This window comes from Klebsiella sp. P1CD1 (genome assembly GCF_003790505.1).
Lineage (GTDB): Bacteria > Pseudomonadota > Gammaproteobacteria > Enterobacterales > Enterobacteriaceae > Klebsiella > Klebsiella variicola.
The window spans coordinates 1484637-1536450 of the sequence record NZ_CP033631.1 but is presented as its reverse complement, the minus strand read 5'-3'; the positions used below and the strand labels follow the sequence as shown (position 1 = coordinate 1536450).

The 51814-nt window shown below is 52.0% G+C and carries 77 protein-coding genes, 1 tRNA gene and 2 pseudogenes (2 of these 80 only partly in view); 39 read left to right on the top strand and 41 right to left on the bottom strand.

Annotated features, from left to right (window positions below; translation table 11 throughout):
• The 34 genes and pseudogenes from DTA24_RS28600 to DTA24_RS07700 form a co-directional block, all read right to left on the bottom strand.
• Window positions 1-41, bottom strand: a pseudogene (locus DTA24_RS28600) (terminase small subunit); its annotated part reaches 89 nt to the left of the window's first position; the annotation flags it as partial.
• A gap of 21 nt (window positions 42-62) precedes the next feature.
• The gene (locus DTA24_RS07850; RefSeq protein ID WP_123836683.1) at window positions 63-248 is read right to left on the bottom strand and encodes a hypothetical protein; all 186 of its coding nucleotides are present in this window, start codon (window positions 246-248) and stop codon (window positions 63-65) included.
• The gene (locus tag DTA24_RS28035; RefSeq protein ID WP_164481323.1) at window positions 227-397 is read right to left on the bottom strand and encodes a hypothetical protein; all 171 of its coding nucleotides are present in this window, start codon (window positions 395-397) and stop codon (window positions 227-229) included. The genes DTA24_RS07850 and DTA24_RS28035 overlap by 22 nt, the downstream gene beginning before the upstream one ends.
• Window positions 398-817: 420 nt before the next feature.
• The gene (locus DTA24_RS07845; RefSeq protein ID WP_123836682.1) at window positions 818-1516 is read right to left on the bottom strand and encodes a DNA/RNA non-specific endonuclease; all 699 of its coding nucleotides are present in this window, start codon (window positions 1514-1516) and stop codon (window positions 818-820) included.
• 270 nt (window positions 1517-1786) lie between these two features.
• On the bottom strand, window positions 1787-2506 hold the full coding sequence (locus DTA24_RS07840) for a KilA-N domain-containing protein (RefSeq protein WP_123836681.1): 720 nt from the start codon (window positions 2504-2506) through the stop codon (window positions 1787-1789).
• A 267-nt stretch (window positions 2507-2773) separates the two neighbouring features.
• Window positions 2774-3322 (bottom strand): lysis system i-spanin subunit Rz, encoded by a 549-nt coding sequence (locus DTA24_RS07835; protein WP_123836680.1) that lies wholly within the window; start codon window positions 3320-3322, stop codon window positions 2774-2776.
• Window positions 3319-3534, bottom strand: coding sequence for a hypothetical protein (locus tag DTA24_RS07830; protein ID WP_123836679.1), 216 nt, complete (start codon window positions 3532-3534; stop codon window positions 3319-3321). The genes DTA24_RS07835 and DTA24_RS07830 overlap by 4 nt, the downstream gene beginning before the upstream one ends.
• Entirely contained in the window at window positions 3531-4073 is a 543-nt protein-coding gene (locus DTA24_RS07825) for a glycoside hydrolase family 108 protein (RefSeq protein WP_123836678.1), read from the bottom strand. The genes DTA24_RS07830 and DTA24_RS07825 overlap by 4 nt, the downstream gene beginning before the upstream one ends.
• Window positions 4074-4080: 7 nt before the next feature.
• Window positions 4081-4377 (bottom strand): hypothetical protein, encoded by a 297-nt coding sequence (locus tag DTA24_RS07820; protein ID WP_123836677.1) that lies wholly within the window; start codon window positions 4375-4377, stop codon window positions 4081-4083.
• Complete coding sequence (locus tag DTA24_RS07815) at window positions 4364-4660, bottom strand: holin (RefSeq protein ID WP_123836676.1); 297 nt, start codon at window positions 4658-4660, stop codon at window positions 4364-4366. Before DTA24_RS07815 ends, DTA24_RS07820 begins: the two co-directional genes overlap by 14 nt.
• Window positions 4661-5095: 435 nt before the next feature.
• Window positions 5096-5311 carry a hypothetical protein gene (locus DTA24_RS07810; protein ID WP_123836675.1) on the bottom strand — a complete coding sequence of 72 codons (216 nt, stop codon included), beginning with the start codon at window positions 5309-5311 and terminating at the stop codon, window positions 5096-5098.
• A gap of 571 nt (window positions 5312-5882) precedes the next feature.
• The gene (locus DTA24_RS07805) at window positions 5883-6704 is read right to left on the bottom strand and encodes an antitermination protein (protein ID WP_123836674.1); all 822 of its coding nucleotides are present in this window, start codon (window positions 6702-6704) and stop codon (window positions 5883-5885) included.
• Window positions 6705-6867: 163 nt separating this feature from the next.
• A complete protein-coding gene (locus DTA24_RS28030) occupies window positions 6868-7029 on the bottom strand; it encodes a hypothetical protein (RefSeq protein WP_164481322.1) in 162 nt (53 codons plus the stop codon).
• Between the two features lie 206 nt (window positions 7030-7235).
• Window positions 7236-7415, bottom strand: a complete 180-nt coding sequence (locus DTA24_RS07800) for a hypothetical protein (protein WP_123836673.1) — start codon at window positions 7413-7415, stop codon at window positions 7236-7238.
• Between the two features lie 48 nt (window positions 7416-7463).
• Entirely contained in the window at window positions 7464-8087 is a 624-nt protein-coding gene (locus DTA24_RS07795) for a recombination protein NinG (RefSeq protein WP_123836672.1), read from the bottom strand.
• Window positions 8080-8331 carry a hypothetical protein gene (locus DTA24_RS07790; RefSeq protein WP_123836671.1) on the bottom strand — a complete coding sequence of 84 codons (252 nt, stop codon included), beginning with the start codon at window positions 8329-8331 and terminating at the stop codon, window positions 8080-8082. Before DTA24_RS07790 ends, DTA24_RS07795 begins: the two co-directional genes overlap by 8 nt.
• A complete protein-coding gene (locus tag DTA24_RS29040) occupies window positions 8324-8494 on the bottom strand; it encodes a protein NinF (RefSeq protein WP_123836670.1) in 171 nt (56 codons plus the stop codon). The genes DTA24_RS07790 and DTA24_RS29040 overlap by 8 nt, the downstream gene beginning before the upstream one ends.
• Window positions 8495-9092: 598 nt before the next feature.
• On the bottom strand, window positions 9093-9542 hold the full coding sequence (locus DTA24_RS07780; protein WP_123836669.1) for a DUF1367 family protein: 450 nt from the start codon (window positions 9540-9542) through the stop codon (window positions 9093-9095).
• Window positions 9523-9702 (bottom strand): hypothetical protein, encoded by a 180-nt coding sequence (locus DTA24_RS07775; RefSeq protein WP_123836668.1) that lies wholly within the window; start codon window positions 9700-9702, stop codon window positions 9523-9525. The genes DTA24_RS07780 and DTA24_RS07775 overlap by 20 nt, the downstream gene beginning before the upstream one ends.
• Window positions 9703-9862: 160 nt before the next feature.
• Window positions 9863-10636: a hypothetical protein gene (locus DTA24_RS07770; protein WP_123836667.1), complete on the bottom strand. Its 774-nt coding sequence runs from the start codon at window positions 10634-10636 to the stop codon at window positions 9863-9865.
• 130 nt (window positions 10637-10766) lie between these two features.
• Window positions 10767-11021: a hypothetical protein gene (locus DTA24_RS07765; protein ID WP_123836666.1), complete on the bottom strand. Its 255-nt coding sequence runs from the start codon at window positions 11019-11021 to the stop codon at window positions 10767-10769.
• On the bottom strand, window positions 11021-11494 hold the full coding sequence (locus DTA24_RS28730) for an ead/Ea22-like family protein (RefSeq protein WP_227540387.1): 474 nt from the start codon (window positions 11492-11494) through the stop codon (window positions 11021-11023). The genes DTA24_RS07765 and DTA24_RS28730 overlap by 1 nt, the downstream gene beginning before the upstream one ends.
• Window positions 11484-11714 (bottom strand): hypothetical protein, encoded by a 231-nt coding sequence (locus DTA24_RS07755; protein ID WP_123836665.1) that lies wholly within the window; start codon window positions 11712-11714, stop codon window positions 11484-11486. Before DTA24_RS07755 ends, DTA24_RS28730 begins: the two co-directional genes overlap by 11 nt.
• Window positions 11711-12322: a hypothetical protein gene (locus DTA24_RS07750; protein ID WP_123836664.1), complete on the bottom strand. Its 612-nt coding sequence runs from the start codon at window positions 12320-12322 to the stop codon at window positions 11711-11713. Before DTA24_RS07750 ends, DTA24_RS07755 begins: the two co-directional genes overlap by 4 nt.
• Before the next feature lie 39 nt (window positions 12323-12361).
• On the bottom strand, window positions 12362-12760 hold the full coding sequence (locus tag DTA24_RS07745) for a phage protein NinX family protein (protein WP_164481321.1): 399 nt from the start codon (window positions 12758-12760) through the stop codon (window positions 12362-12364).
• Between the two features lie 10 nt (window positions 12761-12770).
• Window positions 12771-13073: a hypothetical protein gene (locus DTA24_RS07740; RefSeq protein ID WP_123836662.1), complete on the bottom strand. Its 303-nt coding sequence runs from the start codon at window positions 13071-13073 to the stop codon at window positions 12771-12773.
• A gap of 101 nt (window positions 13074-13174) precedes the next feature.
• A complete protein-coding gene (locus DTA24_RS07735) occupies window positions 13175-13441 on the bottom strand; it encodes a hypothetical protein (protein ID WP_123836661.1) in 267 nt (88 codons plus the stop codon).
• Between the two features lie 400 nt (window positions 13442-13841).
• The gene (locus DTA24_RS07730; RefSeq protein WP_123836660.1) at window positions 13842-14036 is read right to left on the bottom strand and encodes a hypothetical protein; all 195 of its coding nucleotides are present in this window, start codon (window positions 14034-14036) and stop codon (window positions 13842-13844) included.
• A complete protein-coding gene (locus tag DTA24_RS07725; RefSeq protein WP_123836659.1) occupies window positions 14033-14638 on the bottom strand; it encodes a winged helix-turn-helix domain-containing protein in 606 nt (201 codons plus the stop codon). Before DTA24_RS07725 ends, DTA24_RS07730 begins: the two co-directional genes overlap by 4 nt.
• The gene (locus tag DTA24_RS07720; RefSeq protein ID WP_123836658.1) at window positions 14638-16047 is read right to left on the bottom strand and encodes a DnaB-like helicase C-terminal domain-containing protein; all 1410 of its coding nucleotides are present in this window, start codon (window positions 16045-16047) and stop codon (window positions 14638-14640) included. Before DTA24_RS07720 ends, DTA24_RS07725 begins: the two co-directional genes overlap by 1 nt.
• On the bottom strand, window positions 16037-16942 hold the full coding sequence (locus tag DTA24_RS07715) for a DNA replication protein (protein WP_123836657.1): 906 nt from the start codon (window positions 16940-16942) through the stop codon (window positions 16037-16039). The genes DTA24_RS07720 and DTA24_RS07715 overlap by 11 nt, the downstream gene beginning before the upstream one ends.
• Complete coding sequence (locus DTA24_RS07710) at window positions 16935-17078, bottom strand: DUF2740 family protein (protein WP_123836656.1); 144 nt, start codon at window positions 17076-17078, stop codon at window positions 16935-16937. Before DTA24_RS07710 ends, DTA24_RS07715 begins: the two co-directional genes overlap by 8 nt.
• Before the next feature lie 24 nt (window positions 17079-17102).
• A complete protein-coding gene (locus tag DTA24_RS07705; protein WP_123836655.1) occupies window positions 17103-17402 on the bottom strand; it encodes a CII family transcriptional regulator in 300 nt (99 codons plus the stop codon).
• 166 nt (window positions 17403-17568) lie between these two features.
• Window positions 17569-17835, bottom strand: a complete 267-nt coding sequence (locus DTA24_RS07700) for a transcriptional regulator (RefSeq protein ID WP_227540386.1) — start codon at window positions 17833-17835, stop codon at window positions 17569-17571.
• A gap of 75 nt (window positions 17836-17910) precedes the next feature.
• Between DTA24_RS07700 and DTA24_RS07695 the strand changes: the two genes are divergently transcribed.
• The 30 genes from DTA24_RS07695 to DTA24_RS07530 all read left to right on the top strand — a co-directional run bounded on the left by DTA24_RS07695 (window position 17911) and on the right by DTA24_RS07530 (window position 33695).
• Window positions 17911-18672, top strand: coding sequence for a helix-turn-helix transcriptional regulator (locus tag DTA24_RS07695; RefSeq protein ID WP_206060568.1), 762 nt, complete (start codon window positions 17911-17913; stop codon window positions 18670-18672).
• A gap of 363 nt (window positions 18673-19035) precedes the next feature.
• Window positions 19036-19398 carry an antitermination protein gene (locus tag DTA24_RS07690; RefSeq protein ID WP_123836654.1) on the top strand — a complete coding sequence of 121 codons (363 nt, stop codon included), beginning with the start codon at window positions 19036-19038 and terminating at the stop codon, window positions 19396-19398.
• A 6-nt stretch (window positions 19399-19404) separates the two neighbouring features.
• The gene (locus tag DTA24_RS28725) at window positions 19405-19701 is read left to right on the top strand and encodes a hypothetical protein (protein WP_227540385.1); all 297 of its coding nucleotides are present in this window, start codon (window positions 19405-19407) and stop codon (window positions 19699-19701) included.
• Window positions 19702-19794: 93 nt separating this feature from the next.
• Window positions 19795-19921: transfer RNA gene (locus tag DTA24_RS28025), tRNA-OTHER, on the top strand.
• 26 nt (window positions 19922-19947) lie between these two features.
• Entirely contained in the window at window positions 19948-20202 is a 255-nt protein-coding gene (locus DTA24_RS07680; RefSeq protein ID WP_123836653.1) for a hypothetical protein, read from the top strand.
• Between the two features lie 11 nt (window positions 20203-20213).
• Window positions 20214-20582 carry a DUF2528 family protein gene (locus tag DTA24_RS07675; protein WP_123836652.1) on the top strand — a complete coding sequence of 123 codons (369 nt, stop codon included), beginning with the start codon at window positions 20214-20216 and terminating at the stop codon, window positions 20580-20582.
• A 139-nt stretch (window positions 20583-20721) separates the two neighbouring features.
• Window positions 20722-21030 carry a hypothetical protein gene (locus DTA24_RS07670; protein WP_123836651.1) on the top strand — a complete coding sequence of 103 codons (309 nt, stop codon included), beginning with the start codon at window positions 20722-20724 and terminating at the stop codon, window positions 21028-21030.
• A gap of 247 nt (window positions 21031-21277) precedes the next feature.
• Complete coding sequence (locus DTA24_RS29035; RefSeq protein WP_123836650.1) at window positions 21278-21415, top strand: hypothetical protein; 138 nt, start codon at window positions 21278-21280, stop codon at window positions 21413-21415.
• Between the two features lie 130 nt (window positions 21416-21545).
• Entirely contained in the window at window positions 21546-21836 is a 291-nt protein-coding gene (locus DTA24_RS07655; RefSeq protein WP_123836648.1) for a hypothetical protein, read from the top strand.
• Between the two features lie 127 nt (window positions 21837-21963).
• Complete coding sequence (locus DTA24_RS07650; RefSeq protein ID WP_123836647.1) at window positions 21964-22272, top strand: hypothetical protein; 309 nt, start codon at window positions 21964-21966, stop codon at window positions 22270-22272.
• 284 nt (window positions 22273-22556) lie between these two features.
• A complete protein-coding gene (locus DTA24_RS07645) occupies window positions 22557-23450 on the top strand; it encodes a RecT family recombinase (protein WP_123836646.1) in 894 nt (297 codons plus the stop codon).
• Window positions 23443-23925: a siphovirus Gp157 family protein gene (locus tag DTA24_RS07640; RefSeq protein WP_123836645.1), complete on the top strand. Its 483-nt coding sequence runs from the start codon at window positions 23443-23445 to the stop codon at window positions 23923-23925. Before DTA24_RS07645 ends, DTA24_RS07640 begins: the two co-directional genes overlap by 8 nt.
• A 306-nt stretch (window positions 23926-24231) precedes the next feature.
• A complete protein-coding gene (locus tag DTA24_RS07630) occupies window positions 24232-24504 on the top strand; it encodes a DUF5405 family protein (protein WP_123836643.1) in 273 nt (90 codons plus the stop codon).
• Complete coding sequence (locus DTA24_RS07625) at window positions 24501-24725, top strand: hypothetical protein (protein ID WP_123836642.1); 225 nt, start codon at window positions 24501-24503, stop codon at window positions 24723-24725. The genes DTA24_RS07630 and DTA24_RS07625 overlap by 4 nt, the downstream gene beginning before the upstream one ends.
• Complete coding sequence (locus DTA24_RS07620) at window positions 24722-25489, top strand: dcm methylase (RefSeq protein WP_123836641.1); 768 nt, start codon at window positions 24722-24724, stop codon at window positions 25487-25489. The genes DTA24_RS07625 and DTA24_RS07620 overlap by 4 nt, the downstream gene beginning before the upstream one ends.
• Window positions 25490-25555: 66 nt before the next feature.
• Window positions 25556-25732: a DUF2737 family protein gene (locus tag DTA24_RS07615; protein ID WP_123836640.1), complete on the top strand. Its 177-nt coding sequence runs from the start codon at window positions 25556-25558 to the stop codon at window positions 25730-25732.
• The gene (locus DTA24_RS07610) at window positions 25732-26130 is read left to right on the top strand and encodes a phage protein NinX family protein (protein ID WP_123836639.1); all 399 of its coding nucleotides are present in this window, start codon (window positions 25732-25734) and stop codon (window positions 26128-26130) included. Before DTA24_RS07615 ends, DTA24_RS07610 begins: the two co-directional genes overlap by 1 nt.
• 180 nt (window positions 26131-26310) lie before the next feature.
• Window positions 26311-26652 (top strand): hypothetical protein, encoded by a 342-nt coding sequence (locus DTA24_RS07600; RefSeq protein ID WP_123836637.1) that lies wholly within the window; start codon window positions 26311-26313, stop codon window positions 26650-26652.
• Window positions 26653-26864: 212 nt separating this feature from the next.
• The gene (locus DTA24_RS07590; RefSeq protein ID WP_123836635.1) at window positions 26865-27071 is read left to right on the top strand and encodes a hypothetical protein; all 207 of its coding nucleotides are present in this window, start codon (window positions 26865-26867) and stop codon (window positions 27069-27071) included.
• Window positions 27068-27901, top strand: coding sequence for a hypothetical protein (locus tag DTA24_RS07585; protein WP_123836634.1), 834 nt, complete (start codon window positions 27068-27070; stop codon window positions 27899-27901). Before DTA24_RS07590 ends, DTA24_RS07585 begins: the two co-directional genes overlap by 4 nt.
• Window positions 27901-28194, top strand: a complete 294-nt coding sequence (locus DTA24_RS07580; protein ID WP_123836633.1) for a hypothetical protein — start codon at window positions 27901-27903, stop codon at window positions 28192-28194. The genes DTA24_RS07585 and DTA24_RS07580 overlap by 1 nt, the downstream gene beginning before the upstream one ends.
• Window positions 28191-28976: a hypothetical protein gene (locus DTA24_RS28715; RefSeq protein WP_227540384.1), complete on the top strand. Its 786-nt coding sequence runs from the start codon at window positions 28191-28193 to the stop codon at window positions 28974-28976. The genes DTA24_RS07580 and DTA24_RS28715 overlap by 4 nt, the downstream gene beginning before the upstream one ends.
• Entirely contained in the window at window positions 28973-29275 is a 303-nt protein-coding gene (locus DTA24_RS07570) for a hypothetical protein (protein ID WP_123836632.1), read from the top strand. The genes DTA24_RS28715 and DTA24_RS07570 overlap by 4 nt, the downstream gene beginning before the upstream one ends.
• 84 nt (window positions 29276-29359) lie before the next feature.
• Complete coding sequence (locus DTA24_RS07565; RefSeq protein WP_123836631.1) at window positions 29360-29596, top strand: hypothetical protein; 237 nt, start codon at window positions 29360-29362, stop codon at window positions 29594-29596.
• A gap of 45 nt (window positions 29597-29641) precedes the next feature.
• Window positions 29642-29875 (top strand): hypothetical protein, encoded by a 234-nt coding sequence (locus DTA24_RS07560; RefSeq protein ID WP_123836630.1) that lies wholly within the window; start codon window positions 29642-29644, stop codon window positions 29873-29875.
• 45 nt (window positions 29876-29920) lie between these two features.
• Complete coding sequence (locus DTA24_RS07555) at window positions 29921-30178, top strand: DNA polymerase III subunit theta (RefSeq protein ID WP_123836629.1); 258 nt, start codon at window positions 29921-29923, stop codon at window positions 30176-30178.
• Between the two features lie 58 nt (window positions 30179-30236).
• Window positions 30237-30446, top strand: a complete 210-nt coding sequence (locus DTA24_RS07550; protein ID WP_123836628.1) for a hypothetical protein — start codon at window positions 30237-30239, stop codon at window positions 30444-30446.
• A gap of 20 nt (window positions 30447-30466) precedes the next feature.
• Window positions 30467-31096, top strand: coding sequence for an Eac protein (locus DTA24_RS07545; RefSeq protein WP_123836627.1), 630 nt, complete (start codon window positions 30467-30469; stop codon window positions 31094-31096).
• Between the two features lie 878 nt (window positions 31097-31974).
• Window positions 31975-32457 carry a WbuC family cupin fold metalloprotein gene (locus DTA24_RS07535; protein ID WP_008803899.1) on the top strand — a complete coding sequence of 161 codons (483 nt, stop codon included), beginning with the start codon at window positions 31975-31977 and terminating at the stop codon, window positions 32455-32457.
• Window positions 32458-32834: 377 nt separating this feature from the next.
• Window positions 32835-33695, top strand: a complete 861-nt coding sequence (locus DTA24_RS07530; protein ID WP_060876325.1) for a hypothetical protein — start codon at window positions 32835-32837, stop codon at window positions 33693-33695.
• Here the strand turns inward: DTA24_RS07530 and cynR are convergent.
• Window positions 33692-34633: a transcriptional regulator CynR gene (gene cynR, locus DTA24_RS07525; RefSeq protein ID WP_008803897.1), complete on the bottom strand. Its 942-nt coding sequence runs from the start codon at window positions 34631-34633 to the stop codon at window positions 33692-33694. The two genes, DTA24_RS07530 and cynR, sit on opposite strands and share 4 nt — an antisense overlap.
• Window positions 34634-34765: 132 nt before the next feature.
• Between cynR and DTA24_RS07520 the strand changes: the two genes are divergently transcribed.
• From DTA24_RS07520 to ypdK, 3 genes are all read left to right on the top strand, one after another.
• Window positions 34766-35224: a nucleoside deaminase gene (locus DTA24_RS07520; protein ID WP_008803896.1), complete on the top strand. Its 459-nt coding sequence runs from the start codon at window positions 34766-34768 to the stop codon at window positions 35222-35224.
• Window positions 35221-36417 (top strand): cyanate transporter, encoded by a 1197-nt coding sequence (locus DTA24_RS07515; RefSeq protein WP_046621462.1) that lies wholly within the window; start codon window positions 35221-35223, stop codon window positions 36415-36417. Before DTA24_RS07520 ends, DTA24_RS07515 begins: the two co-directional genes overlap by 4 nt.
• A gap of 338 nt (window positions 36418-36755) precedes the next feature.
• Window positions 36756-36827, top strand: coding sequence for a membrane protein YpdK (gene ypdK / locus DTA24_RS07510; RefSeq protein ID WP_099119320.1), 72 nt, complete (start codon window positions 36756-36758; stop codon window positions 36825-36827).
• Between the two features lie 70 nt (window positions 36828-36897).
• Here ypdK and alaC read toward each other — a convergent pair whose 3' ends face one another.
• Both alaC and DTA24_RS29030 read right to left on the bottom strand, forming a co-directional pair.
• Window positions 36898-38112, bottom strand: a complete 1215-nt coding sequence (alaC, locus tag DTA24_RS07505; protein WP_123836626.1) for an alanine transaminase — start codon at window positions 38110-38112, stop codon at window positions 36898-36900.
• A gap of 313 nt (window positions 38113-38425) precedes the next feature.
• A pseudogene (locus tag DTA24_RS29030) lies at window positions 38426-38495 on the bottom strand (hypothetical protein); the annotation flags it as partial.
• Here DTA24_RS29030 and DTA24_RS07495 point away from each other — a divergent pair.
• Both DTA24_RS07495 and DTA24_RS07490 read left to right on the top strand, forming a co-directional pair.
• Entirely contained in the window at window positions 38494-40191 is a 1698-nt protein-coding gene (locus DTA24_RS07495) for a sensor histidine kinase (RefSeq protein ID WP_012540955.1), read from the top strand. The pseudogene DTA24_RS29030 and the gene DTA24_RS07495 overlap by 2 nt on opposite strands.
• Before the next feature lie 11 nt (window positions 40192-40202).
• Window positions 40203-40940, top strand: coding sequence for a LytR/AlgR family response regulator transcription factor (locus DTA24_RS07490; RefSeq protein ID WP_012967486.1), 738 nt, complete (start codon window positions 40203-40205; stop codon window positions 40938-40940).
• 52 nt (window positions 40941-40992) lie between these two features.
• On the opposite strand, the gene glk is transcribed toward DTA24_RS07490, so the two are convergent.
• Entirely contained in the window at window positions 40993-41958 is a 966-nt protein-coding gene (gene glk / locus DTA24_RS07485; RefSeq protein WP_012540954.1) for a glucokinase, read from the bottom strand.
• A 263-nt stretch (window positions 41959-42221) separates the two neighbouring features.
• On the opposite strand from glk, the gene DTA24_RS07480 reads away from it, so the two are divergent.
• Window positions 42222-43457, top strand: a complete 1236-nt coding sequence (locus DTA24_RS07480; RefSeq protein ID WP_048331132.1) for an ion channel protein — start codon at window positions 42222-42224, stop codon at window positions 43455-43457.
• Here the strand turns inward: DTA24_RS07480 and DTA24_RS07475 are convergent.
• Window positions 43454-45115 (bottom strand): alpha-keto acid decarboxylase family protein, encoded by a 1662-nt coding sequence (locus DTA24_RS07475; protein ID WP_123836625.1) that lies wholly within the window; start codon window positions 45113-45115, stop codon window positions 43454-43456. The genes DTA24_RS07480 and DTA24_RS07475 overlap by 4 nt on opposite strands.
• 180 nt (window positions 45116-45295) lie before the next feature.
• Between DTA24_RS07475 and mgrA the strand changes: the two genes are divergently transcribed.
• Both mgrA and DTA24_RS07465 read left to right on the top strand, forming a co-directional pair.
• Window positions 45296-46288, top strand: coding sequence for an L-glyceraldehyde 3-phosphate reductase (gene mgrA, locus DTA24_RS07470; RefSeq protein ID WP_012967483.1), 993 nt, complete (start codon window positions 45296-45298; stop codon window positions 46286-46288).
• 130 nt (window positions 46289-46418) lie between these two features.
• Window positions 46419-46772, top strand: a complete 354-nt coding sequence (locus DTA24_RS07465) for a DUF2502 domain-containing protein (protein ID WP_008803887.1) — start codon at window positions 46419-46421, stop codon at window positions 46770-46772.
• Window positions 46773-46829: 57 nt separating this feature from the next.
• Here DTA24_RS07465 and DTA24_RS07460 read toward each other — a convergent pair whose 3' ends face one another.
• Entirely contained in the window at window positions 46830-48071 is a 1242-nt protein-coding gene (locus tag DTA24_RS07460) for an Nramp family divalent metal transporter (protein ID WP_123836624.1), read from the bottom strand.
• Window positions 48072-48417: 346 nt separating this feature from the next.
• Between DTA24_RS07460 and nupC the strand changes: the two genes are divergently transcribed.
• Window positions 48418-49620 carry a nucleoside permease NupC gene (gene nupC, locus DTA24_RS07455; protein ID WP_012540950.1) on the top strand — a complete coding sequence of 401 codons (1203 nt, stop codon included), beginning with the start codon at window positions 48418-48420 and terminating at the stop codon, window positions 49618-49620.
• 48 nt (window positions 49621-49668) lie between these two features.
• Here nupC and DTA24_RS07450 read toward each other — a convergent pair whose 3' ends face one another.
• Window positions 49669-51814 carry the 3' portion of an EAL domain-containing protein gene (locus tag DTA24_RS07450; RefSeq protein ID WP_023340589.1) on the bottom strand. It continues 26 nt past the right edge of the window, so 2146 of the gene's 2172 nt are visible here — the last part of the coding sequence; its start codon lies off the right edge, out of view — the gene reads right to left on this strand; it ends in the stop codon at window positions 49669-49671.

Sequence of the window (51814 nt, the reverse complement as noted above, 5' to 3'; positions counted from 1 at the left end):
AGGAACTGTTGCTGTAAAGCTTTCCAGTCCTGTTTAGCCATGTTGTTTTCCTGTTTAACTTATCAGCCAACCTTCAGCACAAAGCCTTTCTTTGCCATCCAGTCAGCCATTGCTTTTATCTCTTCAGCGGTAATCTCTTGCTGAGTGATGCAGGCTTTAATCTGCTCTTTCTTTATCCAGAGCCAGAGGTATGCGGAGAGCCACCACTTAGCCTTGCAGCAAATATTTACTGAGAGTCTTTCTGGCATGATGTGGCCTCATAAAGTGCTATAAACGCCAGCCCAATTATTTCCGCTTCTGCTTTGCTGCCACCACTGGAGCTGATGACTTTTGCAAGACACTCTGCAGCAATACACTGAATGGTTTCCGGCAAGTCAGAAAACTTTAAGTCGCTCATTTTTATTCCTCGGTTAGTGGCTGCGGCTCCAGTTCTTCCATGCTTCCTCAGGACTTAACCCGTCAGCGGATGCATATCGCATGTCTTTGCTGATTGAGTAGCAGCGCCATTTTCTGGTTACACTGTTGAAGTAGATGCGTGGTTTGTTCATTTTCAGAGCTTTCTGCTGAGAGGTCTTTATTCTCTCGGTGGCGGTTTTTAACTGCTCACTACAATGTCGAATTCTCTCGGAAGAAAATTCTGCATTGTGGTGATTCCAGATTCGTCTGCCTCAGCTCTGGATGGCTGACGTATGAAGGCTTTGCGGACCCGGCATTGTCTGTTATTGACTCCACTCAACCACTCGCGGGGGAGGAAACCCTTGCGGGCCCACGGTCTCAGTTAAGATGAGTGGACGGCGACAGACCGACGCAATGGTGACTAATCACCAAAAGGAGAGATGTTGTACTTCGCTTTAAACTGCTCAGTGGTGAGCTTTGTTACTGTGCCGGTAGTATTGTCACCGACATAAACGGCCTCGCCTGATTTGGCTTTAACAGCCTTCCAGATAACGATCGGGACGTTTACACCGTTACCGATTGTCTTTGTGCCGGGAACCATGCCAGTGACTACCCAGGTGTCACCTTCAGCGAGAACCTGTTTTCTCACTGACTCTTCCATCAGTCGCCAGGCCTTTCTGTTGAGGTCTGGAAGTTGTGGGGTCATGTTTGCCAGGCTGAATGTTTCAAACTGCTCCTGGGCGTTTCCAGCATCACCTGCGGCGGTCATGTGGCCCATATCGTAACCAGACTTTGCGTAGTCCTTCTGCGTGGACTCGAATTGCTTTGGCACTTTGGGCTCGGAGTGGAACGCATCCTTGCGCTTAAGCTGAAGAGAGCCTTTAACGTCATCTGCTGTAAGATGTTGGGCGCTGATAACAGGGTCTTTCAGCTTGTCGCTGTACAGCACAGAGAACTGAGTGAAGCAAATCTCCTGGTCGTACTGGATAGCAGGAGGATTGTCATTCAGGAATTTACCAGGGCAATCAGATTTGGCTGCCGCAGAAAAAGAAAAAGCCGCTACGAGAGCGGCTATGAGGTAATTAAAAATCCGGGCGTTCATCGAGAAGTTCCACGTCATCGCTGGAGATGCCTTCTCCGTATCCAATCTTTCGCATGTTTACCTCAACAGATGATTGTACCAGGGGGCCATCCTGGAGGAATAGTGGTGCCTGGCTGGCCTGGCTGAGGCATCGAAGGCGGGAACACAAGGCGGTTTGGCGTCACCTTATTAAACACTGTCTGGAGGTGGTCTTTTATGACCTGCCACTCAGATTCTGTAGGCTGCTTGCCAGAGATTTCGGCGTAGCCCTGTAGCCAGTAAGCGAATTGTTCTGGAGTCATGTTTACCTCAGGCAGCCAGCCGATGTTGTTCTTCAATGAGCGGTAAGCGGTGATTGCGATCAAACAGACCTTTCAGCGCCTCTTTGCGTTGGTCGAATGTCCATCCCATAGTGATGAATACTGTATTGGCCCGCTGAAGCTCGGTGATGCAGTGGATTTGCTCAGACGTGAGATAGTCTCTGATGCTTTCTTGCTTGCCGATTTCGTGATGCACTTTAAACTTTGCGGCAGTCATATTCAGTGCGATCCGGTTGATGAGGTCCGCTTCATTACTGAAGTGATGCGGAGCAATATTTTTGCCTGCAGCTTCACGCTCATGCTTGATGGCGTCAGTCATGGGCTTGTATTCAAGCCTTGCAGAGTCGCGATAAGAAACTCGGATTTGCTCTTTTGCTACAGCCGCGTCAAAAGTGCGGATCACATGAAGATTGAACTTCGGGCTAATCCACATCGCATAAGCATAAACAAGCTCTTTACAAACAAACGTCCCGCCATTTCGACCCTGAATTGTCAGCACTGGCAAACTACGTAGGTTTCCCGTAGTTTCTTTTTCCAGCAAGTCGATGAGGGCCTTCGTTTCTGGCCTGCGCATAAACTCATGCACTTCCATTGTCCTGGATGAGCGGGATTCGCCTTCTTCATTGACCGCAGCCCTTTGCAAATCATTCAGGCAATAACGACCGCTCTTATCCTGCTTCACGGCAACATTAGAAATAACTAATTGCATCGGATTTACCTTTTAGTGATGAACCTTGTTCGCACAGGAAAACGGCCCTCAGAAGGCTCCGACAGCCAGCCGGTTCCTCAAGGGTCATCCTGAAAGGTTCTGAGTAGATTTGCGCGTGCGAATGCGCTGGTTTGGAGCAATAAAAAAGCCCAGCCATTTCTGACTGAGCCTTTGAGGTTCTTTCGCAGCTTTCGCTCTGCTTTACAGCGGTGCTTGGCTACTTACGGCTTACCCGTCAGCCAGATAGCGGATCACCTCTTTCGTGGTTTACTTACCACCTGCAATCACACCGGCCTGCTGGCCTGCGCGAATGTAATCCTGAAGCATTTCTAATTTGGCTTGGTCGGTGATTGCACCAGATCGGATATCGTAAATGTTTCGTCCAAAATCTGGACTGAATTGGATTTCGGCTCCAATGCCCATGCCGGAGGTGCCGGCAACTGCACTTTTGGACAAGTTACAGGTTGCAAGACCGGCTTTTGCGAGGAGCAGCTGGCGAGCACCAGAGGTAACAGCATCACGAAGAGCCTGATTTTTTGCGAGCGCATCGGTTAACTCCTGCGAGTGTTGCTGGTCACTTTTGGCGATTGCGTTAGCGAGTGCGTGTTCAAGAGCAGCGTTTTTATCTCGCTCAGCGCTTGCTTCGTCACTGATGGCTTTGAGGTCTTCGGCGTGCTGCTGCTTTATCGTGGCGATGTCGGCGGTGAATTTGTTGTCATTCACCCACCAGGTGGCAAGTGCGCCAAGCAAGGCGCCACACAGCAATGCAATTCCGCACCATTTCCAGCCAGGCTGAAACAGCGATGGGATGTTCATTTTTGCTCATCGGTGTTGAATTGCTTGATAGCGCGGGCAATGATGCCGCATACCGATACAAAGCCAACTGCATAGCCGAGATACTGAGGAGGGATTAGAGCTTTCACATCGTCAGGGATTTGTGACCAGACGGAAGCAACCAGCGCCAGTATAGCCATGATGCGGACTGACCACATTTTCCAGAGTTGCGGGAGGTTATCGATGAATTTCATAGTGTGACTCTTTCTTTAATCCATCCATAGAGGAATGTTTCGTTTGCAGGGGTTTTCTCTGCAATCTCAAGATAACGCACGCCCTGGCTACAATTTAACGCCGTCAGAAGAACCGCTTCGCCAGCAGCTCCCCTTGATTGTAAAAATGCTTTCAGAGCTATGACTGTTCTGTTCCCAATGGCACCATCCACAATTAAATCAGGATAAAGTTTTCCACCATTGTTCATTGCTGTAAGCCAGCGCTGTAAGAATTTACTTGGAACGGATGGCCCCATGTTTACGCCAGCATCACAAAGTTCTTCTGCAATAGCTGGAGAAACTGTGGCTATAAGGTCAAATCGTGGACCCGTCCAGTAATCGGATTCAAGAATCGATAAGGCCTGCTGTCGCGAAAGATTCCGCATATCGCCCACATAACCGTGGGCACGAGCAACCGCCTGTGTGATGCCCCAGTTAGTCGGGCCGCCTTTGTCGTTGGGGTTGTTAACATAACCGCCCTCTTTACCAAGGATGCGGTCAAATATCTGGTCTTTTGTCATTTGACGCTCACAAGGGTTTGTTCAGGTCGACATAGGCTGGAGATGAAGCGTTGCGCTTATCTGGCTGGATAACGAATACGTTGAATGAGCCTCCGCCATTTTTGGCGGCTTCACGCTCGGCATGCATAGCGCGCATCTCTGCGGCTGTTCGCTGTCTGTTCATATCGCTGGCGAGCTTCACCGCGTCACGGCTGTTATTCACTGAATCATTAAACTGATTGCAGAGAATCGCGGTTAAGATAAGGAACACGACAGGTACAAGGTCGAAGATATACCTTCCGACCCTGATCTCAGTTCTTGCCATAATTATCACCATTGTCACTTTGGCTGAACCATGGCAACTTTTTGAGGATCGCTGCACCTTGCCATCCTGCAGCCCCGCATCCCATACCGAGGATGTAGAGTGACCACTGTTTGTCCAGCCCATATAGAGCCATCATAGTTCCAGCAAAGATTGACACGATCATATGACTGCCAAGGCTGACCTTTTCAGCAATCGGCCTGGTCTCATACTTTGCCCATGAACCTAGCACCGTCATGATGAGCGCGAGAAGCAAAGCCGGAAATAAATCTGTTCCGTTTGCCATTGCGTAGTCTCCACCATGCGGTGGCCTGATAAAGCGACTGGCATGAGACTACCAGGCCGCGTAAGCGACCCCAAAAATGGGGGATCTGTTCAAATTCGGAGTACGTGAAGTTTCTTTTCGAACAAATCCAGGATACGGTTTGCGGTAACGTGGTTTGTTCGTGATTAAAGGCATGAGCAAATCAGGCAGGGGGCTGTTGACGCAGCCTCTTGCCGCCCATATTCACGAAGCCCGCTTATGGCGGGTTTTATTTTTTAGAGTGCATTGATTGCCGTAGCCACAGCGTCGCAGGAATATGTGTGTTGGGTCTGGTTGTTGGCGAAAAATACACTCTAAAAAATTGCCTGAGGGAGAGCAGGCAAAGGAAGCAATGAGGGTGAAAGCGGCTCTACGGCCTTAAGGGTCCCAAAGTAGAGGGATAGGTTTGCCGCGTAGCTAAAGTACAAAGGCCATTGCAACGAGGCTAAGTTTGTCATTGAGGTCATCACTGCTTGAGGCGCAGATTGTTGCAATATGATGACTTGAAGTGGTGGTGCCGGCGCGAACGTCGAAATTTTTGTTATCAAACGAATCGACAAAAATCATGGCGTCACTGCTGCTACTTTTGAAGGAAGCAAAGTTCTTTTCGATATGCATATCAAAGTTGAACATAGCCACTCCTGATTATGAATTGTGGTGAAGGTTGCGAAGCCTTTGCGGATTTCCACCGAATTTTCGCACGAATTGGCGTGGGAATTTCGCCCACTACCTACACTTCCGTCTGCTCGCCAGTTTGCCAGAGGTGACGGCATCTTAGAGGGGAGTCTCAAAACCGGTAGCACCGGTAATACACCACAATAGGAAAGAGCACTGCATGACGTTTGCACGGACTTACGACTTTCGTGGCAGTCTCGGCGGTTCTCAGTGCTCTTGCCTGTTATGGGCTCCGCTTCGTGGAGCAACGGCCTGCTGATCAGTCAAGCACCTATGCGCAGATAACCACGCCACTATGACGCAGTGTTTGCAATGTGGCTCAGGACTCTCGCGTATGAGCATCAGCGTGTCGTGCAGCACGCATTAACTCAAAAGTCCTGACCGGATTGCAGGCATAAAAAAGCCCAAGGCGTTAACCTCGGGCTTCAATGAAAGGCTAATATCCCATCATTAATGTCAAATTTAAGCTATTTTATTCACGAAGTCAACATGAGCATTATATGGGGAATCCGTTCCCCATTATATTTGATCACCGCGTCACAGTTTTAAGTACCGTATCGGCGTGAGACTCACCCTGGAAAAGCCTTTCGATGAGGGATTCATAAAATGGCTTCCAGTTTCTACTCCATGTTGGTTGACTCAATTCCATTCCCGAAGCGCACAAAGCTCTGCGGACATTCTCTGCCGGAAGTCTCGCATATCCGCGTCCATTGCATTTAGAACATGTTTTATATGCTGGCACGCCTCCCTGCTGTTCTGTTTTTTCCCTGTCTAATACCAACCCTTTCCCATGGCACTGACACGCATTAGACAGCGTTCCTTTCCCTTTACATTTTTGGCAAATGACTTTCACCACATCCCTCACCTGGCGCTTTTTATAATGCTCTTCCGGCACTACCTTTCTGGCTTCCTTGTCCGCTATGGATATTGGTGTTTTTGGCGAAGTGACTTTCGTCGTGAAGACTTCCGCTTCAATAAACTTCGCGCCATTGCAGCAGTCGCACATCCTGGTGCTGGCTGCGCTGCGTGAGTAATCCTCAAATGCAAACATTGCGAGAACTTGCATCACCTTTGGCTTAATATCATCATCAAGGTCGCGTAAGGCTGGAACCTTAACGCAGGCCGAATATGCATAGCGGGTCAGCAGTTCAATAGCTTTCTGACGGTCATTGCTGCTGATACCCATTTTCCCCAAAAAGGCTGAATAGCCCATTTCTTCCCTGCTTTGCGCCATGCCCATTGCTGCCATAACATCCGTCCCTGTTAAAGAATCTGATGCCGTGGCGCGTGGAGAGTCGCTGATTTGTGTTGTTTTAGCCGAGTGGAATTTGATGCAGTTTTCAAGATTCACTTATTATTCCTCCAGATATAATACGGCCATAACAGACCGACTGTCAGCGACGTTGCCGCTATATCTTCACTTTCACCCAACTCCTTCAATCGCGAATGCGAATACTCAGCCATCATCCCGGCAAAGAATGCATACACGGCTACGAATACAACGAATAGCGTCATCATGCGCACCACCTGATTAACTTGGTTAACACCGTATCAATGACTCCCTTCTTGCCTGCTTCCACTGCTCTGATTTCATCCATAATTCGCCGCTCATAATCACGGGCGTGGCGAAGCTTGCCGCGCAGCCTTGCTAAGCGGTAATAATCAAACGTTGTCATATTGATGTCCTTCTGAGAGAACTATCCTGATTTAGACGGGGTAATAACGAGTGGGGTTGACGGTTGAACAATGCCGCTTTCCTGAATCAGATCGCAAAGGATGCTGATTACGTCGTTCGGCTTAATTCCGGTTCGCATAAAGAACTGGTTTGCGCTTCCGCTGCTGATAGCGAGCGCTTTGATTTCCTCGATGGTGTATGAGCACATCATGCCACCTCGGGGTCATCGTCTGTGATGCCAAGTTTCTCCTTGAGTTCTGATTCCCGGGTATTCAGATAGTCGAGCGTCCGCTGGCACTGACCTTTAATCTGCTGAACGCTTGCGAGTTCTGCGTGGTCGCGGGTCTTCTGCATTTTTACCTGGTTAATGCTGGTTACTGTGTTCATGGTTTTTACCTTGAATTAATACAGTGCTGGTTTATTGGAGTTAACGAATCAGGCCGCCACCTCCAGTTGTCTCTTTCTCAATTTTTCGTAATGCTTTGCCCGTCGCGTGAATATCGCTTTCACACGCTTCAGGTATTCGATGGAAAACTTCCTTACGGTATTGTCATGCTCAATCCGCTCGACCCGTTGCAGGCCGATTTTCTCTATGAGGTTAAGTCGGTATGGAATCAGATTGCCTGATAGCTCCCTGTTGCATCTCACGCAGCCAGAGTGGTTGTTGAAGACATTAAATCGAAGCCATGGAGCAGCGCCTCTTGAGCGATAGTGGCTGGAGTCGACCGCGCCCCCGCGAACGCCATAATTAAGAGGTCTCCCACATGCGATACACGGCCTTCCATAGTCACGCCAGTAAATGAACTTGTTTACTGCTGCCTGTGCTTCTTTATTCCATTGTGAGGCGGTTTTAAGCCTATCCTTTCGCTGCTTAAGCTCAGATTTTTGCAGACGCTCTTGCTTTCGCTTGTTGCGGGCTGCATTTTCTTCATCTCGCTTTTTGTTGTAAGCGATAGCGCATTTATAGTTGTGACAGACCTTCTGGAGAGAACTTCTTGGGATGTATTCTGTGGAGCATATGGGGCATTTTTTTTGTTTAGGCATCGCGCCCTTAGCCATCACATGTCTCCTTCCTCAGTTTTCCTCCCGTCATTCTGTTAGCCAGGTCAGGCCAATGCTTTGCCAGCGTCTCGAATGGGACTCGAAGGCTAATGCCATGGTTGTTAGCCCACCACAGAACGGCCTTCACAGGTCTGTTTATTGCGGCCGCCATCACTTCTACTGGCACCTTCCCTGCGACTCTTCGGATGTATTCCTTCTCTTTTTCCGTGTAGGGTTTTGGTGGTGAGTTGGGTCTAGCCATCTTCCGGCTCCTCTTCCTGGTTCTGATCGGGATAAAGGTTTATTGCGCACCGGTCGCACACGTGGCATTCCTGCTCGACAAGCCTGATGCCACATTCGAGGCAGACGCCGGCGCGCCGGTTGCACTCAGCGTGATACTGAGAGATTTGTTCAGGACTTAGCATTTTTGGCGTCCCGTTTTATTACGTAGTAGGCGAGGTCAATTCCGCACCACCAGTGCATGATGAGAAATTGCGTTCTGAGTGAATTTGATTCTTTAGCGTTCATGTCCAGTGCTTCTGTTGATAGCGCCGGTCTATCCGTGGTTCCCGTAATGACTCAGGCAGAATTACTGTCACTATCCATAGTCGAGGGTCATGCGCGAGGGTTTTAGTAGCAACGATGTTGCGGGAGGTGTATGCAGCAATTAAGGCCTCAGCTTCTTCGTTGGTCATTGGGTCGTAGACGAAGGGTGTCTGTCGCATATATCGCGCCTTCCGTAGAGGTAGATGCAGACATTGGTAGTGAATCCGGTTATCTCAGAGATTTCCCGGAACTTGAGTTTTTGCTCTTCTCTGAGCGATTTAATCCGTTGGATGGTTTCGGCTGAATGCCGGCATTTTGATGAAGTGAATTTAATTCCGTAGCGATAAGCGACGTCATACATGGTAGCTGGTTTGTAATTGAGAACTTTGGATGCTTCTTTGCCGGTCATGGTTGATGACAGCTCCCTGAGCACCCGGAGGGTTTTGGTGGTTACTTTGCGATTTGACATGGCGCACCTCAGAAGAATGATTGAAGTCGGTTAAGAATCTCCTTATCTTTCGTTCCTGAAAAAACATGCTTAATAGCGGCGTTGATTAGCGACGAATAACACCTACTAAACTCTTCATCATCCATGTTTGCGTAAGCCAGGCTTTTAGCCCTCACCTTTGTCTCCCCGCGTATCGTCGTCACCACGTCATAGAACCCGGCAAGGATGGTTAAATTCTTCCGGAACTCTTCTTTCTGGGTGTATTCGTCTGAGCATTCATATCCAGCGTGCTCAGCTGACCAGTGGTCAAAGCAGAACTGGAAGAAAGCAAAGGCTTTACGATGATGCGAGGGATTTCTTGTGAGCTTTATTTCTGCCGTGTAGGTTTCGCCGTTTTTGAAGCGCTGAAGTCGTTCGAGGTCTGTTTCGTTTGCTGGGGAGAATACGCCGCCTGGGTGTTTAACCAGGTCTATTTGCACTTTCCTTCCTCACGTTGAGTTCAATCTGCTTTTCCATGCAGCACAATGCCTGCTCTACGATGGCCTGCTGCTTTTTGGATAACCAGGTGTCGTTGAGGCTCTCGATAAGCTCGAAAGCCTGCCTGAGATAATCTGTATGAAGCGGGATAACGTTGCTCATGGTAATCCCCTGCCAGTTAGTTCATGTAGCCTCTCTCTGAGTGCTGCAACTTCATCAGCCAGCTCAAAGACCCTCTTCTGCCAGTCCGTGGCTTCTGCTTTGTACCAGGCCACATCGTCACGCAATCGGCGAATGCGGCGCTTTTTGAGTTTGCTGGGCATTACTTTATCTCTTTCTGGTTGTTGGCAAGCTCACGAACAATCCGCTTAATATCCTCAATGCGGTCATCATCTGCCGGGTCCGCCGTTTCAATCCGATCAAGCATTATCAGTGCTGCGTTTGCTTTGTGGTTTTCTGTCCATCCATTTATTTCGTCAATAATTTCTTCTGTCGACATGCTTAAATCGGGAGTGAAGTCACCTTCAGAGCATTGCCCTCGGCCTTTGATTTCTTTATACAGCCCATGCCACCACTTAGTTGCATTTTCTTCTTTCAGCATGGCAGCTCGACAATCGTTCCATCCTGAAAGGTACCCAGCATCAATATCTCTGGATACAGGTATCGCATCAGGCACTACTGGTTGCTGCGCGTGGCGATAGAGCGGAGTGACCTCGCGTAGTGGGTCTGAATACGCATTGCCGCTATCAAAACACACTACATTCTTGGCGCCTCCCCCTGATAGTAGCCACGCCACTGGCTCGCTGTCGGCCTTGCGGCGTTCCTGTAGCTCACGAATTATCCCGGCAATTAATCCGGGAGTTGCCAGACGCTGAAATTCACAGTAGTAGTTCGGGTCAGAATGACAGGTGGCCTCTTGTGAGTACCACAGCAAATTAGATAATTCGTCGTCTGCGTGTGGCTCGCTTCGTATTATGGCCAGCGCCATGCGGGCCAGTTCCTGAGACTCTTCATGAGAAGCAATTCGTAGGTTGAAACCGCTTTGGCCTGCCGCTAATTCTTCCAGCTGCTCTCTGGTTATGGTTGATTTGGTCATGGTTAGCTCCCGTGCGAATTAATAATGTGCTGCATATCCCGCCAGATAATAGGATGTTCCTGGCATTTACCCAGATTCACTTTCCAGCAGTTCTGAAGAAATAACGGAGAGTGAAGATCGCGGCTGTTTATCAAAAACAACCAGCGACGCCAGAGAAACCATTTGATGATGACCATTGGTTGGCTCCCCGTGAAATTTTGTGGCCCGGTGCATAGCAGCGCTGGCGGTCTTTGCTGATGCGCCAGCCTGCCTCACGCGCCTGGTGTGAAATGTCTGTCATATTCCGGCCAATAAAGTCCGCCTGCGCCTGCGGATAGATTTTCCCTGACTGACAACCTTCACAGTCGCAGTAGAGGTCCGTGCAGAATCCTTCAGTGATAGCCATCACTCAGCCTCCACCTTGATGCCAGCGGCGCTTATCGACCGGATAGCATTCTGCGTTCCGTCCACAAAGCCATGGCAATAATCGGTGCTGCCACCAGACATGTGCTGAACGGCACCAAAATCACAATCGACAAACCTCACAGCTCTTGACTCCAGCTCGGCGATGCACTGCTGCGCCTTCTCCAGTTCTGCATTCAGCTCTCTGATTTCAATTTTCTGCAGCGCTACTAATGCATTCCTGCCCTCCAGCGCCTCTACCAGCGCGAGTATGTTGGCAGGGTTAGCCAGGGCGATGAATAAAGCGTCATGTGGTCGTTTTTTGCTTATGTGTTCACAAACCATAATTTCATCGTGATTTCCTCCGCCAACCCCGCAGCGACCGTCGTGATATTGAAATGCCCTCCAGTTACCCGGACTCGCTTTCTCTGCCGCCGCTTTCAGGCTCTGCGCCAGTTCGGTGATATCAGTTGTCATGCTGAGACTCCTTTGGCGACCAAATGAATGCGGGTGCGATAATTTCTTCCATGCTGGTTCCGCGCTCGTTGTATTGTTCGAGCATTTCAAGAATGTCAGCATCAGTCTGCGTATCTCCGTAGCTGCCGACTATGCAGAGCAATTCAACAGGCGCTCCGAGGTTTTGCAGAGCAATCGTCAATTGCTTTGCCAGCGCCATTTTCATAGCTTCATCGCTCATTTGTCGGCCCCCTCGCGCAGCGCGGATTCCCATTCAGCCAGGGATTTTTCTGCATACTCACCTGACAGGCCATCGGCGGCTAAGACCGGGTCGTTCGCCAAATCCTCTTTTGCGGTCAGAATCATGCGCACCACGTCGCCAACCTCTGCCATCGGCTTATCAACAAATCCGTGATTGAAAGCAGCGGCAAGGCGGCTTGCGGCAAAGTTGATACCCTCTGCACGACCATCAGCCTTAATCCCGGCTACGATGCGATCGGTGGCGGGAGTTTCCGTGCGGAAGTAAACCGCATCACCATCATCGAAATTGCCTGGGTCGTACATGCAGTTTTCGTGCTCGTCGGCGCAATATACTTCTTGCCGAATAAGGCCATGCTTCAGCGCTAATTCCTGAATATCAGAGCCATCAGCTGAGCCTCCCTGCCATGCGATAGCGAGCATCTCTTCGACAAAGCCATCCATGCAGATATTCTCCGCAGCCAGCGCCGCAAACTCATCCTTGAGCTTCTGATACTCAGTAGCCAGAACCAGGTCGACACAGAAGGAATCTGTTTGAACTGGTGGTGATAAATCAGCAGGAGTTGCTGTGTAGATAGTTGGTGTATTCATGCTTTACCCTCATAAAAAAGGCCCGCTATTGCAGGCCCGTTAATCAATTAATTCGTCTGGAATGTCGACTTCATCGCCGAGCTTCGCCAACACTAATGCGCGACATACGGCAATCAGCCGCGTATCTCCTGAGGCTCTCATGCCCATTTTTGCGCATGCAGAATAGCCCGGATAAGTTGGATTAATATCAATGTCGAATCTGTCGATTAATCTTCCTGCCTGGTCCCAGTTTTTTGTTGGTCGCCAGTAGTCTTTCCACCGATAAGACCCTTCATAACTGAGTACTACACCACCCGGCACATCTATTTCTCCCAAACCAAGGTTCACTTTCGAAGGGGAGTAAACTTCAATGTTTGGCGTGGCACCAGGCCATGCTGCACAGAACACTGCCCAGTCCAGCGCCCTTCCTGTTAAATCTGCTGTTTTTACTCTCACCATTTCCTCCTGCTTAATACAGGTCTTCGCTAAACAGCTCATCATCCGGCCAGGTTTTAATCCTCGCGACGTTAAGCTGTCCGGCCTCCTTTGCCACTTTCAGTGCTTCTTTCCGGTCCATAAAGACGCCGAACTGGTCAACGAAGCCCTGAACCTCTGACGCCCTGTCAATGTACATAAGGCTCTGACTGATGTTTTGCCGCATTATTGGGCAGTAGTGGCGAATGCCGATAAAGACCAATGGGTTTCCGCCAATTTTCGACTGATACTGATTTGCCGAGCAGACCACTCGGCGGGTTATTTTTTCGCTCACCATTTCCTCCGGGCATAAAAAAGGCCGATTATCGCAACGATACCGGCCACACTTGCAGATAGCTCTGCTATGTAGATTTCAGACATATCACACCTCAGCCAGTCTTATTTCTTGATGATGTCGAATGCAGGAACCTGATTTGTTCTATATGAGCCAAAATTACAAATATAGTCATCTTCAGAGTTTGGCCCATCAACCCACAAATCAGGGTCAGATAATGGAGTAAATATCCCTGCTTTCCGGTGCTGGTCATTCTCAAAAAAACCGAGAGTGTATCGATATATCTCCAGCTCTAACTCTACAACTTCAGTACCGCGCCAGCCTGTATCGCGTGTCCAACGGATTAAATCCCCTGGTTTTGGTTCGCTCATTTCACCCTCCCGCCATAAGATTCATCGCGATCCCAAAAAGAACGCCAGCAATCAGGCATCGGTTGTAGGTTCCCCAAGTCCACTTTTCATTCCATAAAATGGCAATAATTGCGCCTCCAATGCACATGCCAGCGATTACACCTTTGAGCATGTCACACCTTCGACTTTAACCCGTGTTTATTTAATTCACAGACAACATCATGCTGGTCACACAGCAATAAGTTCATCTTGCTTAAGTCGACTACTATTTCCTCGCGGCTTTCCTGCCATGCTGTGTGGTATGCCAACCACATTTTTCTTATTACAGGGTTTTTGAAATCGCCCTTGTGAATGCCGCTTTTGTATGTTTCCATGTCGGCATTGGTTTTTAAAAGTAATTCTATAAATCGCTCTCTAATTGTCATGCTGCGCCACCCCCGTCAATAAACCACCGATGCCCGTGCATGTCATTTTCCTCGTCACTTTTCTCTCCTCTGGCCTTGCCAGCCAGCCACATGCCATAAGCCAGCCTAACAACATCGCGATTCGGATAGTCTCCAGGCTCCCATCCTGTTTGCTCTTCGAAATCATCGTTAAAGTCGCTTATATCGCTCATCCCATCCTCCCATATACAGCCATCAGCCTCTGACGGGCCGGGCTGTTCAGATATGCCTGAACTACGCAGTTTTTCTTCGGATTGTACTTCGCGAATGCCTTTACCTTCCTTTCGCTGGACTTCTCTCCATTTGCCGGCCATTGAACATCGGATGAGGCGATAAGGTACTGCCGGCCTTTAACGCGGCCGTCGTGAATTACCGTTCCGTCATCAGCGAGCGTCGCCAGAACCCGGTAAGCCGATTTGTTTATCAGGTTGCAGGCCTTGGCTATCTCTCCTGCGCCCACTGGTTCTGTCTGCTCTGACAGATATTCAATGACGCGCTTCCTGGCTGAATTATCAACGGCGTTATGGATTCCTTTCTTGGCCGTCATGCTGATTTTTTCGTGGCCGCCGCCATGCTCAAGCCATTTCTGGAAGTCTTCGAGGGAGAGAAAAGCACCAGAGCCGCAGCTGATATAAATCAGGCCAGCCGCTCGCAGTTGACGCCGATTCTCCCGGCAGGCGTTGAGTGATATGCCAAGGCCATCCTTGAGTTGCTGTTCGGTTACTGGCTGGTTTTGCCTGATGAAGTCGAGCATGCGTTGCTTAAGTGAGTCCATTAGAATCCACCTTTCTGTTTCGCTTTGGGTTGTTGCTCTCTGTCGCGTCGCATCATTTCGGCCTGCATCTGGTCACAGTCATAAATTGCGCCATTGCGCTGCTCGCAGAACACGACACCGCCGTTTCCATGACGATTTAGCCGCAGGAGTAGCTCTGTATCTCCCTGTGGGTAGTTCTCGTCGTAGGCACCCTCTCGGTAAATCCCCAGCCAGTAATCGCAATCCTGTTCGATTTGGCCGGTGTCCCTTGAGTCGCTTGGGAGCGGTCGCTTGTTGGCTCGCTTTTCCAGTTCACGGTTAAGCTGGGTCAGCAGGACAACAACGCAATCAAGCTCCTTGGCGAGGTTTTTGAGGCCTTTTGTGATGAGCCCGTATGCCAGGTCATTTCGGTCCGCTTTTTCCGCTGCCATAAGCGTCAGGTAATCGACAAGCACCATCCCAACTTTACCCCTCTCCCGCTTTATGCGCCGGCACTCAGCGATGATGTGTGAAAGGCTGGCTCCAGGTGTGTCGTCGATGTAGAGATTCTGGCTCTCAACCATTTCTGCCAGGCGAGCGTTGGCGATAGCAAACTCCTCATCCCGACCTGCGCCGCGATAAAAAATATCCGTGTTGACGCCAGATGCCTGTCCAATCATCCGTTCCAGAATCTGCTTGTCAGGCATTTCCAGGCTAAACATGATGGCTGGCAATTTCTCGTTGATGGCACAGTTCAGAGCCAGCTGGCTGTAGAGGGTTGTTTTGCCCATCTTTGGCCTTGCGCCAATGACAAACAGCGAACCGCGAACAAGCCCTTTTGGCTCAAGCATGTCGTCCAGAGATTTGATGCCTGTTGATAATCCACGTGAGCGCTGGTTTGGATCGAAGCGCTTTTCCACCTCGGCTATCCAGTCGTCAGCAACATCCGCGAGCGTTCTTGCCCCTCGACGACTACCCGTCTTTGAGTGGTCTGTCAGTTGGGTGAAGATGCTCTGGATGGCTTCGTACTTTTCAATGGCGCTCATGCCGTTCCTGGCGTAGAGCAACTCTGTCGCTTCGGTCATGCGCTGAATGCCATAGCGCTCCATAGCAGACTCACGCACAGATGCTGCGTAGGCCACTATGTTTGCTGCGCTCGGAGTGTTTTTTGCAATCTGGCCGATGTAGGCAAACCCTCCGACCTGCTCAACCAGCCCCTTGCTTTCAAGGGCGTCGAATAAAGTCAGGCCATCAACCGGCTTGTTGTCGCGAATCATCTGCCTGATTTCCGCAAAGAGGATTTGGTGAACTTTGCTGTAAAACGACTCAGGCTTAAGCATCGCCAGCACTTTCTGGACTCGCTCGCTGCTATCGTCATCAAGCAAGAGACCGCCAATCACACTTTGCTCAGCTTCCAGGCTGTGCGGCAGGGTAATAATCTCATCGATCATCTCGCTCTCCTTCGCGGGTCTGTGCGTAAATTTCCGCACTCAAAATGTATTCGTAATTCCGTTTCTGCCAGGTTTTGCCAGTGGCATTGTCCGTCCGCGTCTCAAACATCCAGCGACAGGATTTATGCAGGTAAGTGAGGTACGTCCTGAAGGATTCCATGCCGAACGGCTCGACATCGCCGAACTGTTTGGCAATAGGTTTGGCTTCCCGCCAGAACTTCTGGATTCGCTTTCGACGATCAGGGGTGAGTACATTCCATCCCCTGGCATCCGGTACGCCTTCACGAAGTGCTTGCCAGACTTCTTCGCAGGAAAGTCTTGAAGTCTTTTCAGTCGGTTTTTCTTCGACTGATGCGACATACTTACTACCGTTAGGTAGTAAGTTATTATTTATATATTCTTTATCTGTGGTAATTTTCTGGTAATCTGCTGGTACAGGTTGCTCTGCAGGCGTTGGTGCGCCTGGGTTTGAGATGGTAATCTGCTGGTAATCTGCTGGTACATAATTTGACTGATAATCGTCGTATTTAACGATGGTGTAAACTGAGAATTTCCCATGAGAAACCCAGTCAACCATTCCCAGCTTTTGGAACTTACGAAGCAGATATTGAACCCTGTCTGGTTTCAGTCCCGTCTCAGAAGCCAGTGAGTTTCTACCGCTCAGGAGCTGACCTCGGTTGATTAACTTCTCTCCAAGGTCTGTCAGTACCACCTCAGGCGCATGCTTGGCCTTGAGTATCAGATGAACCCACAAATGCGCCGCTTCTGCGTCCTTGTAGAACGGCACATCCATAATTTTACGATGCAGCAAGGCGAACCCCTTACCGCCACTGTTTTGCGGTTGCTGGAGCCTTCTGGCCTCTCTGGCTTCGGCTAGGTTTGATATGTTACTCATGACCCTTACCCTTCAGCAGTTGTTTCCATTTCTCCAACTCAGCCCGAAATCGACCAGGCTGCTTAAAGCACGAAAGATAGCGATCACGAAGTATGTGTTTGTGAAGTTTGTCCTGGTCAGGACTGAGTTTTTTCATGTAAAATAGCTCCTGTGGAACCCGTTAAAATTCCAAATCGTGTTTCTCGAAAGCCTTGGTTGCAGCCGGGGCTTTTTCTTTTGTGACAACCTCAAGCGCACAACGAAATGCGCGGCTAATCGGACTGATGTCTGAATCCATCCCAAAAGCGCACAGAATCGACGCTATGAAGCGCCAGTCAGTGCGGCTTATCTTCGTCTCATGACATCCAATCATCTTTGCCAGGCGTCGCTGTGTAAGCGCTGAGAGATTGATGAGTAAATCTGTCTCTGCGCGATCGATGTCGCGCTGCGATGGTTTGCTGTAGTTTGCAGTGTCTTCCATAGATAATTTCCTTGGTGATAAAAAATGAGGCTGATGCGCAAACACGCATAGCCTTGAAAAGGTTTGTTATTGATTCGCTTTTCAGCGACGTAGACCGAATGGTCGTTGTGAGAGATTGGTTATCACGCAGCCATTTCTGGCGGGAAAAGCTGCGGTTAAACAGTATCTATTTGATGCTTGCGACCTTCCTGACTGGAGGAAATGCGATCGCTTCTTTAGTAACTGGTTTAGGGAATCGGAAGTTCAGAGATGCGTTTGCGATGTCGCTCGCTTTCTTGGCTGAAGCTCCACGATACCCATATGCCAGCTGGTCCAGGTTTCCAGGGGTGGTGTTAGCTAACTTAGCCAGTAGCTCCCAATCCTCTTTGGAGGCCTGTTTTCGCCAGCGGAGCAGGTCGTTCATCTGCTCAAATTGCTTAACGTTGGTTTCCATAAACACTCCATTTGCTAATGCACATGAGTGATATTAGCTTCATGCTAAATTTAAATCAAGTGGGATTTTAGCTTTATGCATATTTATCGCCGTGCTAAAAGGTGGGAAGATTTAAGCATGGACATAAAAGACATCAGGCGGACCAACCTCCGCTACCAGCAAAACCTCGCAATTCGTAGCGGGATCTCAAAAGCTGACTTTGCAGAGAAGGTCGGCACATCTGCGTCTACCATCAGTCAAATCCTTGGTGATAAAGCAGTTAGAAACCTGGGGGATGAACTGGCTCGCAAAATCGAGCAAAATTTAGGGTTATTACATGGCTGGTTGGATCAATTTCATCCAGAGTTAGAGGAAGCTGAAAATCAGGGCGAAGCCAGGATTGTAGGTGATATCGAGCCGTGGGATAGCGACACTTCATTGGACGATGATGAAGTTGAGATTCCGTTCCTCAAAGAAGTGCAGCTGGCAGCAGGAACGGGGAGTGCCTTTAGAGAAGATCATAACGGATATAAGTTGAGATTTGCCAAATCCACACTCCGAAAACTAAACATACACTTCAGTAACGCTGTATGTGTGGAAGTTATAGGCAATAGTATGGAGCCCGTTTTGCCAAACGGCGCAACTGTTGGCGTCGATACAGGCAGCAAAGAAATCAAAGATGGAAAGATGTATGCCATTGATTATGGCGATTTGCTAAGAGTAAAAATCCTGTATGCAATGCCCGGCGGGATGATCCGGATAAGAAGCTATAACAGCGAAGAGCACCCAGAAGAGATAAGGCCATTAAGCGAAATTCGCGTTATAGGAAGAGTGTTCTGGTCGTCAGTGACATACTAAAACCTACAAACCCCACCCCAAACCCGCTTATGGCGGGTTTTTTTATGTCTGGATGTTACCCCTCATCATCGCGAAGCTAAATTATTTTCCTTTAAGCTTCATCAAATTAGCGTTATTAGCTAAATTTTTAGCAATTAGCGCTTGCATGTTATTTAGCGTGATGCTAATTTTAGTCCATCAGCAGGAAGCAGCACTCACCAGGACGGTGAAATCACAACGATTCAGGTACGAATCTACGCGGCTGAAAAGCCGAACTAAACCAAAGTGAGCTTTGGGATGACAGCCGGGTATCAGCGGTTTGCTAAGACGCCCCCTTTGCATTCACTTGCAGAGGTCATCACCAAAGTTCATCAGGAGGTTTCTATGACACGCAGAACATCATTCAATGGTTCAGCAGCTGGTCGCCGCCGTGAGCGCCGTGCTGCGTTACAGAACGCAGAAACATCGAGTGTAGAGGTTATGCATCGCCCTACACTGAGCCGTGCGCAGTTACAAGCAAAAGGAACACACCACACGCCGGGAAGCGTTGAAGAAGCAACACCAATTAAGTTCGTCGCTCAGGATGTTGACTGGAATTGTGAGGAATACAAACGCCAGATCGAGAGGGCAGCAATTGTTTACAGCAATGAGTTTGGTCACAAGCCGCTGGAAAGTGGTATGTGCATTCCAGAAGTAGCATTGTATGCTGCAGGATACCGCGCGTCTAAGGCGGTAACGGCAAGGTGATCAACTATGAATACAAAAGTGATTTTTAAGGAAGGGAAAGATAACAGCAAAAATAGGAGATATAAGCAGCGTGGAGAGCTAATGGCAAAGCGGAAAGCTGAAGCTAAAGAAGCTGCAGAGAAGGAACTTGAGAAAAGGAAAGAAGACGCTGGAATCGGTGGGGCGAGCGACTCCGTAGCGAAAGCAATTCTTTCGCCGCAAGTAACAAAAGATACGCTACCTGCTCTGGAGAAGAGTGACGATGCTATGTATCACAAAGTTAATCACGCTCATCAGCGAAACCCAAAAAAGAAATGGTCATAACCCGCTTCGGCGGGTTTTTTATTGCCAATTTTAACATAGATGAGGTTACTTCTCCCGCCCTTGTGGGAGACCAAAGAGTAGTTGGCTTTGGGATTGGATGTAGCTCAGTTGGAAAGAGCGGGCTACGGAGTGCTGGCCAGCAATTCAGCGTAAGGGATTGCAATCCTGAACGCTGGATTTCCAGAAAGTGCGGTCGCCGGTTCGAGTCCGGCCATCCAATCACCAAAGCTAACCACCGGAGGACATATGACCAATTTAATCGCATCAAACAGCGTCACACGGCGTTATCTGAAACGTGGTGAGCTGATGGCTAAGCGTCGGGCAGAATCCGCTCAGAACGAAACGCACAAAGCCGAATGCAAATCTCATGTAGACCGAGCGATTTCTCTGTGCAGTCTCCGCGACAAGCCGGAACAGGAATCAACTGGAAGCATGTGCCTTCCAGAAGTCGCCCTCTTCGCTGCAGGGCATCGTAGAAGCAAACAGGTGACAGCTCGTTAATGGGGTGAGAAATGGCAAACGTAAAAAAATATACAGTCGATTATGACTGGAAGGCCGAGTTAACGGTTGAGATAGACCACGACGTAATGACTGAAGAAAAGCTGCATGAGATTAACAATTTCTGGTCTAACGCCGATTATCGGCTTAAGCGTCATGAAACTGTTTTAGAGGCGGTCCTGGTCATGCTAGCAAAAGAGGCGTTACTCATTGCGCTTAGCCAGGGATATAACATATATGGCGTTGTTAGTGAATTTGACTGGTCAGAAGGAAACGGCGTCGAGGGTTGGCCATCAATGGACGGTAGCGATGGAATAAAAATCACGCATGTTGACGTATCAGGAATTTTTGACTCCGACGACATCACAATAAAGGCCTCGTAACATTCCATTTATTACCTCGGGAGCATCAAATGATTCGCGAATGTGACAAGCGAGCCTGGAGAAATTTCAAAATCGAGCTGACAGTGATAGTTATATTAGCCGCTGTTTGTGCTTATGTGTTTACTATGCAGGGGGTTGTATGAGCGGTGAATTTAGAGGAACTCCAGGCCCATGGGAGTGGTGGACAAGCAATAGTTTTCTTCGTCTGAGCAGCAAGGCGACAGGGAAAGATGGTGGAGTGATTGACTCGTATGTTATGCGGGATGGACACCCTACGCTGGTTGTAAAAAAGGAAGACATGGCATTAATTGAAGCGGCGCCGGAAATGCTTGAGTCATTACAGGAAATGGTAGGCTCACTGGGGGTTATGGTTAAAGACCCTGAGAATTGCCCCGAAATAATTAAAGCTCGTGCGGCAATCGCAAAAGCCCTCGGTAAAAAAGAATGAGCAGAAACGGCATTCGCTCTCTCAGCATTGCTATGACGTTTATGTGCCTTATATACGGCACCATAGCATATCTCATGCTAACCATTCCATGGTAATAGCCTGCTGTTAATTCGCTGAGTTAACAGCGTGATATTGCCCAGTATCAACCTGTGTCATTTGCCGTCATTCGTGGCGGCAATTTTTTTACATCTCAATAGCGTTTTATTAAGACGCTATCGAAATATAATCACTAACCAAAGGAAACGCCATGATGCTTACGATGTCTGGCGGCTGCATCCTGGCCGCCTATTACAACCCTGAATCTGAACTTGAACGTCGGGTTCGCCAGTTAATTAAAGCCGCCAGAAAGGTTGTGGGGGACTTATGTCAAACATTAAGCCAATAGACCAGTACAGATTGCAGGTTGCACAAAGCAAAGCCGCAATAGCTCGTTATATCGGTGATGGTGCCTTATGGATGTCAGCGTATGACGACATGAAGGCGGCAATTGGTTATCCATGGTTCAGGAGGAAGTGATGGAAGAATTTAAAGGTACGCGCGGGCCATGGTTTTCAGATAACACCAGAGCTATCGGGCCGATATCAACAGAAGATGACCAGTCCTATGGGATGGTCATTCCTGTTGGCTGGGTGGAGTTCGACCCTGAAATTGAGGTTCAGGTTGCGAATCAAAAAATGATGGCTGCCGCGCCAGAGTTGTTTGAATCTTTGCTCGAATGCATGGAGCATATGATTTGGATGTCTGATGAGGCTAAGCAATGCTATGCCAGAGCAGAGGCTGTAATCGCAAAAGCACTCGGTAAATAACCTAACCCTTCCTAACCAAACACCACCATGACCAATCATATCCCCGTCAGCTCTATGCCTGACGAAGACTTCGTTCGCCTCATGCAAGGCATGTTATCCGAGCATGACAATGAACAGGAGAGAGACGATGCGCCTGAGCATGAATGATAAAAACGAAATTAAGCAGATTATCGCCGGGTTTACCGATGCGGATTATCAGGAGATAGACAAAGAGGTTGAGCGGCTGTGTGCATCAGCGCAGCCGCTTTTTAACCTGCTCGAAGACCACAAACCAGACGAGCACACGAAGGCCGCAGCTGAGTGGCTAAGTGAAGAAGACTGTGATTACCAGGACTATGCCGGCACAGCGATGTGGGACTTATTCAGGCCTCGTGTAGTGGTCGAGCGCGCAATAGCGGCATTCATCCGCCGCCATTCGTTTGAGGACGCAGCATGACCGGGAAAATGGTGGAGGTAACTTGCAAATGCTGCCCGGACAAATTCCTTGCCAGAGTTGCCGACAGGAAAAGAGGCTGGGCGCAGTTTTGCAGTAAGTCATGCGCAGCTTATTGGAAGCAATATGGCCGTCGTAGAGGCCATCAATCATTAGAGATGCGTCAGGCGGCCATTGACAGAAATTCAATTGAGCGACTTCAGCGCGATAAACATGGGCGCGATTCATCTAGCGGTTTTGTTTATGTAGGTGGATTTGGCCCATGGGATGACCATAAGGATTGTTAAATGAGCTACATCGTAGAGTTCGTAAAACAGCAGGAGCCGCTATTCTGCGGCGCCTTGACTGACCAGAGCGTGACGTGGGCTAAGGAAAGCCAGTTTGCCATTCAGTATTTCCAGAAAAATGACTTCCTGGCAAAAACAGCGCTGGGTAATCCAACGAGCGCGCAGAACGCCATCATCAACGTGGCCGCCATTGGCATCACGCTGAACCCGGCCAGCAAACTTGCATACCTGGTTCCACGGGATGGAATGGTGTGTCTCGACATCAGTTACATGGGGCTTTTGCATCTGGCCCAGTCTACCGGCTCGATTAAGTGGGGTCAGTGCAAACTGGTCTTTGCCAATGACACCTACGAGTCAAACGGCCTGGACTCAGCACCGACTCACAAATATAACGCCTTCGGAGAGAGAGGCGCAGTAGTTGGCGGTTATTGCACGGTGAAAACAGCGGACGGTGACTATCTCACGGAAGAGATGAGCCTTGCGGAAATCAAGGCTGTAGAGGCAACCAGCAAGGCTAAAAACGGCCCGTGGAAAACGTTCTGGGAAGAAATGGCCCGCAAAACCATAGTCAAGCGGGCGAGCAAATACTGGCCTAAGGCCCAGCGCCTGGATAGCGCAATCCACCTTCTCAATGAAGATGAGGGCGTATTTCAGGAGCCAGTAATGCCGCATAAGTCGGAGGAAGACATTCGCGAAGATGAGCGCCGTCGTCAGCAGGAAATCGTCGACCAGGTTCAGGCTCTTTGTGATGACATGGCCCGGGCGGAAACCATGGATGACCTTAAACGAGTATTTGCCGAAGCATACCGGCGCACCGCTGGCATGAAGTTGCAGCAGAATGTTCAGGCCATCTATGCAGATTGCAAGGTAAGGCTGGAGGTGCCAAGTGAGTAAGCTTTACGAGATTGCCAGCGAGTACGCAAAGCTACTCGACTCAGACCTTGAGCCAGAGATGATTGCAGACACCGTAGAGGGTATGGAAGGCGAACTGGTCGATAAAATAGAGCAGCTCCTTTCCATCTGCAAAAACGAAACAGGGTACGCCAAGCGCCTCAGGGAGGAGGCGAAATCACTCACAGACCGGGCTTGTGCTATCGAAAATAAAATCGAAAGCATCTACGCCTACATCGCCACATCTCTCGACATGCTTGGCAAGAAAAAGCTGAGAGCCGGCATACACCAGGTAACCATAAGAGCGCCATCGCAAACGGTTGAAATCATCGATGCTGGAGCCATTCCCCCTGAATATGTCGATTTCGAAACCACCGTAAAACCAAACAAGCTGGCAATAAAGCACCAACTTGAAGCCGGTAATGTCATCCCTGGTGTGCAGTTAAAGCCAGGCAAGTTAACCCTGTTAATCAAATAGTCGGTTCACTATGAAATGCATTCCCTGGGAATCGTGGGAAGAGGATTTCCTGCGCGAAGTATCTGCCACCATGCCCGCTGAGTTGATCGCCGAAAAGCTCGAAAGAACGATTCCGGCAATATGGGGTAAGGCCTCAAGGATGGGGGTCAGGCTCACCTATCACATGAAAATTAAGCCATGGACTGCGCAAGAGCTATCTCTCTTTAAGTCCTCGACTGCGGAAGATATAGCCAAATCAACTTCCCGAAGCATTTATTCCGTCAGGTCTAAGCGGTATCAACTGGGCCTGCCATCAGGAGCCAATCAATGAGCAAAAGCATTTATATCGAACTCGGTGAAAAATACGTCGTCACCGGGTCAACTCACGACCTCATCCTGAACGAGAAGAAAATCGTAAAGGAAGGAAAGAATGCCGGACAGGAAACGCTCGCACGTCTTGGCTACTACAGCAAGTTTGAGCACCTGGTGAAGGAGTTGTGCCATCGGGGGATTCTTCAGTCAGAAGCGCAGTCACTGGAAGAGTTGCGCGAATACATCTTTGCGCTAGGCGAAAAGCTGAGCAAGGCGGTGGAGTCATGAAACTGAAAATGTATACCCCAACCGGGTCCGTAATCGTCGAAACAAACGACGTCGCACAGTTTTACCCTGACGCTAAGAGCGGCGGGGAGTTGACCACAATCGAAATGGTTTCGCCAACAGGTGAGCATGGAAAGGTGGCAGTAAAGCATAGCTTCCACCAGGTGGCAGGCGCTCTCGCTACGGCCTGGAAGATGGATGAAGACAAGGCTGGCGCAGCATGAGCAAGGGTACCATTATCTGCCTGTGCGATATCACTGGCGTCATGGCTAAGCCTTGGGTAGAGGCGGGTTATCGTGCAGTTCTGGTTGACCCGCAGCACCATGAGACTTCGAACGATGGCCCTATTGAGCGCATATCGGCAACCATCCTTGAGGCTATGCAACGGCTTTCTCAAATTATTCGCGCCGAGGAGGTTGTTATGGTCATGGGCTTTCCGCCATGCACAGACGTGGCTGTTTCTGGTTCCCGGTGGTTCGAGCCCAAGCGCGCCAAAGACCCGCATTTTCAGGCCAAAGCCGCGCTGGTCGCTGAGCAATGCCGGATGGTTGGCTTAGCGGCCGGCTGCCCGTGGGCATTCGAAAACCCGGTGAGCGTGTTCAGTAGCATCTTCGGTTCGGCAGATTACACGTTTCATCCGTACCAGTTCACCGGGCTGTGCGCGGATGACAACTACACGAAGCAGACTTGCCTTTGGACCGGTAACGGCTTCAAGGCACCGGCAGAGAATATGCACCCGCAGGTGTCGCAGGCAATCGAGCGTGCGAAACAGTGCTTTGGCCGAATGGTGTCGAAGAAAAAGGCGTTGGAAGTGTTTCACTATCAGGGGGAGAACCTGATCCGCGACTGGTATCCGGACAACCGAATTCATGAATGTCCGCCCAGCGACGAGCGCGCCAACATTCGCAGCGCAACGCCCCTTGGTTTTGCAAGGGCTGTTTTCCTTTCAAATGCGCCACACCTAAACAGAAAGTGGAAGGCAGCTTAACTTAAAAATCAGCTTAAGCAGCAAAAAAAGTCTAATTGCCACCCTATTCTCTATCGGAGAAACATCATGATCGGAAGAAACTACGACCCCACAATATTCCCTGATGATTTATCAATTCGCCACAGAATGGACAAGGTGCCAACGAAGGAAGAGCTGGCCGGGCGCGACAGTTTTCCAAGCGTGAACGAGAACAAGTATCTGGACGCTATTTTGAAGAGCAAGAAGAAAGAGAGGATGGTGTGATGGATTACAGCAAGCTATCAGATTTTGAAATTAACTCAGCAGTGCATAATGCGCTGATGAAGGAGCCGTACAAAATCGAATTCCTTGGTAATGACAGAATAAGATGGGTGAGAGGCTCAACTGACGTAACAACAGAGAAAGTAGCATATAGCAAAAAATCTCTGAAAGATTATTGCAACAGCCCAGCAGATGCATGGCCGATTATTGATGAGAACAATATCACCATCATCAATGACAACTCCTCCCTTCGATTTGCAGTAAGCGAAGTTGCGGCTTACTTCAATGGCTCAAATCACATTTGGAGCGCTCATGAAAATGGGCTCAGAGCAGCAATGATAACATTCCTGAAAATGCAGGAGTCCAAAAATGCCAAAATTCCCTCAGAACGCGATAGTTAAGCACGTATCCGGCGACATTCGCGGATATGTGATGAACATATTCGAACAGCAAGACGGCTCACCACCCTACTACTTCATTCAATGGGATGATGGCAATCCTTCATCCCACCCGGAGAAAGAGCTTCAATGGGCAACAACGGAACATCCAGTGATGCATAAAACTATGCACTAAGAGGTGATATGGGAAGACTCGATAAGTTTATCGTCTTCAGCCTGGATGCCCTCAGAGACAATTCAGGCAATCAAATTATCTGCAACGTCGACTTACTCCGCTCTCTTTATTCTGCTGGTCACGACATCATCATCTTAGCCGACAAACGAAACAAACAAGACCGCCAGTGGATTGGCGAATTATGGATGCTCACATGGGATATCGTCATGCCTGATGAGCTGAATTTAAGTTCAGGCAATGTTCTGTTTGCATGTGTAAGTGATGAATGTCTGCATGAGCGGTTAATTGAGGCCGGAGTGGTTTGCAGCCTTTATAAATCATATATGCCGTCTGTTGAGCAGGCGGCTTGAGGTTATTCAATGCTAAAGCCAAATCACGTCTATATCGAGGTATCTCATAACCAGAGCGGTATCCTGTCTCTCTGCGTCAGCAATGACGACTATGGCTATCGTATTTCGGGTGACAAGGTTGGCGGGTGCAAAACGCTAGCTCGCTTTGAGGTCAACGCCAGCGAGCTTATCGAGCAGATTCGAGAGCATGCGAACACAGAGGTGTCCGACAAATGAGCAACCGCATCCCTAACTTCGGCTGGAACCGCCTGAAACTGGCAGCGCTCACCTATGAGCAACTGGCTCAACTGGAAGAGAAGGTGAAGGCTGAGCATGGCTGCAAAAACGGCATTCACCTCTTCGACAAAGCTGGCCAGCGCAAACTCGATGCCCTTAGCTGGGCCGTATACAACAAGCAGAAGGCGGAGCGTGCCGCATGACAACTGATATCACCGAACTGGCGCAGAGAGAGAAATTCGAAGCGTGGTGGGAGCGCGAGTATAAACATCTCGAATCCTCGAAATATACCGATGCTGTGCCGCATATCAAATACGGTTTCTGGATGGCATATCAGGCCGGTGGAGCTGAGCTGGTAGAGGCGCTGGAGAAAGCGCAGGGGATGGAAGCCTACTGGAAAACTCAATGCCGTGGGATAACAGACCACTGCGAGGTGTTGCAGGCGCAGATTGATTACCTCCAAAAGATAGCTCGCGAACAGAATGATCTGGCGACAAAGGCAAGTAAAGAAAACGCCAGTTTATCTGTGATGCATGGAAAGGCGCTCAAGCATATCGATAGCCTTGAAAAAGATTTGGTGCCTGTTTATCAATTTATCATGAATAACCATCATAAAGACGGATATGTCGAGTGGTGCGATTGCAATAAACAATATTACGAAACGGTGAACGAGGAGGAGCGGAGAATCTTATATTCGAATGTTGGTGTTGAGTTGCAAACCGTTCCTCCTGTTACTTATTTCGAGAATGATGATGCTTACCAGTGCCGTAAATGGGCATGGCAACAGGTCAAAGACGAAGTGACGACAGAAGGGTGGACCTCTGGAGATAACGCCACCTACTTCGGTTTCTTTTGCTGGGGATGGGATATGCGCCGTCAGTATAACGAGCAGCGCCAGGTATCCGTGAGGCTTCCGAAGACTATGTATACGGAATTTGAGGATGACGACTTCTGTCGCGAAGTGGCAGTACTTGAGAAGAATTTAGTTCTTGAGTGCCTTTCCGTTGTAGGTATCAAAGTGGAGGATGAGTGATGTGGAGAGGAACCGATCGCACCAGAAGCCAGATGATACTGACCGAGTATCGCTACGACCCTAAAGCTAAAGACTCCAAATCCGTTTACCTGGTGCGGCATAACAGCCGCATTCATCAGACTGTTCTGGAGCAGCATTTGACGATAGAGCGCGATAGTTTCGGTCGTTTCATACCAACTATCGAACTGAAAGACTTTCCGGAAGGACTTAGCTACCGCGAGTCGATGCTCAAACTTGCCGACTGGCTGCACCGATTAGGTGTGGCTATCGAGGATAACTGGAGTCAACCATGACCAAATCAACCATAACAGACGAACGTGTTACCTCGGTAATTGAGCGCCTGGAGCATTACGCCTGCAATCTCAAGTGGACAAACGTTCGTGGAGCTCAAGACCTGCTGACTGCTACTGATGGTCTGCGGGAGCTACAGGAACGCCGCAAGCCACTGCAAGACAAAGACCTGCAGGGCGTGATCGACGCACTGGAGCACCCTGCAGGGATTAACGCAGCAGGTAAACAGGTGGTGCGCCATGCCTTGGTGGAGCTACAGGAACGCCGTAAGGCCGCAATGGACAGCGAGCCGGTGGCGTGGACATGGCACTATCGTGAGCAATGGCATGTCACAAACGATAAATGCCGGGCAGAATTTGTTGCAAAGGATGGTGATGTGGACGTGCTGCCGCTCTATCGCCACGCGCAGCACCCGGAAGTACCACCAGAAATGACGTCAGGCAAAGCGGTGCATCACTGGAGTGGCGGACACGGTGCTATTGAGAGTTTTGTTGCAGGCTGTAATTTCTATCGCGCCGCCATGCTCGCATCTTCTACGCAGTCACCCGGCAGTGAACCCGCTACCGTGCCGAGTAAATGGATTCCGGTAAGCGAGCGGATGCCTGATTGTTGGTGCCGAACATGCCGTCCTGTGGACATTAACGATATGCGCTTCGTTGTGTGTCCAGACTGCGGGAACAAGAGATGCCCGCGAGCGAATGACCACAGAAACGCCTGCACTGGCAGTAATGAGCCCGGCCAGGAAGGAAGCGCATATCCGGATACCCAGCGGGAGGGAAAATGACTATTGCCATCGATCGACTTAAAGAAGTGACAAGGGTCTTTGGTCGCAGGCATATCGCCTACCAGATGGCCAGAGAGTTGCTGGAGATTTATAGCGGTAACGGCCCGTTAGTGTGGAATGTGTTGAGCGATTTCCCTCCTGAAGTTAACGGAAAATATCTGGTGATGACCAGCTTTGGTGATATTCGGACCGCCTGCTATGACTGCGAATCAGGGGAATGGAGGGCTTCAGATGGCACCATTACCGGAGTTATCAAATGGATGGATTTGCCAGCCACCCCGCAGGAGCCAAAACCATGACTGAGGGAATGCGACAGCACCGCGCTTTCGTGCTGACTTGTTTGCTGGCAATAGCTAAGCGTAGAACGGCGCAGGAGGTGAAAGGTGAATAAGGTCGAACTGCTTGAGAAGATATCGACACTCGCTACTGAATGCCACACGCTGGCCTGTGAGCTTGATATTGGTGATGAACGAACCGAAATGTTCGAAATCTACGGCGTGCTACACAACCTCGGTCGACGCGGCTACGCCAGCCGGGTAGGGCGGCGGATGAATCCTCTGCTCGCATCCTGCGATGACGACGAATATGAGGATGACGATTGGGATGAGGATGACGACTGATGCCTAAATCCCCCGCAGAACGCAAAGCCGCGCAGGAGATAACGAATGGATAATAAACCAGATTGGATGCAGCAGGCTGAGAAACTGGCTGAGCTGTACGGAACAAGCTTCGTGATATTCAGGAATGAAATGGAGCCTGAGTGTCTCGATCCCGCAAAAGTGGTGCTGTCATTTGATGCCGAAAGCAAAAGGCGCTTTGACGAGGCAAGAGAAGCCATGCGGCAGGAGCACAAGGAGATGGGGTCCAGGCTGACCAGGCATCGCTTTATACCGAAATGAGGTTGGTATTGGTATATAATCCCCTCCACAGCAGAGGGGATTTTTATGTCACAGTGGAATATCGCATCAAAGACAAAAGACGAGCAGGACAAGGTCAACGTTGACCTGGCAGCCTCCGGCGTCGCGTACAAAGAGCGCCTGAACATGCCAGTTGTCGCCGAAGTGGTGGCCAGAGAGCAGCCAGAACACCTGTGCGAGTATTTCATGGAGCGCGTCCGCTACTACAGGGAAAGAAGCGTTGAGCTACCTAAAGCAACTGACCCGCACTACATTGAGATGGCTGAGCAGAACGCGAAGAAGTAAACCAAACATCGAATAAACATAACCCGCCAAGTGCGGGTTTTTATTTGGGAGAAAGACAGTGAAATTAACTAAAACTCAGATTGATTGCCTGAAAGAGATTGACCATTACCGAGACTATCCAAGTTACTGGAAACCTAAAACCAGAGAAAAACTTGAAGCTCTTGGGTTAGTTGAAGACAAAAATAAAAACACCAGATTCTCTCCTGCCGCTTACCAGTTAACAGAAGCTGGAAAGCAGGCACTAAAAGATAACACTACATCCCGATAGATTTTCTTGAGGAGAGAGAAATGTCTGACCAAAGCAAATACTACGACTATTACATGGTTGAAGGTGAGGGTGTGAAAAAACTCATTGATGGATACAACGCTATCAATGAAGAAAGAACTTCAATCCTTGCCAATGCGGCTGAGTCTGTTGGCGCAGCAGCATGGACGCTTACAAGCAATTGGGGAGGTGGAGGCGGGCTAATTCAGGGTTTTGCATGGAATAAAGACTTCCAGTTCCCCTGCCCTGTAACCATAAAGCGAGAAGATTTCTTTGATGGCAAACGCGTGGTTATCGCTCGCGGAAAGGGAAACACAAAAGAAGGAAGAGCATACAATAAAGAGCTTGATGCCGTAATGGCTGACGCTAACCGAAAATTAAAGGCATTACCCCGGTGGGAAGACTACATTATTAACCACTACGGAATTATGCGCACTGGAATCGGCGGTCAGTCTGGACGTGGTTTAGGATTTGTCATGCTCTCCACGTATGGCGGTAAACACCCTGGCAGGGATGACGCGCTTCTTTTTGGTATACCGAATAATAATGACGAAATGCATGGCGAGATTACCATCCCCGTAAACTTCCAGAAATTAACCTACGGTCAGGTTTACGGCATCGTAAACAGCGAAACCTCAGAGACCACCGAATAAGGCGGTTTATTTTTATCGGAGATAGAGAATGAAAACGGAACTATCAAAGCGTGAGATTAACATGCTTCGCACCTTTCTAACGAAAACCAGATTTTGGCGAGGTATGCCACAAACAGCAATTGATCTATGGGACTCTGGTTTTATCAAGCCAACCAGATTTGGCATGGGGAATTTTCAGATCACAGAAAAAGGTCGTTTATATCTAAAGTCTATACCTGAAAGCTCCTCGGAGTAACCATGGAATCACACAGCCTCACCCTTGATGAGGCTTCCCTCTTGTTTCATTTCTCAGTTCGATTCCCTATCCGGAGATAAAGCCCATGCGAGAACTACGCGACGACTCTCTCATTGACATGAAGTTCATGATGGAGGATGCTGGCTATACTGCAAAATATTTTTACTCGCAAATTAACGCAGGAAAACTACCTAAACCCATCAAGTACGGTCGCACATCAAGATGGATGTATGCTGACTACCAGGCATGGAAACTCAGCCACCTACCCAACCTCAAAAAAGCATCGTGACCGCTCTTTGCGGGCACAACTGCGGGCATAAAATTCCCCACATCTGCAATTCCTCATAAAACCCCTGCACTTACATCATATGTTCGATGTCTGCAGGGGACACCATATAAACGTTGACCGCTATTTCCCACCATTACCTAAACGCCAGCCATGGCATATTCTTCTCGCCATCATAATTTGCCGAAATTATCCACGTGTGGATTAGCCAGGACAGGAAGGGGCGCCCCAGTCAATCGCACAGACAATAAACCGACAAAAACGCGCATTCCGCGTACAATGCCCCTTGGCTTAAACAGTCATAAGCCACTACCCCAGTGCAACCTTCTCTGGACGATACAGGAGCCAGGCGTTGATATGAAACAGATCACCCTCAGCGATATGCAGCAGCAGAGCGAAGCGGCAGCCAGTGCCCCGCGCTTGCGTGCCCATCGCAATTTTCATCCCGAACTAAGCGACCCGGTACAGCGCCTCGCCATTGCGATGGAACCCGGCACCTATATCCGTCCGCACCGGCACAGACATACCTTCGAACTTTTGCTGCCCCTGAAAGGCCGCTTTGTGGTACTGAATTTTGATGACAATGGCGTAGTCACCCGCCGGGTGGTGCTGGGTGAAACCTGCACGGCGCTGGAAATGGAAGCCGGTACCTGGCATACGGTGCTCTCGCTCGACCCGGGCGGGATGGTTTTTGAAGTTAAGCAAGGTGCTTATCAGCCGCTTGCCGAAGTTGACACCATGGCCTGGGCGCCTGCCGAAGGCCAACCGGGCACCGCAGAGATGATGGCATGGTATGCCATCGCGCAGCCGGGTGACCGTTTTCTGTCGACGCCACAATAACAACAGCTACACCAAACAGACGCGACTGGCGTCTGTTTGCCCCCCCCAGCCGACCACGAAGGTCGCCAATTGACTGTCCCTTTCTTCGTACTCCGCTCGTGCTCGCCTTCAACATTCCTGCAAAAAGATTCCTGCCAGAAAGAAATGCTTATATTGAGCAAACTATTTTTCTCTACGAATAAGAGATGATAAGATAACGGGATAAAGTAAATACGCGGCAGCAAAACAATAAAAACAGCCAACTTATCGACATATTATTCTCAATGTGAATGGGTTTTGTTAATCAGGTAAAGGAAGTCAGCGGGAAGAATAAATCCTTGTCATCGATGCTTTTTGCTCACCATGGCGATTTATTTTTTCATCGACGTACAATTCTTATGAATATTACAGAACGGAATATCTGGAAGCTAAATAATTTACCGCCAATGGAGTATTGCTCTCTGGCGCGGGCGCAAAAATTATTAAACTGCGAACTTGAAGACATTCTTCATTGGCATGATATTGGTGCGATCAATCTCTGTCTGAAGCTTAATCCGACGCGGGGAACATTAAAAATAGCCGTCCTTTCTCATCAGGAAAAAGACGTGACCACCGCGCTTAATCCGCTTGCCTCTGCTGAGGAAGTGGAGACTTTCTGGTCACCCCACTCCCATATCCGCAGCATTCTGCGGCTTGATGGCGATATTCCGATGGTGGAAACATTACGCGGAAATACGGTGACGCAGTTTAACGTAAAAGTGTCCGCCTCCGGACTCTGGCACCCACACAGTCGGAATTTAATGGCGCTACTGGAGGCGCCTGATGATATTCTTTACGAAAACAGACTCAGCATGATGCTGCCCGACAAACCGTTTGTCTATTGTCATTTCATTCCGGATGAAGACGAATACTCTGCTATATCATTGAACCGCATCTATATCACCAGCCAGGCCATTGAGAAAATATACGCTCACAGTATTAGCGCCCGGCCTATGGACGTGACAAAAAATTCGCTGCTGGAACAAACCAGTTACATCCATCAGGAATTAACCGTCCTGCCGCAAAATGAGGTATTGCTGGAATTTATCCATTACCTTATTCAGTCCCATACCGTATTTAATGAGAAATTACAGAATATGGCCGAGCCAGACAAGACTCAGCTCTTTCATCACGTACTGGAAAGGCTCAAAGAAGAGGGCATGCTCCGGGAGAATACCCTGCCCGATGAGGCCGATATCCTCAGCGAAGCCGATCGTTAGTCCAGGCTCGTCGGCAAGTGACGCAGGTCCTCATACAGGGCCTGGCCGTTTTCCTGCTCAAGCGTTACAGCGATCTCCCGCGCCAGCGCAATGAATTCGCGCGCCGCAGCGCTCTGCCATGCGCCCTGGCGCTGCAGCAAACAAGCCGTGCGCTGCAGCAGCGCGGGCTTAAGCTCAATGGCCACGAGGTCATCATACTGTCCGGCGATCGCCGCTGGCAGCAGCGTCGCAAGCGGCGTGCCGCGAATAACCGTTAGTACGGCGCCGATGGAGTTGGCCTCCATCCGCACGTCAGGTTCGAGCCGATGGCGGCGACAATAGCGGTTGATTTGCTCCCGGGTGGCAAACTCGCTGCTCAGTAAAATCAGCGGCTGTGCGTCAAGAGCCTGCAGCTGCAGGTGGCTTTCATGAGCCAGCGGATGCGCACGGCTCACCACCAGCGCGAGGGTTTCCGTCAGCAGCGGCTGAACCACAATATCCCGCGAGAGGCTCTCGCCAAAGGCAATTCCCACATCCAGTTCATCCTCCAGGAGCATCGTTTCCATCCGTTCCTGGTTCATCTCCTGGATAAGCAATTTCACTCCGGGGTAGCGTCGATAGTACGCCTCCACCAGCGGCCCCAGCATGTAAGTGGTAAAGGTCGGCGTCATGGCGATGCGGAGTTTACCACGCTGCAGATCTTCTGCGTCGTGCAGGGCGCGCCGCCCCTCCTCAAGATCGCGTAACACGCGGCGGGCATACTCCAGCCAGATCTCTCCGGCATCGGTCAGGCGGGTATAACGACCAGAGCGGTCAAAGAGCTGAACCTCCAGCATCGCTTCCAGCTGGCGGATCTGCTGTGACAGCGCAGGCTGGGAGACATGGAGCGCCGCGGCGGCGCGGGTAAATCCACGATGTTCTGCCACGGCGATAAAGTAGGAAAGATGGCGCAGGAGCATCCGCTTACCTATAAGCAATTCAAATAGGGCTCATCATAAATAAGTCTTTTAACTTATGAAACAAGATACGTACTCTCTACCTACCATCCTCTGCGTTTTTCACCATCAACATCATCTTATGCAGGAGTGACTATGTCCGCTGACGATCGCTATCTCCAGCGCGCATTAGCGCTGGCAAAACAAAATATTGCTGACGGTGGCCGCCCCTTCGGCGCCGTTCTGGTGCGGCATGATGAGATTGTCGCCGAAGCCGTCAATACCTTTCATCTGAACGGTGACCCAACGGCGCATGCCGAACTGAATGCCGTTCGCGAGCTTGCCGCCAGACTGGGAAGCGAGGTGCTGCGCGAATGCGTTATCTATGCCAGCGGGCAACCTTGTCCTATGTGCCTGAGCGCACTCTATTTAACCGGCGTGCGGGAAGTATTTTTCGCCAACAGTAATCAGGATGGCGAACCCTTTCAGCTCTCAACCACCGCGATTTATCAGCAGCTGCAGCAGCCGCTGTCCCGGCAGACGCTGCCCATCCACCACTGCCCGCAGCCGGAGGGGCCGGCACTTTATCAGCGCTGGGCGGAACAGCAACCATGACGCCCATGCTGCGACAGAATCTGACGCTGTGTGTCCTGGTACTCATTGGGATAAACATGCGTCCGCTGCTCACCTCGATAGGTCCCTTGCTGCCGGATATCCGCGCCGCCAGCGGGATGAGCTATACCCTGGTCGCGCTCCTCACCGCCCTGCCGGTCATCGCGATGGGCGTGCTGGCGCTGGCCGGCGGCTGGGTCGATCGCACTGTTGGTCAAAACCGCAGCATTGCGCTGAGCCTGCTGATTATCGCGGCGGGTGCCCTGCTGCGGGAAAGCGCCCCACATAGCGGTTTGCTGCTCAGCAGCGCCCTTGCGGGGGGAATTGGCATCGGCATTATCCAGGCCGCCATCCCGGCGGTGATAAAGCATCTGTTCGCCCGGCGTACGCCGCTGGTGATGGGACTATGGTCGGCGGCGCTGATGGGCGGCGGCGGGTTAGGCGCTGCGTTCACGCCATGGCTGGCGTCACGCAGTACGGTCTGGCACCAGGCGCTGGCCTGGTGGGCGCTCCCTGCCCTGCTGGCCCTGCTCGGCTGGCTGGCGATTTGCCGGCAATTGCCTCGCGCACCGCATCAGACCAGCGCTTCCCCCCGGGTCGCGATTATTGGCCAGCGCCGCGCCTGGACGCTGGGACTCTATTTCGGACTGATCAATGCCGGTTACGCCAGTCTGATCGCCTGGCTGCCGCCCTACTATATCCAGCTTGGCGATAGCGCCCAGTACAGCGGCTCACTGCTGGCGCTGCTGACCGTCGGGCAAACCGCGGGGGCGCTGCTGCTCCCGGCGCTGGCTCGCCAGGATGACCGACGCCAGCTTCTGCTGTTCGCGCTGGCGCTACAGCTCATTGGCTTCTGCGGCTTCATCTGGCTGCCGCAGCACGTCCCAGCGCTGTGGGCCATCGCCTGTGGAGTGGGTCTGGGTGGCGCCTTTCCCCTGTGCCTGGTGCTGGCGCTGGATCACGCCGGACAACCGGCGGTAGCCGGCCGGCTGGTGGCGTTTATGCAGGGTATCGGATTTATCATCGCAGGCCTCTCCCCCTGGCTTTCCGGCCTGTTGCGTAGCCTGAGCGGGAACTACACGCTTGACTGGTCCTGGCATGCGCTCTGCGTCCTGCTACTCATGGCGCTCACACTGCGCTTTATCCCGGCTCACTACCCGGCCGAGTGGCGGCCGCGCGCCTCTGACCAGCATTAAATCGGCGGCGGCGCGTAGCAAAGAAATTGCGCGCGCCCTCGCTGGCCGTCCTCCATTTTGCCCATCGCCAAAATCCGTTTTAACAGCGTCGCTGGCGTGAAATTTATTACCGGGTGAAATTAATGTGTCGCCGAATCACGACACTCCTAAGTAACTAAAAATTAATAAAAAAATGCCCCTTGTTTCCCTCATTTTTTAGGCGTACATTAGCGCCATCTGGAGCACAAAGCGCACAGAATTGCGAGCTGCCGCAACGTGATTTTTCACCTGCGACAGCCCAGGAATAACAGAACAATTAATTCATTTGAACGTCGCACAAGCGCGTGGAGTGATGAATCGTGAAATACTTCTTTATGGGCCTCTCTTTTATGGTCATCGTTTGGGCCGGTACTTTTGCCCTGATGATCTAGACTGCAGCGGTGTCAAAAAAAACGGGAGCCCACTGGCTCCCGTTTTTGTTATGGCGTATTCGCCGAAGCGCTAGCTCGCGGCGGGCAGCAAGCCATCGGCGCGGAACATCGCCTTGATGCCACGGATCGCCTGGCGCGTACGGTCCCGGTTTTCGATCAGCGCGAAGCGGACGTGAGTATCGCCATAGTCGCCAAAGCCTATCCCCGGCGAGACGCAGACCTTCGCTTCATTAAGCAACTTTTTCGCAAACTCCAGCGAGCCCATGGCAGCGTAAGGTTCCGGTATTTTTGCCCAGACGTACATGGACGCTTTCGGACATTCCACCATCCAGCCGGCTTCGTGGAGCCCTTTCACCAGCACATCGCGACGGCGCTTATATTGTTCGGCAATTTCACGCACGCACTGCTGATCGCCCTCAAGGGCAGCGATCGCCGCCACCTGCAGCGGCGTAAACGTGCCATAGTCGTGATAGCTTTTGATGCGAACGAGGGCATTCACCAGGGTCTTATTGCCGACCATAAAGCCAATGCGCCAGCCGGCCATGTTATAGCTTTTCGACAGGGTAAAGAACTCGACGGCGACATCACGCGCGCCGGGCACCTGCATAATGGAGGGCGCTTTCCAGCCGTCATACACGATATCGGCATAGGCCAGATCGTGGACGACCAGGATGTCATACTGCTTCGCCAGGGCGACGACCTTTTCAAAGAAGTCCAGCTCCACACACTGCGCCGTTGGATTCGAGGGAAAACCAAGGATCATCATCTTCGGCTTCGGGTAACTCTCGCGGATGGCGCGTTCCAGCTCGTTAAAGAAATCCACACCTTCCACCAGCGGCACCGAGCGCACCTGCGCCCCGGCAATCACCGCGCCATAGATATGAATCGGATAGCTGGGGTTTGGCACCAGCACCGTGTCGCCATGATCCAGGGTCGCCAGCATCAGGTGCGCCAGCCCCTCTTTCGAACCAATGGTGACAATCGCTTCCGATTCCGGATCGATGTCAACGTTATAGCGTTCTTCATACCAGCGTGAAATGGCGCGACGCAGGCGCGGGATCCCCCGCGAGGTAGAGTAACCATGGGTATCAGGCCGTTGGGCAACAGTGCAAAGTTTTTCCACGATATGCGGCGGCGTCGCGCCATCGGGATTGCCCATACTGAAATCAATAATATCCTCGCCGCGCCGGCGCGCAGCCATTTTCAGTTCAGCAGTAATATTAAAAACGTACGGGGGGAGACGATCGATACGCGTAAAACGGCGTTCAGGACTGGGTTCAGCCATAGGTTCCTCTGATTAACGTTAGCGCCCGGACCGTCCGAGCGACGCTGCCGCTGTTGCGGCTCGTTTAGAAAATAACCTGAAAAAAAACATGTTGTCGAGAGGCATGATGAAAAATATTCTCTGGCGAAAAAAACGGGTATCGATCGCAGTAAATGCGGCTGTGCGTCGCCGGAATAATTCAGAGTTGCATAAGTGTGATAACATATTGATATCTTTCTTATCACAGATATTTTTCGTTAAAAGGCAAGAGTGCGGCTATCGAGGTGCTCACCCATTAATCCCCTTTTAAAAGCATGCCTTTTCCTCATATATTTCTGCGGCTGGTCTTCTGCCGTCAGGTTTTTTATCATGTTCTTTTCTGGCCACTGACGCGGCGCACCCATGCACGAAATTTTTACGATGATGCTGGCGGTCTATGATCGTGCGGCCCTGATGCTTATTTGCCTGTTTTTCCTCATTCGCCTGCGCCTGTTCCGCGAACTGTTGCATAAGTCGGCCCATACGCCGAAAGAGCTGCTGGCCGTGACCGCCATTTTCTCGCTGTTCGCCCTGTTCAGCACCTGGTCCGGCGTCCCGGTGGAAGGCTCGCTGGTAAACGTACGCATTATCGCCGTCATGTCCGGCGGGATCCTGTTTGGTCCGTGGGTAGGGGCAATTGTCGGGGTGATTGCCGGCGTACACCGCTACCTGATTGATATCGATGGCGTCACCGCCGTGCCCTGCTTTATCACCAGCATTGTCGCAGGCCTGCTGTCAGGATTGATTAACCGTAAAGTGGCCCGCGATCAACGGTGGAAAATCGGCATTCTGGCCGGCATGGTGTGTGAGACCCTGACCATGATTCTGGTGGTGGTCTGGGCGCCTTCCCTGAGCCTCGGCCTGGATATCGTCTCTAAAATTGGTATCCCGATGATCCTCGGCAGCGTCTGCATCGGTTTTATCGTGCTGCTGGTGCAGAGCGTGGAAGGGGAAAAGGAGGCCAGCGCGGCGCGGCAGGCAAAACTGGCGCTCGATATCGCTAACAAAACCCTGCCGCTGTTTCGTCACGTTAACAGCGATTCTCTGCGCCAGGTATGCGAGATTATCCGCCGCGACATTACCGCTGACGCGGTGGCGATCACCAATACCGAGCATGTGCTGGCCTACGTGGGCGTGGGGGAGGCCAACTATCAACACCACGACGATGTCATCAGCCCTACCACCCGGCAGGCGATTCGTTATGGGAAAATCATTATAAAAAACAATGATGAAGCCCACCGCACGCCGGAGATCCACTCCTTGATGGTGATCCCGCTGTGGGAAAAAGGGGTGGTGACCGGCACGCTAAAAATTTATTACTGCCACGCCCATCGCATCACTTCGACGCTGCAGGAGATGGCGATTGGCCTGTCGCAAATAATCTCCACCCAGCTGGAAGTCTCCCGCGCCGAACAGCTGCGCGAGATGGCCAACAAAGCGGAGCTGCGCGCCCTGCAAAGCAAAATTAACCCGCATTTTTTATTCAATGCCCTGAACGCGATCTCCTCCTCGATTCGCCTTAATCCGGACACCGCGCGCCAGCTCATTTTTAATCTGTCACGCTACCTGCGCTATAACATCGAATTAAAAGACGATGAGCAGATTGATATCAAACGAGAGCTGTATCAGATCAAAGATTATATCGCCATTGAACAGGCGCGATTCGGCGACAAGCTGACGGTCATCTATGATATTGACGACGACGTCAGCTGCGTGATCCCGAGCCTGCTTATCCAGCCGCTGGTGGAGAATGCCATCGTCCATGGTATCCAGCCCTGTAAAGGCAAGGGGGTGGTGACGATCGGCATTAACGAGTGCGGCAATCGGGTTCGCATCAGCGTTCGCGACACCGGCAACGGCATCGATCCCGCCGTGGTCGCTCGCGTGGAAGCCGACGAAATGCCGGGAAATAAAATCGGCCTGCTTAACGTTCATCACCGGGTGAAGCTCCTCTACGGCGAGGGGTTGCATATCCGCACCCTGACGCCAGGAACAGAAATCGCCTTTTATGTCCCCAATCAACACACGCCGCAGGCGCTGACGGAGTCTCTGTTGTCATGAGCGGAGAAAAGATGAAAGTTATTATTGTGGAAGATGAGTTTCTGGCTCAGCAGGAGCTCTCCTGGCTTATCAACACCCACAGCCAGATGGAGATCGTCGGCAGCTTTGACGATGGCCTGGACGTGCTGAAGTTTCTCCAGCACAACAAGGTCGATGCCATTTTTCTCGATATCAATATTCCGTCGCTGGACGGGGTTTTGCTGGCGCAAAACATCAGCCAGTTTGCCCATAAGCCTTTTATCGTTTTTATCACCGCGTGGAAAGAGCACGCCGTGGAAGCCTTTGAGCTGGAGGCGTTTGACTACATCCTGAAGCCCTACCAGGAGTCACGCATCATCAATATGCTACAAAAGCTAACCGCCGCCTGGCAGCAGCAAAATAACGTCGCTGCGGGAGCGACCAGCGCGGCGCCACGAGAAAACGACACCATCAATCTGATAAAAGATGAACGAATAATCGTCACCAGCATTCATGATATTTATTATGCCGAGGCGCATGAAAAGATGACGTTCGTCTATACCCGCCGGGAGTCATTCGTCATGCCAATGAACATCACCGAATTCTGCAGCAAACTGCCCACCGCACATTTCTTTCGCTGCCACCGCTCGTACTGCGTGAATCTCAGCAAGATCCGCGAAATTGAGCCGTGGTTTAACAATACCTATGTGCTGCGCCTGCGCGACCTTGAATTTCAGGTGCCGGTGAGCCGCAGTAAAGTGAAAGAGTTTCGCCAGCTGATGAATCTGTAGAGGCGGGAAGTCCCGCCATCCGGGCTACGACGGTAGCCCGGGAGGGATGCGCTTATAACACCTGGCCCAGCGTCTGACGCAGATGCGCGCCAGAGCCCAGCAGGCCCGGGTTTTCATGCACGATCAGGTAAACCGGAATATCCTGAACATAAGCTTTGAAACGGCCTTTGTCTTCAAAACCGCCGCGGAAGCCGGAGGCTTTAAAGAACTCCAGGAAGCGCGGCACGATGCCCCCGGCGATATACACGCCGCCAAAGGTCCCGAGAGTCAGCGCCAGGTTTCCGCCGAAGCGGCCCATAATGACGCAAAACAGCGACAGCGCCCGGCGACAGTCGGTACAACTGTCCGCCAGCGCTCGCTCGGTGACCTCGCGCGGCTGCAGGTTTTCCGGCAGGCGGCCATCAGACTTCACAATCGCGCGGTACAAATTGACCAGTCCGGGACCCGAGAGCACGCGTTCTGCGGAAACATGCCCCAGCTCGGCGCGCAGCTCTTCCAGAATAATCCCCTCTTCTTCGCTGTTCGGCGCAAAATCGACATGACCGCCTTCGCCCGGCAGGCTGACCCAGCGCTTGTCAACGTGCACCAGATGCGCCACGCCAAGCCCGGTTCCGGCGCCATAAACGGCGATCGGTTTGCCCGCTACCGGAGCGCTGCCGCCAAACTGAATGAGGTGCTCGGCTTTCAGCATCGGGATGGCCATGGAAACGGCGGTAAAATCGTTAATTATCTCCAGATGGGCAAAGCCAAGGTTGCGCTTCATTTCAGCGATGGAGAAGGCCCAGGTATGGTTGGTCATCGCTACCCAGTCGCCGGTGATCGGGCAGGCAATGGCGATACAGCCTTCGTTGACGGTCACCTGGTGCTCCTCCAGATAGACGCGCACCACCGCCTCCAGACTGGGATAATCGAGCCCGGAATAGGTCTTAGCACGAGAGATCTCTCCGCTCGCCAGATCACATAGCGCCAGGCGGGCGTTGGTCCCCCCGACATCTCCTACTAAAGCAAATTTTGTCATTCCGTTACGGCTCCGCTAAAGTCAAAATAATTCTTTTGGCACACTGTAAATTCATGGCGGCTTAACAACAACGTCCAACGCGCAGACGCCCCTTGTTTAGCGACATAGGTCACATTTAGTTTGTAATCTATGCAAGGTAGTCTGTAAACGACGCCGCGGGAATCAGACGCCGCCTTAACTTTATCGTTTCAGCACCATTTGCATCGACGGCCCCAGCCGACGAAGGCAAAGTAGTGCTTCAGAACTTTAACAAGGACATTTTCATGCTCCATCCTCGCGCCAGAACAATGCTGATCCTGTCGGTGCCGGCCATCCTGATAGGTATCGCCTGCAGTCTGCTCCTGATCGGCGCGATGAAGGTTGCCGCGCTGCTACAGCGCGTGCTGTGGAGCAATCTGCCCACCCAGTTGGGGATCAGCGCTGACAGCCCGCTATGGATTATCGCCATGCTCACGGCGACAGGGATCGCCGTGGGCCTGATAGTCCGCTACAGCCCAGGACACGCCGGGCCGGATCCGGCCACCGAATCGCTCATTGGCGCCCCCATTGCTACCGGCGCGCTGCCCGGACTCCTGGCCGCGCTGATCCTCGGCCTTGCCGGCGGCGTCAGTCTCGGCCCGGAGCATCCGATTATGGTGGTGAATATTGCGCTGGCCGTCGCCGTCGGTTCACGGCTGTTTCCGCGCGTCAGCTCGCTGGACTGGACCATCCTCGCGGCCTCAGGCACCATCGGCGCCCTCTTCGGCACCCCGGTGGCCGCCGCGCTGATTTTTTCGCAAACCCTCAACAGCAGCAACGAGTCGCCGCTATGGGATCGCCTTTTTGCGCCGCTGCTTGCCGCCGCCGCAGGCGCGCTGACGACCGGGCTGTTTTTCCATCCCCATTTCACGCTGCCGATCCCCCATTATGGCCAGATGCACTTCGTCGATATCATCAGCGGCATGATCGTCGCCCTGATTGCTATCGCCGTCGGCATGGTGGCCGTCTGGTGTCTGCCGCGCCTGCACGCCCTGATGCATCGTCTGAGAAATCCCATCCTGACGCTGGGCATCGGCGGGTTGCTGCTGGGGATCCTCGGGACCATTGGCGGCCCCTTAACGCTGTTTAAGGGGCTGGATGAGATGCAGCAGCTGGCTTTCAGTCAGACGCTAACCGCCGCGGATTTTCTGCTCATCGCGCTGGTCAAGCTGGCTGCGCTGGTGCTCGCCTCCGCCAGCGGCTTTCGCGGCGGGAGAATTTTCCCGGCGGTCTTCGTTGGGGTGGCGCTGGGGCTGATGCTGCATGCCCACGTGGATGCCGTGCCAGCGGCGATCACCGTCTCCTGCGCCATTCTCGGCATGGTGCTGGTCGTCACCCGCGACGGCTGGCTGAGCCTGTTTATGGCCGCCGTAGTGGTCCCGGATACGACGCTGCTGCCGCTGCTGTGCATTGTGATGCTCCCGGCCTGGCTGCTGCTGGCCGGGAGGCCGTTGATGATTGCTAAACGAACTGGCGACTAAACGCGGCTGTTTCGTTCCTCCAGCGCCTCCGTCACCGCACGCAGGAAATCGGGGATATCCATTTTCGGTAGCATCACTTCGACCAGGGTAAGGGTATCGGAGGTGATGCTTTCCGCCATCGCTTCCCGTAGCTCAGCCGTGTGCGTGACCCGCCAGCAGCGAGAAACAACGTCCGGGGCGAAAGCTTCCGGCAGCCGCTGCCAGTCCCACAGGGCGATGTCATTGTAGCGCTGCTCAGGGCCATGAATCGCCCGCTCCACGGTATACCCTTCGTTATTCAGCAACAGAATAAGCGGTTTTTGCTTATCGCGAAGCATAGAGCCCATCTCCTGAATCGTCAGTTGGGCGGCGCCATCGCCGACGATCAGCACCACCCGCCGCTCTGCCGCCGCGGTTTGCGCGCCATAGGCGGCCGGGAGGGTAAAACCAATCGACCCCCACAGCGGCTGAACGATCAGCGATGCCTCAGAGGGAAGCTTAAGCGCCGCGATGCCAAACGCCGCCGTCCCCTGATCGGCGAGGATAATATCGCCGGGGCGCAGCGCATCCTGCACTGTCGACCAGAAATTCTTCTGGGTTAACTCGCCTTCGCCCTCCTCTTCCACTTCCGGCGCCACGACCTGAGGCGCCGCCCACTCCGCCGCCAGCGGGGCGGAAAGCGTCATTAATGCAGCCAGAGCTTGATCCATCGGCACGCCGCTGAACCAGTGGTCGCCCACCCTGACGGCGAAGGGCTGGATCTCAATGGTCTTCTCCCGCGCCAGATGCTGGGTGAATCCCGCGGTGATAGTGTCGGTGAAGCGCGTACCAATGCAGATGATGGTGTCGGCGTTTTCAATCGCCTCCCGGGTCTGCGGGGCGCTGGCGATCCCGCTATAGGTCCCGACAAACCCGTTCAGCTGCTCATCGAACAACCCCTTGCCCATTAGCATGGTGGCGTGAGCGATGGGGGTTTTCGCCACCCACTCCCGGAGCGTGTTCTGCAGGCCATAGCGTTGCGCCAGGAAATCCGCCAGCAGAGAAATGCGTCGGCTGCCCCGCAGCAGGCGGCTGGCATGTTCGCGGAACCCGGCGAGCTGGTTTTCATCCGCCGGAGCAGGCTCCACCAGCAAGCCCTGGGCCGGGGCAATCGCTGCTGCTCTGGCGACATCGGCCGGCAGCATCAGATAGCCGGGCCGATGATGCGTCAGCATATCGCGCAGGACACGGTCGATCTCATGGCAGGCGTTGCCGGCGGTCAGCAGCGCCTGGCTGCAGGTGATCTGCTCGCTCATGCGGGCGAAATGGCGAAAATCGCCATCGCCGAGGGTATGGTGCAGCAGTTCGCCACGCTGCTGAGCGCCGGTAGAGGGCGCGCCGACGATATGCAATACCGGAATATGTTCCGCATAGCTACCCGCAATGCCGTTCAGCGCGCTCAGTTCGCCGACGCCGTAGGTGGTCAGCAGCGCACCGGCCCCTTTGATGCGCGCATATCCGTCAGCGGCATAGGCCGCATTCAGCTCGTTGGCGCAGCCGACCCACCCCAGGGCGCTGTGCGCGATGACGCGATCGAGAAACTGTAAGTTGTAATCTCCTGGTACGCCGAACAAGCGGTCAATACCGCAGTCAACGAGGCGATCCAGCAGATAATCCCCAATAGTGTAGGTCGGTTGCATGTCCATTATCCTCATTTTGGTGCAGGTGTAATTTGAGTATTGAATAAGCGATCCGCCTGTCCAGAAGGGGGACGATAAAGCCGGTGTAAAGCAATAGTTACGCCCAAAAAGCAGTGTACTCCATGCAGAACATTGATTAGTGTAAACGTATACACACCCTATTTTATCTGCGGAGGAAGAATGGTTTACCAGGCAAGCACCACGCGATATCAAACGATGGAGTATCGTCGCTGCGGGCGCAGCGGCCTTCAGCTCCCGGCGATTTCTCTCGGCCTGTGGCACAACTTTGGCGACGAAACGCGCGTGGAGATCAGCCGGCAGATGCTCCTGCACGCGTTTGACCTTGGCATAACTCATTTCGACCTCGCCAACAACTATGGGCCGCCGCCGGGTTCAGCAGAGAGCAATTTTGGCCGCATTCTGAAAGAGGCGCTCCAGCCCTATCGCGATGAGTTGATCATCTCCACCAAAGCGGGCTACACCATGTGGGACGGCCCGTACGGCGACTGGGGTTCACGCAAATATCTGGTGGCCAGTCTTAACCAGAGCCTGCAGCGCATGGGGCTGGAGTATGTCGATATTTTTTATCATCACCGCCCGGACCCGCAGACCCCACTGACGGAAACAATGCGTGCGCTCGATCATCTTGTCCGTCAGGGTAAAGCGCTGTACGTCGGGATCTCCAACTATCCGCTGGCCCAGGCGCAGGAGGCGGTGAAGATCCTTAACGACCTCGGTACGCCCTGCGTCATTCACCAGCCCCGCTATTCGATGTTCGAACGCAGTGCGGAAGAGGGGCTGCTGGATTTTCTGCAGACGGAAGGGGTGGGAAGTATAGCGTTTTCACCGCTGGCGGGCGGACAGCTTACCGATCGCTATCTGAACGGTATCCCGGCCGACTCTCGCGCCGCCAGCAGCAGTCGTTTTCTGCAGCCGGAGCAACTGACCGCCGCGCGATTAGAAAAAATTCGTCAGCTAAATACGATAGCGGAAGAGCGCGGGCAGAAGCTGTCGCAGATGGCGCTGGCCTGGGTTCTGCGCGAGGAGAAAGTGACCTCCGTGCTGATCGGCGCCAGCAAAACCGCGCAGCTGGATGATGCCGTCGGCATGCTGCAGAATCGCCATTTCAGCACCGAAGAGTGCGCGGCCATCGACGCCATCCTTGCGCTGTAAAGCAAATGTTACTTTAGCAAAAAGTGCTCTTTTCTGCGCTTTCGGAGTTCGTCCGATGCGGCGGGTCTTTACCGGCCCGTAATATCAGGTTAACAGGCCGCTTACGGCCCCGATCGTGAAGGAGAAGAGTATGTTCAGGTCACTGATTCTGGCAGCAGTACTGCTGGCCGCAGCGCCACTAGTCGCTAACGCTGGTGAAATCACCCTGCTGCCATCGGTAAAATTACAAATAGGCGATCGTGACAATTACGGTAACTACTGGGACGGTGGCGGCTGGCGCGACCGTGATTACTGGCGTCGTCACTATGAATGGCGTGATAACCGTTGGCATCGACATGACAACGGCTGGCACCGCGGCTGGGACAAGGGTAAAAATAAAGCCTGGGAGCGCGGCTATCGTGCTGGCTGGAGCGACCGCGACGACCACCGCGGCGGCTGGGGACGAGGCCCGGGCGGACGTGGCCATGGCCATGGTCATCACTAACAGACGAAAAGGGGAGCCCATTGGCTCCCCTGTGTTTTAACCAGCGCGGGTCACGAACTACGCCACGCCGAGCAGCGATCCCACAATTAACCAGCCGTTCAGACTCACCACAATGGCGACAATCACCCAGCCAGTGACTCTCACCCAGCGGGTATTCACCAGGTCGCCCATCAGTTGCGCATTGCTGGTAAATATCAGCAGCGGCACCAGAGCAAGCGCAATACCAAAGCTCAGCAGCACCTGACTCATCACCAGGATACGCGTAGGATCCAGCCCCAGCAGGATCACCACAAACGACGGCAGCATGGTGACCGCCCGGCGAAACCACAGCGGAATATGAAAGCGGATAAACCCCTGCATGACGACCTGCCCTGCCAGGGTACCCACTACCGTCGATGATAAACCTGCAGCGACCAGGCTCAGACCAAAGATGGTCGCCGCCGCGTGGCTCAGCAGTGGCTCCAGCGTTCTGTAAGCCTGATCGAGATCGGCGACGCCGGTATGGCCGTTGAAATGGAATGCCGCCGCGGCGGTCGCCATCATCGCCAGGTTGACAAACCCGGCAATGGTCATGGCGATCGCCACATCCCAGCGGGTCGCGTTATAGCGTTCTTTCCGCGTACCGCCGTGCAGATGCTGGGTAAGCGAGGAATGTAAGTAGATAACGTGCGGCATAATGGTCGCCCCCAGTACCCCGGCGGCTAAGAATACCGCCTCGCCGTTGGGCAGCGTAGGGATCACCAGCCCTTTTGTCAGGGGGGCCGGCGCGGGCTGAGAAAAGATCAACTCCACGACATAGGCCACAGCGACAAACAACAGCAGCCCGCCGATCACCTTCTCCAGCGGCTTTTGCCCGCGCCGCTGCAGCATCAGGATCAGGAAGGTCGCCACCCCGGTCAGCACCGCCCCCTGCAGAAGCGACACGCCCAGTACCAGCTTAAAGCCAATCGCAGCGCCGATAAATTCAGCCAGGTCGGTGGCCATCGCAATGATTTCCGCCTGCACCCAATAGAACCACACCACCGGTCGCGGGTAATGGTCACGGATCTGCTCGGCCAGATTTTTGCCGGTGGCAATGCCCAGTTTGGCAGAGAGCACCTGGATCAGCATCGCCATCAGGTTGGCCCATACCACGACCCACAGCAGCTGATAGCCAAAGCTGGCGCCAGCCTGAATGTTAGTGGCGAAATTACCGGGGTCGATATAGCCAATGGCAGCGACGAAAGCGGGCCCCATGAGGGCGAGCTTCACCTTGCGCGCGGCGCGACTACTGCTATTCTCAACGCGACTGCTAGTCATCTTCTGCCTCTGGAAATATAGCCTTTGCTATGTTTCATGCTATCAAAATGCGAATGATTATCAAGTTCATTTAAAATGGAGATAATGATTGCTGTGATAGGCGGGAACAATAGCTGGCCGGAAATGAAAAACGGGCGTTAGAACACGAGAGCGTGCCCAGTACTAAGAGTAGTACAAGAATGCAACTTTTAAAACCTTTACGTAACATAACAAAAGTGGATGTTTGATCACTATTTTTGCCATTGGTCACAGTTCCTTGCAATAGTGTGCAATTGATCTCGTTTTCTTTAAAGCCGTTGCATAGAATGTGCACGGAAATTTAACCTGCCTCATATTTGGAGCAACTATGGACCGCGTCTTGCATTTTGTCCTCGCGATCGTTGTGGTGGCTATACTGGCCCTGTTGGTCAGTCACGACCGTAAAAAGATCCGTATTCGTTATGTTGTTCAACTGCTTGTCATCGAAGTCCTGCTGGCCTGGTTCTTCCTGAACTCCGATATTGGTCTGGGTTTTGTGAAAGGCTTCTCTGAGATGTTTGAAAAGCTTCTCGGGTTTGCCAACGAAGGGACAAACTTCGTGTTCGGCAGCATGAACGATAAAGGTCTGGCCTTCTTCTTCCTTAAGGTTCTGTGCCCTATCGTCTTCATTTCCGCGTTGATCGGTATTTTGCAGCATATTCGTATCCTGCCGATTGTCATCCGCGCCATCGGTACCGTTCTGTCGAAAATCAACGGCATGGGCAAGCTGGAATCCTTCAACGCCGTGAGCTCGCTGATCCTCGGTCAGTCGGAAAACTTTATCGCCTATAAAGATATTCTCGGCAAAATGTCGCGCAACCGCATGTACACCATGGCGGCGACGGCGATGTCCACCGTGTCGATGTCGATCGTAGGCGCGTACATGACCATGCTGCAGCCGAAGTATGTCGTCGCGGCGCTGGTGCTCAACATGTTCAGCACCTTTATCGTTCTATCATTGATTAACCCGTACCGCGTGGAAGAGAGCGAAGAAAATCTGCAGATGTCGAATCTGCACGAAGGCCAGAGCTTCTTCGAAATGCTGGGCGAGTACATTCTGGCGGGCTTTAAAGTCGCGATTATCGTGGCGGCGATGCTGATCGGCTTCATCGCACTGATCTCGGCCCTGAACGCCCTGTTCGCCACCGTGACCGGCTGGTTCGGCTACAGCATCTCCTTCCAGGGGATCCTCGGCTATATCTTCTACCCGGTTGCCTGGGTGATGGGTGTGCCGGCAAGCGAAGCGCTGCAGGTGGGCAGTATTATGGCCACCAAGCTGGTCTCCAACGAATTCGTCGCCATGATGGATCTGCAGAAAATCGCCTCGACGCTCTCTCCGCGTGCGGAAGGCATTATCTCTATCTTCCTGGTCTCCTTCGCCAACTTCTCATCTATCGGCATCATCGCCGGGGCGATCAAAGGCTTGAACGAAGAACAGGGTAACGTGGTTTCTCGCTTCGGTCTGAAGCTGGTCTACGGCTCCACGCTGGTTAGCGTGCTGTCCGCTTCGATTGCGGCACTGGTTCTGTAACAGGCGCCTGTCATCTGAGCCGGGCAACGCCCGGCTTTTTTTTACCCGTCATTCGCCCAACGGCTGAGGCTTACCGACCAGGTAACCCTGCAGATAATTCACGCCCAGTTCCAGCAGGCGCGCTTTTTGCGGTTCGCTTTCGACATATTCCGCCACCACGCTCATCTGTTTCGCCCGCGCCATTTCGACAATCGATTTCACCATAATGGCGTCCAGCGGGTCCGTCAGAATATCGCGGACGAAGCAGCCGTCAATCTTAATGATATCGGCCTGCAGATGCTTCAGTCGTTCATAGTTCGCATAACCGGTGCCAAAGTCATCAATGGCGATAGCGCAGCCAAACGCGCGCAGCGCGTCGAGATTTTGCTGGCTGGTGTCGGCATTGGAGAAAGCCTGCTCTTCGGTCACCTCAATGGTGATAAGATCTGGCGAAATGCGATAGCGTTGAAAGAGCGCGATAATCTGCGCCGCGCTATCCTTTTGCATCAGGGTTGAAGGCAGCAGGTTGACCGAGAACCGCTGGCCGGGATGCTGATGGAGCGAACTGAACAGGGTCTCCAGCACCAGCATGTCAAAACGCTGGCTGAGGTTAAACTGCACAATCAGCGGAATAAACTGATCCGGCATAATGACGCTATCGCCACAGCGCATGCGCGTGAGGATCTCATGATAGCCCTCCCCCTCCGCGTTTTGAATCGGTTGCGCATAGAGCACCAGCGCCCGCTCTTTGAGAACCTGCTTGACGCGCATCAGGAGGCGTACCTGCTCGGTGGTTTGATCCACCACCAGCTCCTGCTCCTCATCCAACGCCAGTACCCGGCGTTCACTGCCCGCCTGTTCGGAAAGCCAGCTGAGCTGGCCCAGCATCTGGTGCAGCGTCTCACCCTGACCGTCATCACGGCTCCATGCCGCGCCAAACTCAAGATCCAGCGGCTGATTATGCCAGCTGAACTTTTTGTGGTTGAGGATGGCGACCATATGGTTTAGCCGCGCCGCAGGGTCCGGCCCGTCAAGCACGAGGATCAATTCGCTGCCGGGAACCTGGAAGACTTTATCCGTTGCCCCCAACAGCGGCTGAAGCGCCCGGATGATTTGCCGTTTACAGTCCACCCCCATCATTAGCCCATAATGTCGGCTAAGAAAATCGAGATTATCGATACGCAAGCTGCAGATAGCCTGCAGAGGACTACTCTGTAAATGGCTCACCAGCGCGCGCAGATTAGGTAAGCCCGTCAGCGGATCCTCTTCCGCCTGGCTACGCCAGCGGCGTTTATTGCGATCGCTACGGGCATAGGTGTCTGCCATATAAAACAAACAGATAGTGAAGGAGATCAGGACCGACAGCACAAAGGATAATGAATACTCGCTTTGGACGCCCTGGAGAAAGTTTTTATTATACACCACCAGCAAAAAGGCTGAGACAGACCATGAAATACGCAGCAGCGCATGACCAATCCGGCTAATCCCGATAAAGTAGACAATAAATATCACCGGAACTAAATAACCGGCAATAAATTCAGACTGATACGGCGCACACAGTAAAGTTAATAAAAGCGCCAGCGAGATAAACCAATATAGGGTAAAAGAACGATGTTTGGGTGCCAGCCATGGTAAACATTCCTGACGCCAGAAACGTCGGGCATAGTGCGGACTGATAATCATCCGCATTGGATAATAAAGAAACGTCGTAAAAATTAATGCCGCGCTGATTAAACTTTGGATATCTATTACGGTATAAATCAACGGCATACTACCAAAGTAACTGGTAATAGATAATGGAAACGCAAAATATTGCCCGGCAAGGTACATGGTGATTTTCAACAGCACCGGCGCGAAGAAGCCGCCCCAGAAGATCCGCGCCCCCATATGTTTCGCCGTGGGGCCACATCGCCAGCGCTTGCCCACCATCAGGCGTAAAACAGCGCAGGAGACAAACACAGCAAACAGCTGACAAAAGAGCAGAATAAGCGCCTGTGACAGCGTTAATTCAATGAGAAAGCTATTGGTAATGGCAAACGCGAGAATTAATGGTGCGATCGCATAGCGGCCAAAGATAAAAATAACAGAAAACATCACGCTGATTGGTAGCCAGGCAATATAAATAAGATTGCCATCAATAACCGTTTGCGGTGAAATAAAACGAGCCAGCGGAATAGCGACTAAACTGACGAGAAAGGCCAACAGAGTTTTTTTG

Excerpts from the sequence above, each read along its gene's own strand:
- DTA24_RS07850 (WP_123836683.1), bottom strand. The coding sequence starts at position 248 with ATGCCAGAAAGACTCTCAGTAAATATTTGCTGCAAGGCTAAGTGGTGG.
- DTA24_RS28035 (WP_164481323.1), bottom strand. The coding sequence starts at position 397 with ATGAGCGACTTAAAGTTTTCTGACTTGCCGGAAACCATTCAGTGTATT.
- DTA24_RS07845 (WP_123836682.1), bottom strand. The coding sequence starts at position 1,516 with ATGACGTGGAACTTCTCGATGAACGCCCGGATTTTTAATTACCTCATA.
- DTA24_RS07840 (WP_123836681.1), bottom strand. The coding sequence starts at position 2,506 with ATGCAATTAGTTATTTCTAATGTTGCCGTGAAGCAGGATAAGAGCGGT.
- DTA24_RS07835 (WP_123836680.1), bottom strand. The coding sequence starts at position 3,322 with ATGAACATCCCATCGCTGTTTCAGCCTGGCTGGAAATGGTGCGGAATT.
- DTA24_RS07830 (WP_123836679.1), bottom strand. The coding sequence starts at position 3,534 with ATGAAATTCATCGATAACCTCCCGCAACTCTGGAAAATGTGGTCAGTC.
- DTA24_RS07825 (WP_123836678.1), bottom strand. The coding sequence starts at position 4,073 with ATGACAAAAGACCAGATATTTGACCGCATCCTTGGTAAAGAGGGCGGT.
- DTA24_RS07820 (WP_123836677.1), bottom strand. The coding sequence starts at position 4,377 with ATGGCAAGAACTGAGATCAGGGTCGGAAGGTATATCTTCGACCTTGTA.
- DTA24_RS07815 (WP_123836676.1), bottom strand. The coding sequence starts at position 4,660 with ATGGCAAACGGAACAGATTTATTTCCGGCTTTGCTTCTCGCGCTCATC.
- DTA24_RS07810 (WP_123836675.1), bottom strand. The coding sequence starts at position 5,311 with ATGTTCAACTTTGATATGCATATCGAAAAGAACTTTGCTTCCTTCAAA.
- DTA24_RS28030 (WP_164481322.1), bottom strand. The coding sequence starts at position 7,029 with ATGACAACGTTTGATTATTACCGCTTAGCAAGGCTGCGCGGCAAGCTT.
- DTA24_RS07800 (WP_123836673.1), bottom strand. The coding sequence starts at position 7,415 with ATGAACACAGTAACCAGCATTAACCAGGTAAAAATGCAGAAGACCCGC.
- DTA24_RS07795 (WP_123836672.1), bottom strand. The coding sequence starts at position 8,087 with ATGGCTAAGGGCGCGATGCCTAAACAAAAAAAATGCCCCATATGCTCC.
- DTA24_RS07790 (WP_123836671.1), bottom strand. The coding sequence starts at position 8,331 with ATGGCTAGACCCAACTCACCACCAAAACCCTACACGGAAAAAGAGAAG.
- DTA24_RS29040 (WP_123836670.1), bottom strand. The coding sequence starts at position 8,494 with ATGCTAAGTCCTGAACAAATCTCTCAGTATCACGCTGAGTGCAACCGG.
- DTA24_RS07775 (WP_123836668.1), bottom strand. The coding sequence starts at position 9,702 with ATGAGCAACGTTATCCCGCTTCATACAGATTATCTCAGGCAGGCTTTC.
- DTA24_RS07770 (WP_123836667.1), bottom strand. The coding sequence starts at position 10,636 with ATGACCAAATCAACCATAACCAGAGAGCAGCTGGAAGAATTAGCGGCA.
- DTA24_RS07765 (WP_123836666.1), bottom strand. The coding sequence starts at position 11,021 with ATGGCTATCACTGAAGGATTCTGCACGGACCTCTACTGCGACTGTGAA.
- DTA24_RS28730 (WP_227540387.1), bottom strand. The coding sequence starts at position 11,494 with ATGACAACTGATATCACCGAACTGGCGCAGAGCCTGAAAGCGGCGGCA.
- DTA24_RS07755 (WP_123836665.1), bottom strand. The coding sequence starts at position 11,714 with ATGAGCGATGAAGCTATGAAAATGGCGCTGGCAAAGCAATTGACGATT.
- DTA24_RS07750 (WP_123836664.1), bottom strand. The coding sequence starts at position 12,322 with ATGAATACACCAACTATCTACACAGCAACTCCTGCTGATTTATCACCA.
- DTA24_RS07745 (WP_164481321.1), bottom strand. The coding sequence starts at position 12,760 with ATGGTGAGAGTAAAAACAGCAGATTTAACAGGAAGGGCGCTGGACTGG.
- DTA24_RS07740 (WP_123836662.1), bottom strand. The coding sequence starts at position 13,073 with ATGGTGAGCGAAAAAATAACCCGCCGAGTGGTCTGCTCGGCAAATCAG.
- DTA24_RS07735 (WP_123836661.1), bottom strand. The coding sequence starts at position 13,441 with ATGAGCGAACCAAAACCAGGGGATTTAATCCGTTGGACACGCGATACA.
- DTA24_RS07730 (WP_123836660.1), bottom strand. The coding sequence starts at position 14,036 with ATGAGCGATATAAGCGACTTTAACGATGATTTCGAAGAGCAAACAGGA.
- DTA24_RS07725 (WP_123836659.1), bottom strand. The coding sequence starts at position 14,638 with ATGGACTCACTTAAGCAACGCATGCTCGACTTCATCAGGCAAAACCAG.
- DTA24_RS07720 (WP_123836658.1), bottom strand. The coding sequence starts at position 16,047 with ATGATCGATGAGATTATTACCCTGCCGCACAGCCTGGAAGCTGAGCAA.
- DTA24_RS07715 (WP_123836657.1), bottom strand. The coding sequence starts at position 16,942 with ATGAGTAACATATCAAACCTAGCCGAAGCCAGAGAGGCCAGAAGGCTC.
- DTA24_RS07710 (WP_123836656.1), bottom strand. The coding sequence starts at position 17,078 with ATGAAAAAACTCAGTCCTGACCAGGACAAACTTCACAAACACATACTT.
- DTA24_RS07705 (WP_123836655.1), bottom strand. The coding sequence starts at position 17,402 with ATGGAAGACACTGCAAACTACAGCAAACCATCGCAGCGCGACATCGAT.
- DTA24_RS07700 (WP_227540386.1), bottom strand. The coding sequence starts at position 17,835 with ATGGAAACCAACGTTAAGCAATTTGAGCAGATGAACGACCTGCTCCGC.
- DTA24_RS07695 (WP_206060568.1), top strand. The coding sequence starts at position 17,911 with ATGCATATTTATCGCCGTGCTAAAAGGTGGGAAGATTTAAGCATGGAC.
- DTA24_RS07690 (WP_123836654.1), top strand. The coding sequence starts at position 19,036 with ATGACACGCAGAACATCATTCAATGGTTCAGCAGCTGGTCGCCGCCGT.
- DTA24_RS28725 (WP_227540385.1), top strand. The coding sequence starts at position 19,405 with ATGAATACAAAAGTGATTTTTAAGGAAGGGAAAGATAACAGCAAAAAT.
- DTA24_RS07680 (WP_123836653.1), top strand. The coding sequence starts at position 19,948 with ATGACCAATTTAATCGCATCAAACAGCGTCACACGGCGTTATCTGAAA.
- DTA24_RS07675 (WP_123836652.1), top strand. The coding sequence starts at position 20,214 with ATGGCAAACGTAAAAAAATATACAGTCGATTATGACTGGAAGGCCGAG.
- DTA24_RS07670 (WP_123836651.1), top strand. The coding sequence starts at position 20,722 with ATGAGCGGTGAATTTAGAGGAACTCCAGGCCCATGGGAGTGGTGGACA.
- DTA24_RS29035 (WP_123836650.1), top strand. The coding sequence starts at position 21,278 with ATGATGCTTACGATGTCTGGCGGCTGCATCCTGGCCGCCTATTACAAC.
- DTA24_RS07655 (WP_123836648.1), top strand. The coding sequence starts at position 21,546 with ATGGAAGAATTTAAAGGTACGCGCGGGCCATGGTTTTCAGATAACACC.
- DTA24_RS07650 (WP_123836647.1), top strand. The coding sequence starts at position 21,964 with ATGCGCCTGAGCATGAATGATAAAAACGAAATTAAGCAGATTATCGCC.
- DTA24_RS07645 (WP_123836646.1), top strand. The coding sequence starts at position 22,557 with ATGAGCTACATCGTAGAGTTCGTAAAACAGCAGGAGCCGCTATTCTGC.
- DTA24_RS07630 (WP_123836643.1), top strand. The coding sequence starts at position 24,232 with ATGAGCAAAAGCATTTATATCGAACTCGGTGAAAAATACGTCGTCACC.
- DTA24_RS07625 (WP_123836642.1), top strand. The coding sequence starts at position 24,501 with ATGAAACTGAAAATGTATACCCCAACCGGGTCCGTAATCGTCGAAACA.
- DTA24_RS07620 (WP_123836641.1), top strand. The coding sequence starts at position 24,722 with ATGAGCAAGGGTACCATTATCTGCCTGTGCGATATCACTGGCGTCATG.
- DTA24_RS07615 (WP_123836640.1), top strand. The coding sequence starts at position 25,556 with ATGATCGGAAGAAACTACGACCCCACAATATTCCCTGATGATTTATCA.
- DTA24_RS07610 (WP_123836639.1), top strand. The coding sequence starts at position 25,732 with ATGGATTACAGCAAGCTATCAGATTTTGAAATTAACTCAGCAGTGCAT.
- DTA24_RS07600 (WP_123836637.1), top strand. The coding sequence starts at position 26,311 with ATGGGAAGACTCGATAAGTTTATCGTCTTCAGCCTGGATGCCCTCAGA.
- DTA24_RS07590 (WP_123836635.1), top strand. The coding sequence starts at position 26,865 with ATGAGCAACCGCATCCCTAACTTCGGCTGGAACCGCCTGAAACTGGCA.
- DTA24_RS07585 (WP_123836634.1), top strand. The coding sequence starts at position 27,068 with ATGACAACTGATATCACCGAACTGGCGCAGAGAGAGAAATTCGAAGCG.
- DTA24_RS07580 (WP_123836633.1), top strand. The coding sequence starts at position 27,901 with ATGTGGAGAGGAACCGATCGCACCAGAAGCCAGATGATACTGACCGAG.
- DTA24_RS28715 (WP_227540384.1), top strand. The coding sequence starts at position 28,191 with ATGACCAAATCAACCATAACAGACGAACGTGTTACCTCGGTAATTGAG.
- DTA24_RS07570 (WP_123836632.1), top strand. The coding sequence starts at position 28,973 with ATGACTATTGCCATCGATCGACTTAAAGAAGTGACAAGGGTCTTTGGT.
- DTA24_RS07560 (WP_123836630.1), top strand. The coding sequence starts at position 29,642 with ATGGATAATAAACCAGATTGGATGCAGCAGGCTGAGAAACTGGCTGAG.
- DTA24_RS07555 (WP_123836629.1), top strand. The coding sequence starts at position 29,921 with ATGTCACAGTGGAATATCGCATCAAAGACAAAAGACGAGCAGGACAAG.
- DTA24_RS07545 (WP_123836627.1), top strand. The coding sequence starts at position 30,467 with ATGTCTGACCAAAGCAAATACTACGACTATTACATGGTTGAAGGTGAG.
- DTA24_RS07535 (WP_008803899.1), top strand. The coding sequence starts at position 31,975 with ATGAAACAGATCACCCTCAGCGATATGCAGCAGCAGAGCGAAGCGGCA.
- DTA24_RS07530 (WP_060876325.1), top strand. The coding sequence starts at position 32,835 with ATGAATATTACAGAACGGAATATCTGGAAGCTAAATAATTTACCGCCA.
- cynR (WP_008803897.1), bottom strand. The coding sequence starts at position 34,633 with ATGCTCCTGCGCCATCTTTCCTACTTTATCGCCGTGGCAGAACATCGT.
- DTA24_RS07520 (WP_008803896.1), top strand. The coding sequence starts at position 34,766 with ATGTCCGCTGACGATCGCTATCTCCAGCGCGCATTAGCGCTGGCAAAA.
- DTA24_RS07515 (WP_046621462.1), top strand. The coding sequence starts at position 35,221 with ATGACGCCCATGCTGCGACAGAATCTGACGCTGTGTGTCCTGGTACTC.
- alaC (WP_123836626.1), bottom strand. The coding sequence starts at position 38,112 with ATGGCTGAACCCAGTCCTGAACGCCGTTTTACGCGTATCGATCGTCTC.
- DTA24_RS07495 (WP_012540955.1), top strand. The coding sequence starts at position 38,494 with ATGCACGAAATTTTTACGATGATGCTGGCGGTCTATGATCGTGCGGCC.
- DTA24_RS07490 (WP_012967486.1), top strand. The coding sequence starts at position 40,203 with ATGAAAGTTATTATTGTGGAAGATGAGTTTCTGGCTCAGCAGGAGCTC.
- glk (WP_012540954.1), bottom strand. The coding sequence starts at position 41,958 with ATGACAAAATTTGCTTTAGTAGGAGATGTCGGGGGGACCAACGCCCGC.
- DTA24_RS07480 (WP_048331132.1), top strand. The coding sequence starts at position 42,222 with ATGCTCCATCCTCGCGCCAGAACAATGCTGATCCTGTCGGTGCCGGCC.
- DTA24_RS07475 (WP_123836625.1), bottom strand. The coding sequence starts at position 45,115 with ATGCAACCGACCTACACTATTGGGGATTATCTGCTGGATCGCCTCGTT.
- mgrA (WP_012967483.1), top strand. The coding sequence starts at position 45,296 with ATGGTTTACCAGGCAAGCACCACGCGATATCAAACGATGGAGTATCGT.
- DTA24_RS07465 (WP_008803887.1), top strand. The coding sequence starts at position 46,419 with ATGTTCAGGTCACTGATTCTGGCAGCAGTACTGCTGGCCGCAGCGCCA.
- DTA24_RS07460 (WP_123836624.1), bottom strand. The coding sequence starts at position 48,071 with ATGACTAGCAGTCGCGTTGAGAATAGCAGTAGTCGCGCCGCGCGCAAG.
- nupC (WP_012540950.1), top strand. The coding sequence starts at position 48,418 with ATGGACCGCGTCTTGCATTTTGTCCTCGCGATCGTTGTGGTGGCTATA.